Genomic DNA, 57,428 nt, shown 5'->3' with positions numbered 1-57,428 from the left:
TCGCCTCCGTCGGCGCGGCCTGGATGCCACACGTGGTGCGGCGGTTCATCACCGAGCTGCCCGGGGTGCGGCTGGACCTGACCCTGCGCGAGGACATCCCGCACGTCCGGGAGGAGCGGCCCGACCTCCAGTTGGTGGTGGCACCCGCCGGCTTCGACCCCGGTTCGGGCTTCACCGCCCATCACCTGGTCGACGATCCGTACGTGGCGGTGCTGCCGGCCGGGCACCGTTTCGCCGACCGGGAGCAGGTGGAGTTGGCCGAGCTGGCCGAGGAACGCTGGGTGGACAACGACTTCGCCCGGGGCTGGTGCCGGGCCAACCTCATCGAGGCCTGCACCGCGGCGGGCTTCGCCCCGACCTTCGGGGTGGAGGCGCACGACTACCCGACCGCCCTGGCCTTCGTCGAGGCAGGCATCGGCCCGACGGTGCTGCCCGCCCTCGGCGCGGTGCGGCTGCCGCCGGGGGTGACCCGGGTCGGGCTGCTGCGTCCCACCCCGATCCGGTCGATCCACCTGGTGATCCATGACGCGGTGGAGCACACCCCGGCGGTGCGGATCGCCATCGCGGCCCTGCGGGAGGCCGTGGCCGCCGTTCCCACCCGCTAGGCGTGGTCTCCGGCGGTGAACTCCTGGCGGATGATGCTGATCATCGGCTCGCCGCCCCGGACCAGGGCCAGCGCCAGCACCGAGGCCAGCGCGGCGAGGGCGGCCTCCGAGGCGACCAGGGTCAGCGCCGTCGCCGCCACCAGCAACAACCCGACCCCGATCACCACCACCGGGGTACGCAGCACGAAGTAGCCGGCCAGCCGGAGCACGTCGCGCAGCCGGAAGGTGAACAGGGAGGTGATCAACAGCGCGTTGATGCCGACCACGGCCACCCCGGCGGCGACCAGCACCAGGGGCACCACCCACCAGCGGGGCAGCCCGACCGCGGTCAGGTTGACCAGGTTGATTCCCAGCAGGGTCAGCCACATCAGCATCGGCACCCAGACCAGCAGGGCCCCCGCCAGGTTCACCCGGTAGCCGCGCCAGAACAGTCGGGCCGGATGCAGTTCGGTGAGGTCCAGACGCTGGTGGTGCAGGGCGTACAGGGCGGCGGACAGGGCCGGGCCCAGGGGCACCGCGCAGACGGCGACCAGCGGCAGGTTGCTCACGTGCCGCTCCAGCGCGAACAACGCGATCAGGCCGGGCGCCGCGCAGACCAGCAGCAGCACCTCGACCACCAGCAGGGTGTAGACCAGCGCGGCCACCCGCGACAGTGGCCCGGCACCGAACTCGCGTCGGGTCGCCGTACTCACGAGGTCCCCGCCGCAGGGATCCGGCCGCCGGGGGGTACGGCGAGGGTGATCGGCATCGGTGTCCTCATCCTCCGCAGGGTGTGGGGCCGGTCCGGCGGACACCGGACCGGCCCCCGACCTCAGTTGTCCCGGTCGCGGTAGCGCTCGTACGCCTTGTTGACCGTGTCCAGGTAGGCGTCCATGTTCTTGCTCTTCAGCTCGTTGACGTAGGTGTCCCACTGGGCCAGGTCACGCTGCCCCAGGGCGAACTGCAAGGTGGCCTGGTAGACGTGGTCGCGCAGCGGGGTCTCCCAGAGCGACACCTGCTCGCGCTCCTCGTCGGTCAGCGGGAACGGCGGCGGCGGTGACTTCGGGGTACGGGCGTTCATCACCTTCTGGAACTCCTGCTCCTCGGCGGAGAAGAAGGCCTGCACCAGTTCGGGCCGGCCGCCGTAGGCGAACACCCCGTTGGCGAAGCCGAAGTCCTTCTGCAGGTGCTTGGGGGCGCCCGGGTTGAGGCCGATCATGTCGACGTCCTCGGCCAGGCCGGCCTTGCCGGCGGCGTCCTTGGCGTAGGTGGTGCCCTCCACCCCCCACCGGGCGAACATCTGGCCCTCGTCGGAGTACCAGAGCCAGTCGACGAACTGCATCATGGCCACGAAGTTCTTGCTCTCCCGGGCCTTCGAGGAGATCATCATGCCGTTCTCCAGCCGACTGGCCGGGTTGATCTCCCCGGCCGGGCCGACCGGCAGCGGAATCTTGGTGACCTTCGCCTTCGGGTTGGTGGCCGCCAGATCCGGCCGGTAGTCGTTCACCAGGGCCTGGGCGTTGCCGCTGATCACGAAGGACTTGCCGTTGGCCAGCTTCTGCCGGGCCAGGTCGTCGGTCTGGGTGAAGCTCTCCGGGTCCAGCAGCTTCTCCGTGATCAGCTTGTTCAGGTACTCCAGGAGGTGCCGGTAGTGCTCCGTGGCCCCGGTGTACTCGAACTTCTGCGCCTGGGCGTTCCAGCTGACGTGCTGGAAGTTCCAACCCGCGCCCTCCAGGCCGTGCGAGACGGCCAACAGGTTGAGCAGGTTACCGGCCGGGTTGGGCTGGCTGTACCGGTCGGAGAAGGGGTAGACGTCCGGGTACTTCGCCTTCATCGCCTTGAGCATGGTGTAGACCTCGTCCCAGCTCTTCGGGATCTCCAGGCCCAGCTCTTCGAGGATGTCGGTGCGGACCACCAGGGAGTACTCGTGCCAGGGCTTCTCGTGCACCCCGGGCAGCAGATAGAACTTCCCGTCGGCCTGGCGCAGGGTGTCCAGCTCCGGATTCAGGTTCCAATTCTCGATCTTGTCCTTGAGGTTGGGCATCAGATCGAGGTAGTCGCTGACCGGCAGGATCGCCCCCGAGGAGACGTAGGCGTGCACGTCCGGCGGGTAGGTCTTCGGGATGAGCAGCGGCGCGTCACCGGCCCCGATGAGCAGGCTGCGCTTCTGGTTGTAGTCGCTCAACGGCACCGCTACCGGTTCCAGGGTGACATTGGTCCGGGCGGTCAGCTCCTTCCAGAACAGCCAGTCGTTCTTCAGCGGGTAGTTCGGGTGGTTGTTGTAGAGGACGGAGAAGGAGAGCGGCTCGGTGGCCTTGAACTGCGTACCGGCGGCGTAGTTCTCCATCGCGCCGGCCCGGTTCTCCGACAGGTCCTCCGAGTCGGTGGGGTCGTCGCCACAGGCGGTGACGCTGGCTAGGGCGAGTAACGCGACGGTGGCTGCTGCCGCGTGACGCCACGATCTGCGGAACATGGCGGGTCCTTTCACAGGTGATGGTGCGAGGGTGGGTCGGCTGCTCAGCCCTTCACCGCGCCGAGCATGATGCCGCGGACGAAGTACCGCTGGACGAAGGGATAGACCAGCAGGATGGGCAGGGTGGTGAGCACGATCGTCACGGCCTTGAGGGTCGCCTCGGCCTGCACCTCGTTGGCCTCGGAGATGGCGCCGATGTTCTCCGCGCCGGTGGCCCCGGCGATCAGGTTGCGCAGGTAGATGGTGACCGGCCACAACTCCTGCCGGTCCAGGTAGAGGAAGGCCGCGAACCAGGAGTTCCAGAAGGCCACCGCGTAGAACAGCACCATGGTGGCGACGATGGCCTTCGACAGCGGCAGCACGATCCGCCACAGGATGCCGTACGTGTTGAGCCCGTCGACCGCGGCGGCCTCCTCCAGGTCGTTCGGCAGGCTCTCGAAGAACGCCTTCATCACCAGCAGGTTGAACACGTTTATCGCGTTCGGCAGCGCGATGGCCCAGACGCTGTTCTTCAACCCGAGGCTGGTGACCAGCACGTAGTTGGGGATCAGCCCGCCGGTGAAGAACATCGTGAACACCGCTATGCCGATCAGGGCACTGCGTCCCTTGAGGTGCTTCTTGGACAACACATACGCGTAGCAGGTGGTCATCACGATCGAGATCAGGGTGGCGGTGACCGTGTAGAACACCGTGTTGCGGTAGTTGGTCCAGAACATCGAGTCCGACAGCACCAACTCGTACGTGTCCAGGGTGAACCCGCGCGGCACCAGGTTCACCTGGCCGGCGATGATGTACGCCTCATGGCTCATCGACCGGGCCACGATGTTGACGAACGGGTACAGCGTCACCAGCACCACGGCGGTCAGGATGATCGCGTTGACCACCTGGAACACCCGGTAGCCGCGGGTCTGCTGGATGCCGCGCCGCCGTCGCCGAGGCGTGGGCGCGGGTTCGGTGGCCGGCTTGGCGGCCTCGACGGTCACCACAGGCTCGTCCCCACCGTACGGCGGGCGATCAGGTTCGCCGACAGCACCAGGATCAGCCCGATCACCGCCTCGAACAGCCCGATCGCGGCGGCGTAGCTGAAGTTGCTGGAGGTGAAGCCGACCCGGAACAGGTACGTGGAGATGACGTCGGCGGTCGGATAGGTCAGCGGGTTGTACAACAGCAGGATCTTCTCGAACCCGACCGCCATGAAGGTGCCGATGTTGAGGATCAGCAGGGTCACCATGGTCGGCCGGATCCCCGGCAGGGTCACGTGCCAGGTCTGGCGCCAGCGGTTGGCGCCGTCGATGCGGGAAGCCTCGTACAGGTCGTCGTCGATTGTGGTGAGCGCGGCCAGGTAGAGGATGGTGCCCCAGCCGACGGTCTGCCAGACCTCGGAGGAGACGTAGATGGTGCGGAACCACTCGGGGCGTTGCAGGAAGGGGATCGCCTCGCCGCCGCCCGCGCGGACCAGTTGGTTGATCGTGCCGTCCATGGACAGCAGCTGCATGACGATGGCCGCCACGATCACGATGGACAGGAAGTGCGGCAGGTACGACACCGACTGCACGAACCGCTTGAGCCGGCGGGCGCGTACCTCGTTGAGCAGCAGGGCCAGCACGATCGGCAGCGGGAAGCAGAACAGCAGGGTCAGCGCGCCCAACGTCAGGGTGTTGGTGAAGACGTTCCAGAAGGTCGGGTCGCTCAGGAACATCTTGAAGTAGCGCAGGCCCACCCAGTACTCGCCGAACAGGTTGCCGCCGGGCCGGAACCGGCGGAAGGCGATGACGTTGCCGAGCATCGGCAGGTACCGGAAGACCAGGAAGAACAGCAGCGGCAGGATCGCCAGGGAGTACAACTGCCAGTCCCGCCGCAGCGCCCGCCGCCAGGTCCGCCGTCGGGCCGCGCGGGGCATCCCGGTCGACGGCGGCGCCGCCGAGGCCGGGCCGCTCATCGCCTCGGTCGATCGTCGACGGGTAGCTGAGCTCTCATGCGCCCTCCGGTCGCGTCCGGGGTTGTCCCGACGGCTCGCCCTGCCGCTGTGCGGCGCCGCCACAATCGAAAATTTCGGAAAACTGGTCGTAGTCCGTGTCGGGAACCTAAGTGTGTCGATAAATCGATGTCAAGGGCTGGAAATCCGTCTACCGCACTGGCACTGTGGTGCGGGTAAGCGATTGCCTGCGGTCGTTGGCCGTCGCGCAATCCATCGATCGTTGTCCTCGGTGATCGGTTGGGGCATGGTAGGTTCTCCGAAATTCTCGGGGCCGGTGGTAGAGGGGCCGATGACTGGGAACCGCTCGCCGGCGGCGCTCGGCGCCACGACACTCGCGACCATCGCCCAGGAGGTTGGCGTCTCCTCGGCGACGGTGTCCAAGGTCCTCAACGGCCGCTCGGATGTGGCGGCGGCCACCCGGGCCCGGGTGGAGGCGAGCCTGGAACGGCACCACTACCGCCGCCGGACCCGGCGGGCCGCCGGCGACGGCCAGATCGACCTGGTGTTCCACGAGTTCGGCTCGGACTGGGCGATGGAGATCATCCGGGGGGTCGAGGCGATCACTACGGCGGGTCGGGTGAACGTGGTGCTCTCGCAGTTGGACGGCGCCCACCGACCGCCGCAGCCCTGGTTCGACGCGATGCTCGCCCGGCGTCCCCTGGGGATGCTGCTGGTGATGTGCAATCTGACCGACCAGCAGCGCCGGCAGCTACGCCGGCAGGCCATTCCGGTAGTGGTGGTCGACACCGACAGCGCCAGCGCGGCCTCCGGGCCGACCGTGGGTTCCAACAACTGGAACGGTGGCCTGCTGGCCACCCGCCACCTGCTGGATCTGGGGCATCGCCGGATCGCGATCATCTCCGGCCCGCAGGACGTGCTCTGCGCCCGCGCCCGCACGGCCGGCTACCGCTGCGCCCACGAGGAACTCGGCGTACCGGTCGATCCCGACCTGGTGCGCTCGGGGACCTTCCACCTGGACGCCGGATACACCCACGGCATCGAGTTGCTCAGCCGTCCGGACCGGCCGACCGCGGTCTTCGCCGGCTCCGATCTCCAGGCGCTGGGGGTCCTGCGGGCGGCCCGGCAGCTCGGGCTCGACGTCCCCGGCGACGTGTCCGTGGTCGGCTACGACAACCTGCCGGTCTCCGCCTGGTCCGGCCCCGCCCTGACCACGGTCAACCAGCCCCTGCGGGACATGGCCGGCACGGCCACCCAGATGCTGCTCGACCTGGCGCACGGGGTGGCGCTGCCCACCAGCCGCATCGACCTGGTGGCCGAGCTGGTGATCCGGGAGAGCACCGCCCCGCCACCGCGACCCTGACCACAGTTGCGAGGACGCATGTCTCTGTTCGACCTGCCCCTGGACCAACTGCGCCGGTACGCGCCCACCATCACCGAACCGGCGGACTTCGACGACTTCTGGCGTACCACCCTCCAGGCGGCGGAGTCGGTGCCCGTGCTGGTCGAGGTACGCCCGGAGCCGACCGACCTGCGGCTGCTCGACACCTGGGACGTGACCTTCGCCGGTTTCGCCGGTGACCCGGTCCGGGCCTGGTACACCCGTCCGGCCGGGGTGCCGGAGCCGCTGCCGGTGGTGATCGAGTACGTCGGCTACGGGCGCGGCCGGGGCACCCCGCACGAGCGGCTGACCTGGCCGGTGGCCGGTTACGCACACCTGCTGATGGACGCCCGGGGGCAGTCCGGCCAGTACGGCGTGGGGGACACGGCCGACCCGCACGGGGAGGCGCCGGGTGGTCCCTCCCCGGTGACCCGGGGCATCCTGTCCCCGCAGGGCTACTACTACCGTCGGCTCATCACCGACGCGGTACGTGCCGTCCAGGCGGCCCGGGCGCTGCCCGGGGTCGACCCCGGCCGGGTGGTCGTGGCCGGCAACAGCCAGGGCGGCGGGTTGGCCCTGGCGGTCGCCGGGCTGGCACCGGGACTGGCCGCCGTCCTGGCCACCGCACCCTTCCTCTGCCACCTCCAGCGGGCCATCGAGATCACCGACGCCAGTCCGTACGGCGAGATCGCCACCTACCTCGCCGTGCACCGGGAGGCCGAGGCGGCCGTACGCCACACGTTGTCCTACGTGGATGCGGCCTGCCTGGTACGACGGGCCACCGCCCCGGTGCACCTGGGTCTGGGGCTGCGCGACCGGGTCTGCCCGCCGAGCACGGTGTTCGCCGCCTACCACCAGTACGGTGTCGCCAACGGCGGGCCGGTGCCGGCGCGCAGCATCCACGTCTACCCGTTCAACGGCCACGAGCACGGGGAGGCGGTGCACCTGCGACGGCAGCTACGTTGGCTGGCCGAGCTGCTCGGCGACCCGGCGCAGCCCGCCCGGCCGCCCCGGTCGACGCAGCCGGCCGTCGCAGGCTGACCGGTCGCCGGTCAGCGGGACCGAAACTTTCGGTGGTCATCGGTCCGGGTCAATCCGCTGCCCGCTGTGGTTTACTGCCGACCAGGGGTCGGTGCGGCCGGGTCGCGTCGGTCCCGAGAAGACAGTCCGGCACATTGAGCTTGCGGACGTGTTTCGATACTGTTTTCGATAGAACAGCTCCGATCTACTCACGAGGGCCGGCCGAAGTGCACCGGCCTGCGCGGCATCCGGGCGACCGCGCAGGTGACGGAAGGGTCATCGTGTTGGGCGGTAGTCGGAGCCGGCTTCCCATCAGCACGGCTTCGTCGAAAGGCTCACGCCATGAACAACGCGTTCGCCCGCGCCAGCGGGCGTCCCGCGACCCGACTGCGATCACGCCCCGCGCTGATCTCGGCCGTGGTCGGTCTCTCCCTCGTCGCCACCACCGTGGTGGTGACGGCCTCCAGCGCCAGCGCGGGGACCACCCTGGGCGCCGCCGCCGCGGAGAGCGGCCGGTACTTCGGGGCCGCGGTCGCGGCGCACAAACTCAACGACAGCGTCTACACCGGCATCCTCAACCGCGAGTTCAACTCGATCACGGCTGAGAACGAGATGAAGATCAACGCCCTGGAACCGCAGCAGGGTGTCTTCACCTACGGCACCGCGGACCGGATCGTCAACCACGCCCTGTCCCGGGGCTGGAAGGTCCGGGGTCACACCCTGGCCTGGCACTCGCAACAGCCCGGCTGGATGGAGCGGATGGAGGGGCCGGCACTGCGTTCGGCCATGCTCAACCACGTCACCCAGGTCGCGACCTACTACCGCGGCAAGATCGACTCCTGGGACGTGGTGAACGAGGCGTTCGACGACGGCAACAGCGGCGCCCGGCGTCCCTCGAACCTCCAGCGCACCGGTGACGACTGGATCGAGGCGGCCTTCCGGGCCGCACGGGCCGCCGACCCGGGTGCCAAGCTCTGTTACAACGACTACAACACGGACAACTGGACCTGGGCCAAGACCCAGGCCGTGTACCGGATGGTGCAGGACTTCAAGCAGCGCGGCGTGCCGATCGACTGCGTAGGGTTCCAGTCGCACTTCAACGCCCAGTCGGCGTACAACAGCAACTACCGCACCACCCTGTCCAGCTTCGCCGCCCTCGGGGTGGACGTGCAGATCACCGAGCTGGACATCGAGGGCTCCGGCAGCCAGCAGGCCGACACGTACCGCCGGGTGGTCGAGGACTGCCTCGCGGTGCCGCGCTGCAACGGCATCACCGTCTGGGGCATCCGGGACAGCGACTCCTGGCGCGCCTACGGCACCCCGCTGCTGTTCGACAACAACGGCAACAAGAAGCAGGCGTACAACTCGACGCTGGAGGCGCTGAACGCCGGTGGCACCACCCCGCCGCCCACGACGCCTCCGCCCACCACTCCGCCGCCGACCACCCCGCCGCCCACGACGCCTCCGCCGACCACCCCGCCGCCGCCGTCCGGTGCCTGCACCGCGACGTACACGCTGGACACCTGGAACGGTGGATTCGTCGCCCATGTGCGGGTGACCGCCGGCTCCAGCGGTCTCAACGGCTGGGCGGTGAACATGAACCTCCCGGGTGGCACCTCGGTCACCAACTCGTGGAACACCCAGGCGAGTGGCAACAGTGGCGCCGTGACCTTCCGCAACGTCGGCTACAACGCCAACGTGGCACCCGGCACCACTACCGAGTTCGGGTTCCAGGGCACGGGCTCCGCCCCCTCCGGCACCCCCACCTGCAACGCAGGCTGATCTGAAAGGAGGGGCCCCTTCCTAACGCCTCGTGCATAGGAAGGGGCCCCTTTTAACGCGCCGATGCGTTCAGCAGCGGCTGATCGTCGAGTTGTTCAGCGCCACATTGCTGATCACCAGGTTGGCCGTGCAGGGGCTCTCCCGGATCCGGCTGTTGACCAGGGCGAAGTTGCGCAGGGTGATGTCCCGGTTGCCGGGGAACTCGCTGCGCGCCGCCAGCCGCACCTCACCGCCACCGCTGATGGTGCCCCCACCTCCGGCGATGTCCACCCCGTAGCAGTTCTCGATGAGGATGGCGTTGTTGCCGGTGTTGGCGATGTCGACCCGGTTGACCGCCAGGCCGCCGGACTCCGAGACACAGAAGATGCCCCGGCCACCACCGCGCGCCCGTACGGTGTCCACCCGGATGTTGATCGGGTAGCTGGAGCCGATCCGACCGGCCCGGTTGGCGATCCGGAAGGCCGCGTACCCGGTGCCGGTGCCGGCGTTCTCCGCGTCGACCGTGTTCACGGTGGCGTTGATGGTCTCGTTGAGCAGCAGCCCGGACTCCCCGACATTGCGGGCGGTCACCGTGCCGATGGTCAGCCCGTCGACACCGTAGGTCTCCACGGCGTGCGCGCGGGCACCGGATACGTACACGTTGTCGATGCGGATGTTGCGGCTCCACTGGCTGGTGTCACCCCGGTTGTCGATGCGGATCCCGAGCCCGCTGGACAGCCGCATGTCGATCTGACCGAGGATCACGTTGCTGACGTTGCGCATGAAGATGCCGTACAGCGGGGTGCCGGTGACGTTGAGGTTCTGCACCTCGACCTGGGTGGTGCCGCGCGAGTAGATCGGGGCCTGGTCGCCGCTGCCGGAGCCGGTCACGTTGATCGTGCCGCACACGTCGATCGTGGTGTAGCTGGGCAGGGAGATCCGGGAACCCGCGCTGATCGAGCCGGAGCCGCGTACCACGACCCGCTGCTTGCTGGTCCGCCCGGAGCTGAGGCTGTTGATCGCGGCCTGCACGGCCTCCCGCATGTCGCCGCCGGTGTAGACCGTCGTGCCGCCGTTGCGGGCCGTCCAGGTGCCACCGTTCAGCACCGCCTCGGCCTGGAAGCTGCCACTACCGCAGCCACTGCCGCTGCCGCCGCCGAGGGTGATCAGTCGCCACTGCTGGTTGGCCCCGTTGACATCCTGGTACTGCGAGATCATCGCCCCGTCGGCGGTGGACCAGCCCCACAGGTCCAGCGCCTTGTTGGAGTGCCGGTTGATGAACCGGACATGACCGCCGTCGGAGTCGGCCAGCCGGAAGTGCTGCCGGGTGTTGCCGCCGGCCGAGGAGTTCTGCACCAGCTGTACGCCGTCGTTGGCGTTGGGCAGCTCAAGGACCTTTCCGCTGTGCACCGACCGGATCTGGTAGTAGCCGTTGCCGACGTCGACGAAGCGCCACTGCTGCACGGCGGCGTCGTTGCGGGTGAACTGGTTGATCGGGGCCTGGTCGGCGGTGGACCAGTTCCACACGTCCATCGCCTTGCCGCTGTGCCGGTTGACGAAGACGTAGGTGGCGTTCGGGTCGACCGTTGCGGCCTGCGCGGGGCTCGGCGCCGCGATGGCCGTACCGGCGGCGACCAGCACCAATGTGCTGGCGGCGACCAGCCATCGGGGCGTACGCCGGGGTGTTGTCGTTCTGGACGGCATGTGAGCTTCCTTTCCGGACGGGCGGGTGGTGGTGAAAGGGGGGCGAGGCACCTGTCAGGGTAAGCGCTTTCCTGGACGGCGCGAGTCAGGCCTTGGTCGCCCCGCGGTCGTGGTGCCGGTGTGCTCGCGAACAGCGGTCCCGGGTCGGCGCCCCACGTCGTGCCCCCGTGGGGTGCCGGCCTTACCGGGATCAGCCTGAGAAGTAGCAGGAGCCGCCGTTGAGCGTGAAGGCGCCCGGCTTGCCGGCGTCGCCGATGTGGTTGGCCTGGAACCCGATCGTCGTCGAGGTCTTCGGCGCGATGGTGCCGTTGTAGGAGACGTTACGGGCGGTCACCGCTCCGGAGGTCGGCGAGTACGTCGCGTTCCAGCCGTTGGTGATGGTCTGCCCGGCGGGCAGGGTGAACGCCAGGGTCCAGCCGTTGATTGCCGTACTGCCGGTGTTGGTGATGGTCACCGAGGTGGTCAGCCCGGTGTTCCAGGCGTTGACCTCGTAGTGGACCTGGCAGCCCGGGCCCGGCGGCAGCGTCGGCGACGGCGACGGCGGCGGGGTCGGGGTCGGGGTCGGAGTGGGGGTCGGAGTGGGAGTCGGGGTCGGAATCGGGCTGGGGGTCGGATCAGGCGTTACCGACGGCGACGGGGACGGGTTGTTGAGGCCGAAGAAGCGGATCGCCTGCGCGGCGTCGACCGGCAGGTTGTGCGACACCCCCTGCATGCTGATCGCCTCCACCGGCGCCTGGTCGCCCGTGGAGCCGTAGCGGGTACGGGTGTAGCCGGCCTGCGGGCTGTCGGTGTAGACGGCGGTCTGGGTCCGCCCTTGCACGTTGGTCCACTGCTTGATCTGCTCGCCGAAGTTCGGGTATCGCAGGATGTCGTCATTGGTGCCGTGCCAGATCTGCATCCGCGGACGGTTGCCGCTGTAGCCCGGGTATGCGCTGCGGACCAGGTCACCCCACTGCTGAGGGGTACGGCTGATCTGCCCGTTGGCGCACTCGCTGTTCCACTCCGAGCCGTTGGTGGTGGCGAAACAGCCGAACGGAACCCCCGCGAAGGCGGCGCCGGCGGCGAAGACGTCGGGGTAGAGCCCGAGCATCACGTTCGTCATCATCGCCCCGGAGGACACGCCGGTGGCGAAGATCCGGCCCGGGTCGACGGGGTAGCGGGCCCGGACGTGGTCGACCATCGACATGATGCCCACCGGGTCACTGCCGCCGCCCCGCCGCAGTGCCTGCGGCGAGTAGACGTCGAAGCACTGGCTGCTGCGGGTCACCGAGGGGTAGATGACGATGTAGCCGTGCTGGTCGGCCAGGGCGGCGAACCGGGTGCCCGAGTGCAGGGCAGGCCCGGTGCCGGTGCAGTAGTGCATCGCGACCAGAATTCCCGGTCGCGGTGCTACCCGGTCCGGTACGTAGAGGTACATGCGCAGGTTGCTGGGGTTGGCACCGAAGTTGGTCACCTCGGTCAGGCTGGCCGCCGATGCCGGACTCGGGATCGACAGTGCGGCAAGCGCTGTCAGGATGATGGCCGCGAGCGCGGCCGAGCCGAGTTTGATCGCCTTCTTCATGGGCAGGATGTCCTCCGGACGGATGCGAACAGGGGGATGTTCCGATCGAGGCTGCCCGGTGCCTCGTCTCGTCCGGCTCAGGAACATTGATGATTATCAGTCGTGTGAGTACGCGGTGACAAGCCGCGCCACGCTGGTCACCGTTCGTCGTCGACCACCTCGGACTCGCCGTCGTGGGCGTACCGCACCGCCGGATGCTCGTCGGGCTGTGGCGCCTCCGCCAGGGTGTGGTGCGGATCGCCGTCCGGGGAGAAGAGCACCTGATCGGTCTTGCGGGTCTTCTCCTGGTCCTCCTCCGGCTCGGTCACCGGCCTACTCCTCACCTCGGGGTCACGTCCCACCGACGCTATGCGGGTGCCCGCCGACGGCTGCCACCCCCGGAGCAACCACCACCCGTTCGGGGGTGCCCCTCAGGGCCGTCATTCCACGTGCCTACCGGGTCGCCGGTCCAGTTCTCAGCCCTTCGCCTTCCGGTATTGCCGCAGGTCAGCACCTATGCGGCAGGCGGCGGTGAGCTGTCCCACCCCGGGTGCCGCCGGATCGGGATTCGTCACCCAACCGTCATGTGTCCGCGCGTTGCCCGCCACCTGGCCGGTGCAGGGTGGGTGGTCGATCATCACGACGTGGGAAGGAGCCCGGTATGGCCGTCGTCCTGGCTGCCCAACTGGTCACCCTGACCTGTGACAACTGCGGGGACACCGTCGTCGGCGCGCGTCAGCCCGCCGACGGGGAAATGCTCTGGACCCTGCTGTCCGAGCACGGCTGGGGCGGATCTCCGCTGCCTGATGGCCCGCACCGGTGCGCGCACTGCATCCGGCTCGGCCCGGCCTCCGACGCCCTGTCCGGCGGCATTCTCGGCATCGAGCATCTCGGTGGGGTGACGGTGGTGACCGTCGCCGGTGACGTGGACCTCGACACCGGCGACACCCTGCGGATGGCGCTGCAGCACGCGGCAGACATGGGTGGTCACGTACTGGTGGACCTCGTCCGAACCGATCTGATCGACTCCACCGCCCTGGGCATGCTCGTCCGCGCCCATCACGACGCCGTCGAGCGGGGCGCGCGGTTCTGCGTAGCGGTCACCTCACCGCTGATCCGCCAGGTCCTCCAGGTCACCGGCGTGGACAAGGTACTGGCAGTAACGGACAGCCGCCCCGCCGCCCTAGCCCACCTGACACCCGACCAAACCACCACCCCCTGACCCACCCCCGCCCGCCGGGCCTCCCACCCTCGGCCCGGCCACCCCGGCCACCCACGGCGCAGCGGTGCCTATGGCGCGGTGGTGCCCATGGCGCGGTGGTGCCCATGGCGCGGCGATCTTGCACTTTTGGTCGGGACGAAGCCGCAGAAAAGCCGCGTAAAGGCGACCGAAAGTGCAAGATTGCGTTGGCGGATGGGCGCGACGGATGTGTGGGCGGGGGAGGGTGTCCGGCCCGTCTGCGCTTGCCGGTGCCGGGCGGCGCGGACGGGCCGGAAGTCAGCGACGGCCGCGCCGATGCCCGACAAGCCGAAGGGCGTTGCAGACATCCGCAACTCCCTCGACATCCCAGGCCAGCTCACCGGCGGCCCGCCGGGTCTCCGCGCCGGCGACCAGGCCGGTGAGGATCACGACACGGTTCTGCACCATCACCGTGATCTGCTGTCGACGGGTGCTCCAGTCGGCGCTCAGTCGCTGGGCGACCAGTGCGGCGAGACGGACGTCCTCGTCATGGTCCTGCGGCTCGTCCCACAGTGCCCGGAACGAGTGATCGTCGGGCATCGGCCAGGGCCAGGGCATCACCACAACGGTCTCCTTCGTCGTCGAGGCCGGCGACCCGACGCGCCGTCCCGATCGGTGATTACCTTGCGCAAGGACCTTGGAGTCGACCGCACGGTTGGATGACATTTGCGTGACAGATCCCACCGCTCACCGGTGCCCACGGGCGGTGATGTCAGATCTTGAGGAGGCTGCCCCTGAGTCCGTACGGGAGGTTCGCCTCGAAGGCGGCTTGGATCGTTCCGTGAACGCGGTGCGGGTTCAGGGGCGACGGTGGTCCGTCTTGATGCTGCTGACGAATGCGTCCCACGACGCCGGGCCAAAGCTCAGCGTTCCGGCAGTAGGAGCCTTGGAGTCGCGTACGTCTATCGCAGTGCCTCGGTCGCGGACCTCGACGCACTGGCCGTTGCTGCCGGAACGGCTCGACGTGCGCCAGACGTTACGCTCCATGCGCGCTCAGCTCCTTGACGAACTTGATCGACTCGGCCGGCGACCTGGCCAGCATCCTCAGATTGTCGTACGCCGCCGACAGTCGCGCCAGGTCGCTGCTGGATTCCAGGAACAGCTCACCGGCCAGGGTTTCGATGTAGCCCAGCGGTGGCTCGTCCTGCTCGAAGCTGAGTAGCGCGAAGCCGCTGCTGTCCGCCAGGTGAGCACCCGCCTCGAAGCGGAGCACCTGGATGGTGACGTTGGGCAGTCGGCTCACCTTGACCAGGTGGTGAAGCTGCTCGGCCAGTACCTCCGGGCCGCCGACCTCGGTCCGCAGCGACGCCTCCGACAGGATGGCGTGCAGCCGCAGCGGGGCGGGCTGCCGGTGCAGCACCTCCTGGCGGGTCATTCGGGCGTGCACCCGCTGCTCGACGGTCGCCGGGTCGGTCTCGCGGCCGATGAGGTTGACCTCGCGGGCGTACCGCTCGGTCTGGAGTAGACCGGGCACGAGCATCGGTTCGAAGTTCTTGAGCTCGACGGCCTCGGTCTCGTAGGCGATGTAGGTGGCGTACTTGCCGCCGATGCGCTGCCACCAGCCTTCTTCGCGCAGGTCGCGGGCAAGCTCCAACAGCGAGGTGCCGGGTTCTTCGTCGATCCGGACGCCGTAGGTGACCAGCAGTTCCATGACGTCGCCGGCCCGGGGCTTGATCTCGCCGGACTCGATGCGGCTGATCCGGGAGGTGGAGCAGCGGACGATCTTCGCGGTTTCCTCGCCGGTCAGTCCCTTGGCTTCGCGGAGCTTGCGTAACTCCCGACCGAGGCGGCGGGAGCGCGGGGTCGCTGGCGTGAATCGAGGCATGTCGTGATTCTGCACCAGCCCTGCCCCGATCGTCTGTCCCGAATCACATGCAGCTTCAACTGATCATGGTTTGACGCTTGCTTGACATCATTTGATGCGCCAGTGTGGTCACTGGACGCAACGGGCCGAGTTCGAGGCGTAGGCAGTGGAGGGTGCGTGACTGTCGAGGTGGTGATGATGGCGATCAGTGGAGTGCTGCTGGGGTTCGCGGCCGGGCTGTTCGCGTTCAAGGTGAAGTCGCGATGGTGTCCCCGCTGTGGCGAGTCGACCCACGCCATGCCACCGGGGGAGGGCAACCGATGAGCCGCACACACCGGCGCGACCACAACTCACTGCCGTTGGGTCGGCGGGTGGCCGAGCTGCGGGCCCATCGGGGGATGAGTCAGCAGGCCTTCGCCGACCGGCTGGGCAAGTCCAAGAGCTGGGTAGACAAGATCGAGCGTGGTGTCCGTCGGCTCGATCGGTACTCGGTGATCCGGGAGATCGCCGATGTGCTGCGTCTCGACCCGGAGATCCTCCTGGACCGGCGTCGACCTGCACCGACCACGCCGAGCCTGGACGGGGTGGACGCGATCCGCGCGGCCCTGGCCCAGTACCACGACCGGCCGCAGCGGACGATCACGGCGGACCAGGTGCGCCGGCACGTCGCGCACGCCTGGATGACCTACCAGCACGGCCGGTACCCGCAACTGGGGAACGCCCTGCCCGGCCTGCTCGACGCCACCCACGGCACCCGGAGTCTGCTGGCCGCCACCTACCGGATCACCGCCGCACTGCTGGTCAAGCTGGATCATCCCGAACTCGCCTGGCTCGCCGCCGACCGGGCGGTCACCATCGGAGGCGGCCCCACTCTCACCGCGACCGGCACCATCGCCGTGGCCGAGGCCCTCCGCGCCCTCGGTCACCACCGCCTCGCGCTCTCCGCCGCCCTCACGGTCGCGGACAACACCGACGACGACGGCGTACGCGGAACCTTGTTCTTGCAAGCCGGTCTCGCCGCGGCGGGTGACGGTGACCGGCGCAACGCCCACGACCTGCTCGATCACGCCGCCACCCTGGCGGATCGACAGGTCGACGACACCGATCCGTACCACAGCGGCTTCGGGCCGGTCGCCGTCGAACTGGCCCGGTCCCTCGCCGCCCACCGCCTCGGCGACACCATCGAGGCGGTACGCCGACACGAACACGCCGTACGCAGCGACGGATGGCGGCGGCTGTCACCGGAACAGCGCGCCGCTGCCCTCGTCGACGCGGCCCGCGCCTACCTGGACACCGGCGACCCGGTCGCAGCCGGGCACGCCCTGCTCGACGCCGACCGCATCGCCCCCGCCGAGATCCGCAGCCGCCCGGTCGCCCGTACCCTCCTCGCCGAGGTCATCCAACGCGCCCCCGCCCCGCCCGACGTAGCGCGCCTGTCCACCACCCTCGGCCTCACCCCCGACACCACCACCCTCCGAAGTTGACCAAGAGGTTTCGGTCTCGCGCCTCGGCGTGTCGTGACCAAAACTTCTTGATCGACCCACAGGCCCACCCACAGGAAGGGGTCCCGGTGCACGGCGCGCGAGTTGACCAAGAGGTTTTGGTCTCGCGCCTCGGCGTGTCGTGACCAAAACCTCTTGATCGACCCGCCGGGGGCAGGAGGGGTCGCCTGCGGGAGTTGACCAAGAGGTTTTGGTCGCGCGCACCGGCGTGTCGTGACCGAAACCTCTTGATCAACCTCGCGCCCCGCAGCCCCGCAGCCCCGCAGCCCCGCAGCCCCGCAGCCCCGCGAGTCCGCAGCCCCGCGAGTCCGGGGAAGGGGGAGGGCGGTTAGGGGCGGTGGCGGTGGGTGCGGTAGCGGCGGATGAGGGTGGCGGTGGAGGAGTCGAGGGTGGTCAGGTCGGCCTCGTCGCCGGTGAGGAGGGGGGCCAGCTGGTTGGCCATCACCTTGCCGAGTTCCACGCCCCACTGGTCGAAGGGGTTGATGTCCCAGATCGCGCCCTCGGTGAGCACGATGTGTTCGTAGAGGGCCACCAGTTGGCCGAGGGTGGCCGGGGTCAGGCGGTCGGCCACGATCGAGGTGGTGGGGTGGTTGCCGGGCATCACCCGGTGCGGCACCAGCTCGGGCGGGGTGCCCTCGGCGGCGACCTGCTCGGCGGTACGGCCGAAGGCCAGCGCGGCGGTCTGGGCGAAGAAGTTCGACATGAACAGGTCGTGCATGTCGCCGATGTCGTGGTGGGGTTCGCTGAACGCGATGAAGTCCGCCGGGATCAGCCGGGTGCCCTGGTGGATGAGCTGGTAGAAGGCGTGCTGGCCGTTGGTGCCGGGCTCGCCCCAGAAGATCTCCCCGGTGTCGTACGACACCTGCTGGCCGTCGGTGCGTACGGACTTGCCGTTGCTCTCCATGGTCAGCTGTTGCAGGTAGGCCGGGAACCGGTGCAGGTACTGCGAGTAGGGCAGCACGGCGTGGGTCTGCGCGCCGAGGAAGTTGGTGTACCAGACGTTGAGCAGCCCGAGCAGCACCGGCGCGTTGCCGGCCAGGGGAGCGGTGCGGAAGTGCTCGTCGACGGCGTGGTAGCCGGCCAGCATCTCGTCGAAGCGTTCCGGCCCGATGGACAGCATCACCGACAGGCCCACCGCCGAGGGCAGCGAGTACCGGCCGCCCACCCAGTCCCAGAAGCCGAACATGTTCTCCGGGTCGATGCCGAACTCGGCGACCCGCTGGGCGTTGGTGCTGACCGCGACGAAGTGCTTGGCCACCGCCTGCTCGTCGCCGCCGAGCCCGGCCAGCAGCCAGCGTCGGGCCTGGTGGGCGTTGGCCAGGGTCTCCTGGGTGGTGAAGGTCTTCGAGACCACCACGAACAGGGTGGTCGCCGGGTCCAGGTCGGCGGTGGCCTCGGCGATGTCGGTCGGGTCGATGTTCGACACGAAGCGGCAGGAGATGCCGGCGTCGCGGTACGCCTTCAGGGCCTCGTACGCCATCACCGGCCCCAGGTCGGAGCCGCCGATGCCGATGTTGACCACGGTGCGGATCCGCTCCCCGGTGTGCCCGCGCCACTGCCCGGCGCGTACCTGCTCGGCGAACCGGGCCATCCGCTGCCGTACGGCGTGCACGTCACCGACCACGTCCTGGCCGTCCACATTCAGGGTGGCGTCCGAGGGCAGCCGTAGGGCGGTGTGCAGCACCGCCCGGTCCTCGGTGCCGTTGATGTGCTCACCGGCGAACATCGCGGCGATCCGGTCGGTGAGCCCGACCCGCTCGGCCAGCGCGGTCAGCAGCCGGAGGGTCTCGTCGGTGACCAGGTTCTTGCTGTAGTCGACGTAGAGGTCGCCCACCTCGACGGTCAACCGTTCGCCCCGAGCAGGGTCGGTGGCGAACAGGTCCCGCAGATGCGTCGCGCGGATCTCGTCGGCGTGCTTGCGTAGGGCCTGCCACTCGTCGGTGGTGGTGACGTCCGCAGCCATCGGATCGATCGTCTCCTCGCAGAGTCGGCACACGCCGGCCTCAAGCCGGCCGATGGAACCAAGCCTGCCACACGAAGATCGCTGTGCCAGCCCGACGCTCGCGACCGGTCACCATCCGCAGGGGATCGGCTGCCCGGCGTATCCGCAGAGCCCAGCGGCGAGGCCGCGGTGCGACCCGGGCCGGGCACAGGGCATGGTGGAGCACATGACGACGTCGGCCCCGAGTGCCCCCGCAGCCGCTCTCCCCAGACCCGTGACCACCCGCATCCCGCAGACCCTGCTGGTGCTCGGCGCCAGCGGTGACCTGGCCGGTCGACTGCTGTTGCCCGGCCTGGGTCGGCTGGTGGCCACCGGCGCCCTGCCCGGGTTGCGGCTGATCGGCAGCGGCATGGACGACTGGGACGACGAGCGGTGGCGTACCCGGGTGACGGAGTCCTTCGCCACCGTGGGTGCGCAGGGCCCCCGGGAGACCGAACTGATCCGCCAGAGCCGGTACCTGCCGGCCGACGTGACCCGCGAGGAGGATCTGCGGCGGCTGCTGGGCCCCTGCACCGGCCCCTTGGTGATCTTCTTCGCGTTGCCGCCGATGGTGGCCGCCCGCTCGGCCGCCGCCCTGGCCCGCATCGGCGTACCGCCGGGCACCCGGCTGATGCTGGAGAAGCCCTTCGGGGTCGACCGGATCTCGGCCCGTTCCCTGAACAACCTGCTGGCCACCCTGGTGCCGGAGGAGCAGGTCCACCGCATCGACCACTTCCTTGGCAAGTCGACAGTGCTGAACCTGCTCGGCCTGCGCTTCGCCAACCGGATCTTCGAACCGGTGCTCAACTCCACCCATGTGGCCAGCGTGGACATCGTCTTCGACGAGACCCTGGGGTTGGAGGGTCGGGCCGGCTACTACGACGGTGCGGGCGCCCTGGTGGACATGGTGCAGAGTCACCTGCTCCAGGTGCTGGCCCTGCTCACCATGGAACCCCCGCCCAGTCTCGCCGCACCGGAGTTGCGTGACCGCATGGCCCAGGTGCTGCGGGCCACCCGGCTGTGGCACGACGACGCGGTGGTGGCCAGCCGTCGGGGCCGGTACACGGCGGGGGAGATCGCCGGGCGCCGGCTACCGGCCTACGTCGACGAGCCGGGGGTGAACCCGGCCCGGAGCACGGAGACCCTCGCCGAACTGGTGGTGACCGTGGACACCTGGCGCTGGGCGGGGGTGCCCTTCCGGCTGCGCTCCGGCAAGGCCATGGCCGGGGTACGCAAGGAGGCCGTCATCACCTTCAAGCAGCCGGACCGGGTGCCGGACGGGCTGACCGGGTACGAGCGGCCGGACCGGCTGCGGATCGGGTTCGGGCCGGACCGGCTGGGTCTGGACCTCAACATCAACGGCCCCGGTGACCCCTTCGACCTGGACCAGGTGGACCTGACCGCGGAGTTCGGCCCCGGTGACCTGCCGGCGTACGGGGAGGTGCTGCGGGGTGCCTTCGACGGGGACCCGACCCTGTCGGTGCGCGGTGACGTGGCCGAGGACTGCTGGCGCATCGTCGAGCCGGTGCTGACCGCCTGGAAGTCGGGTGCGGTGCCGCTGCAGGAGTACCCGGCCGGCTCCACCGGCCCGGCCGACTCGTTGCTGAGCCCGGTGACCGGGTGGCGTCCACCGCGACCGACGGAGGGAAACTCTCACTGATCGTGACACCTCGACCCCTCTCAGCTATCTCTCAGCTGGCGGTGTTAGCTTGCCGACCCGACGGGATCCATCGTGGACGGCGCTGATCCCGTTGCGGCCCAACGGATTCGCGTAGGGATCTCGCGTTCGCGCCGCGTCCGCAGCTGTCGAGGGAGATGCTCGTGGTGTTCAAGAAGATGCTGGGTGCCTTCGGGGTCGGCGCGCCCAGCGTCGACACGGTCCTGTCCAACCCGAGCATCCGCCCCGGGCTGATGCTCGGTGGACAGGTGAACCTGACCGGCGGCAGCCATGACGTGGACATCGACCAGATCGTCGTGGGGCTGGTCACCCGGATCGAGATCGACGGCGAGGAGGGGGACTACGACGCCACGGTCGAGTTCCATCGGACGCCGGTCGCGGGTGGGCTGCGCCTGGCGCAGGGGCAGCAGTTGTCCCTGCCCTTCCAGGTCCAGATACCGATCCAGACCCCGGTGACCGACGCGTACGGGCAACGCCTGCCCGGCATGACCATGGGGCTGCGTACGGAGGTGGTCATCCGTGGCGCGGTCGACAAGGGCGACCTCGACCCGGTGCACGTGCACCCGCTGCCGGTGCAGGAGCGCATCCTGGAGGCGTTCGGTCGGCTCGGGTTTCAGTTCAAGAGCGCCGACCTGGAGCGGGGGCAGATCGCCGGGGTGCACCAGACCCTGCCCTTCTACCAGGAGATCGAATACTTCGCCGCACCCCAGTACGCCCACGGGGTCAACGAGGTAGAGGTGACCTTCCTGGCCGACGAGCAGGGCATGGACATCGTCCTGGAGTTCGACCGGCGCGGGGGTCTGTTCACCGGCGGCCACGACTCCTACGGGCGCTACCGGGTCGCGCACGCCGACGCCGAGCGACTCGACTGGGCCGCCGTGCTGGACGGCTGGCTTCGCGAGGCCCTGGAGCAGTACCGCGCCACCCAGCCCGGCTACGGCGCACCCGGCTACGGGATGCCGGCCGGGTATCCGCCGCATCAGTCCGCCTACGGCCACGACCATCACGGGCGGGGTGGGTCCGGAATGGGCGCGGTGGCCGCCGGTGTGGTGGGCGGCGCGGCGCTCGGCTTCGCCGGAGGCATGGTCGCCGAGGAGGTCTTCGAATCCTTCGGCGGCGACGACGGCGGGGACGAGGGTGGAGACGACGGCGGCGATGAGTGACCCCGGACGTCCCTCCGACGCCTGAGCTGGGCTTCAGGGGAGCGTCAGCTGGCGGTCGAACCGTGATCGGCGTGGGGTTGGCGAACGTGGCATTGGCCACAGCGCGCTTTCTTGCCAAGAGTTTGCAACTGCGCAAGTATGGCGCAGTGGCGATCCAAGATCGCACCCGTCGGGCGGCCTGCCGACCGATCACCTCGGGTGGGACGCCGCACCTATCGTCGCCACCCGCGAGGAGCGGTAACAGTCATGTCCCGAACGACCGGTGTCCGGCTGGCCGCCAGCGCCGCACTGCTGCTCGCCCTGGTCGCCTGCTCGTCGCCGACCACCCCGTCCGGCACCCCGGGCGGGACCACATTGATCGTGGCGACCGCCGGGGAACCGGACACCCTGAACCCGGTGCTCAACTACGGCGTCGACGGCGGTTCGCTGATCTTCGACGGTCTGGTCGCCCGGGACGAGGGTAATCGTCTCGTCCCGGCCCTGGCCCGGGACCTGCCGGAGGTCTCCGGGGACGGCAGGACGGTCACCGTACGGCTGCGCGAGGGGGTGCTCTTCCACGACGGCACCCCGCTGACCGCGCGGGACGTCGTCTTCACCTACCAGGCGGTGCTCGACGAGAAGGTCGACTCCGTCCTGCGCAGCGACCTGGACATGCTCGCCTCGGTCGCCGCCCCGGACGACACCACTGTGGTCTTCACCCTCCGGTACGCCTACGCGCCCTTCCTGCAACGGCTGACCCTGGGCATCGTGCCGGCCGCCGCCTTCGAGGGGCAGGACCTCAACCGGGCCGGGTTCAACCGGCAGCCGATCGGCACCGGGCCGTACCGGGTCACCTCCTGGACCCCGGGCGACCGGCTGGTGCTGGCCGCCAACGACCGCTACTGGGGCGGACGCCCGGCCAACAGCGGGGTGGTGGTCGCCTTCGTGCCGGACGACAACGTCCGCGCCCAGCGCACCCGCGCGGGCGAGTTCGACGCCGCCGAACTGCCCCCCAAGCTGGCCGGCGGCTTCGACAACCTGCCCGGCTACCGGGTGCACAAGGTGCCCACCGCGGACTACCGGGGGGTCATGCTGCCGATGGGCAACCCGGTGACCGGCGACCTGGCCGTGCGCCGCGCCCTGAGCGCCGCCGTCGACCGCACCGCGATGGTCGACGGGGTCCTCGGCGGGGCCGGCGAGCCGGCGTACGGGCCGGTGCCGCCCTCCTCGGAGTTCGTCGAGCCCGCCGCGGCCGGGGCACCGACCGCCGACCCGGCCGCCGCGACCGCCCTGCTGGACGCCGCCGGCTGGCGACCCGGCCCGGACGGCATCCGGGTCAGGAACGGCACCCGGGCCGCCTTCAGCCTGATGTACCCGGCCGCCGACAGCCTGCGCAAGGAACTGGCCCTGGCGGTCACCGCCGACGCCAAGAAGGTCGGCATCGCGATCACCCCGGAGGGGCTCACCTGGGACGCCATCACCCCCCGGATGGGCTCCGACGCCCTGATCATGGGTTACGGCACCCCGTACGACCCGGACTTCGTCTCCTACAAGCTGTTCCACTCCGACTTCGCCGGGCAGGGCTTCTTCAACCCCGGCTCGTACGCCTCCCAGGCGACCGACCGGGCGTTGCGCGAGGGTCGGGCCGAGGCCGACCCGGCTCGGCGCAAGGCCGCCTACGCCACCTTCCAACGGCAACTGGCCACCGACATGCCGTGGGTGTTCCTCACCTACCTGGAGCACACCTACGTGGTGCGGGACTCCGTGCAGGGTGTGGTGGCCCGGGTCGAGCCGCACGAGCACGACGTGGCCAACAGCATCTGGTGGAACATCAACACCTGGACCCGGCGTTCGTGACCACTCCCACCCCGGTCCGGCGGCGGCGCCGCACCGGCGCCGCCCGGATGATCCGCAACCGGCTGCTGGTGGCCGTGCCGGTCCTCTTCGTCACCAGCGCCGGGATGTTCGCCCTCGGCGCCGCCTCGCCGATCGACCCCGCTCAGCAGTACGCCGGGGCGGCGGCCTTCACCACCAGCGAGGAGAACCTGGCCCAGATCCGGGCCAACTGGGGTCTCGACGATCCCCTGCCGGTGCAGTACCTGCGCTGGCTGGGCAACCTGCTGCGGGGTGACCTGGGCTGGTCGACCAGCCGACACGAGCCGGTGGTGGACGTGCTGGCCGCCCGGGCCGGCTGGACCCTGCTGCTGGTCGGCGCCGCCCTGGCCGTGGTGCTGGTGGCCAGCCTGCTGCTGGGCACCCTGGCCGCGTACCGCCGGGGTGGCTGGTTCGACCGGGCGCTGCGGACCACCGCGTACACCATCCAGTCGGTGCCGTCGTTCTGGCTGGGCCTGGCCGCGATCGCGGTGTTCGCCCTGAGCCTGGGCTGGCTACCGGCCGGCGGCCTGACCGACATCACCGCCACCGAGACCCGGGTCGCCGACGTCGCCTGGCATCTGATCCTGCCGGTCGGGGTGCTGGCGCTGTCCCAACTGCCGTGGTTCGTGCTGTTCATCCGTGACTCGGTCGCCGACAGCCTGCGGGAGGACCACGTGCTGGCCGCCCGCGCCCGTGGCCTGCCCGGGCGTACGGTCCTGTTCGGTCACGCCCTGCGTACCGGCCTGCTGCCCTTCCTCACCCTGATCGGCACCCACCTGCCCGAACTGGTCGGCGGGGCGGTGCTGGTGGAGACCGTGTTCTCCCTGCCCGGCCTGGGCGCGGTGACCGTGCAGGCCGCCCTGGGCAGTGACTTCCCGCTGCTGGCCGCGACCACCCTGGCGACCACCGTCGTGGTGCTGGCCGCGAACCTGGCCACCGACCTCGCCTACTCCGCCGCCGACCCACGGGTACGCCTCGAATGACCGCCGCCACCCTGACCCGTGCCCGCCGACTGCCCCGACTGCGTCCGGGCCGCCTCGGCGCGACCGTCGCCGGCACGGTACTCGCCATCACCGTGCTGGCCTGCGTGTTCGCCCCGCTGCTCTGGCCGCTGGACCAGAGCGCGGTCGACCTGTCCCAGACCCGGTCGGCGCCCTCGCTGTCGCATCCCGCCGGCACCGACGACCTCGGCCGTGACGTGCTGCTGCGCAGCATCTACGGGCTGCGGGTGTCACTGCTGGTGGGGGTCATCGCCGCAGTGGTCGCCGCGGTGATCGGTGGTGCCGTCGGCGCCCTGGCCGGCACCGTTGGCGGCTGGGTCGACCGGATCCTGATGCGTCTGGTGGACACCATCGCGGCCATGCCCCACCTGCTGCTGGGCATCTTCATCGTGGCGATGCTGCGCCCCAGCCTCGGTGCGGTGGTGCTCTCCATCGGGCTGACCCACTGGCTGTCCACCGCCCGGATCGTCCGATCCGAGCTGCTGAGCCTGCGAAACCGGCCCTTCATCGACGCGGCTGTCAGCGGCGGAGCCGGCCGGATGCGGGTGCTCACCCGGCACCTGCTGCCGCATGTGCTGCCCCGGCTGGCCCTGGCGGTCACCCTGATGATCCCGCACGCGGTGTGGCACGAGACCGCCCTGTCCTTCCTCGGCCTGGGTCTGCCCCCGCACCTGGCCTCCCTCGGCAACATGATCAACGATGGTCGGGGCTCCCTGCTGGCCGGTGCCTGGTGGGCCAGCCTCACCCCCGGCCTGGTGCTGATCGTGGTCACCCTCGCGCTGGCCACCCTCACCGCCCACTGGCGGGACCGTCTGGATCCCCGGGTACGCGCGGAGTTGCAACTGTGACCACCACCGAACCGCTGCTGGCCGTCGCCGGGCTGACCGTCCGGTTCCGGCTGTCCGACGCCGTGGTGCACGCCGTCACCGACCTGCACCTGGCCATCCGCCCCGGGGAACTTCTCGCCGTGGTCGGGGAGTCGGGCTGCGGCAAGTCCGTCCTGGCCCACGCCCTGCTCGGCCTGCTGCCCGGCAACGCCACCGTCACCGGCAGCGCCCTGCTGCGTACCGGTTCGTCCTCCGCGATCGACCTGCTCACCTGCCCGCCACGACAACTGGCCCGGCAGGTACGCGGGCGGGTCGTCGGGCTGGTGCCGCAGAGCCCCGCGACCTCCCTGACCCCGGTGCGTACCGGCCGTCGGCTGCTGGTGGAGACCCTGCGGGCGCACGGTCACACCAGGGCGCAGGCCCCCGCCGGCGCCGACCGCCTGGCCGTCCAGGTCGGCCTGGACCCGGTGGACCTCGACCGCTACCCGCACGAGCTGTCCGGTGGCATGGCCCAGCGACTGGCCACCGCCCTGGCGCTGGCCCCCGACCCGCCGCTGCTGCTGGCCGACGAGCCGACCACCGGACTGGACCGCCCCCTGGTCGACCACACCCTCGATCTGCTGCGCCGCCGCTGCGACGCCGGAGCCGCCGTCCTGCTGATCACCCACGACCTGGCCGCGGCCCAGCGGGTGGCCGACACCGTGGCGGTCATGTACGCCAGCCGCATCGTCGAGCACGCCCCCACCGAGGCGCTGTTCGAGGCACCCGGGCACCCCTACAGCGCGGCGCTGCTGGACGCCCTGCCGCAGCGGGCCTTCCGGCCGGTGCCGGGTCATCCGCCGATGCTCACCGACCTGCCGGTCGGCTGCGCCTTCGCCGCCCGCTGCGACCGGGCCACCCCGGCCTGCCGGGTGCAGCCGGCCTTCACCGGCACCCGCGCCGGCCAGGTCGCCTGCCACCACCCGCTGGAGCGCGCCGAACTCCGCGCCGAGGTGCCGGCGTGACCGGCCGGGCCCTGGCCGCCTGCCAGGTCAGCGCGAGCTACGGCCAGCAGCGGGTGCTCGACGCCGTGGATCTGCACATCGTCGCCGGTGAGACCGTGGGCCTGCGCGGCCCCTCCGGCAGCGGCAAGTCCACCCTGGCCCGGCTGCTGGCCCTGCTGCACCGGCCGGACTCCGGTCACATCAGCCTCGACGGCACGCCGGTGACCGGCACCCGCCACCAGGTGCCGGTGGCGCTGCGTACCCGGGTGGCGATCCTGTTCCAGAGTCCCCGCGCGGCCACCGACCCCCGGCTGACCCTGGCCGACACCATCGCCGAGCCGCTGCGCGCCACCGGCACCCCGGCGGAGCAGGTCCGCGAGCGTACGGCCGAACTGGCCGACACGGTGGGGCTGACCGCCGACCTGTTGACCCGCCGCCCGCACGCGGTCAGCGACGGCCAACTGCAACGGGCCTGCCTGGCCCGGTCCCTGGTGCACCGGCCCGGGTACCTGCTGTGCGACGAGGCCACCGCGATGCTGGACGCCTCCACCCAGGCCCATGTCGCGGCCGTGATCGGGGATTACCAGCGCCGGCACTCCGCCGGGGTGCTGGTGATCAGCCACGATTCCGCGCTGCTGGCCCGGTGGGCCGACCGGGTCGTCGACCTGTCCTGACGAATCGGTGGCCGCGCACGTCGGCGGCCCCGGGGACGTTCCCCGGGGCCGCCATGGCGTGGATCAGCTGGTCGGGAAGTTGTCCGGAGTACGGATGCGCTCCCGCATGAAGACCCCGGAGGGGGTCAGCACCGAGGTGCCGGTGTAGTTGCTGCCGTTGCAGGTGCCGGGCCGCAGCGCGGCACTGCCCTCGGCCTTGTCGGAGAAGGTCCAGTTCGCGTAGCCGATCTTCAGCCGGTCCAGCAGGTCCAGCCACTGGGTGCTGCTGGCCAGGTCGACACCCCCGTCACCGGTGTAGTCCACCGTGCCGAACTCGGTGACGAACAGCGGCAGCCGGGCCGCCGCCCGCTCCACCTCGGCCCGGTAGTTGTCCCGGTGCGAGGCGGCGTAGAAGTGGAAGGCGTACATGATGTTGCCGGCGTTGACCGGGTTGTTGACGATCTCGGTGTGGCTGGCGCCCTCGGAGACCCCCAGCGAGGACCAGGCCCGGGTGCCGACGATGATCACCGCGTCCGGGTCGTTGGCCCGGATCACCGGGATCACCTGGTCGGCGTAGTTCTTGATGGTCGACCAGCTGACCCCGTTGGGCTCGTTGGCGATCTCGTAGATCACGTTGTTCTTCGACGCGTGCCGGGCGGAGACCGAGGCGAAGAAGGTCTTGGCCCGCTCCAGGTTGAACATCGGGTCACCCGGAGTGAGCAGGTGGAAGTCGATCATCGCGTACATGCCCCGCCGGGTGGCCTCCTCGACCAGGTTGTTCACCCGGTTGGTGAACCCGGCCGGGTCGGTCTCGTAACCCTGCTCCTGCACGTACATCGCGATCCGGAACAGGTCCGCCCGCCAGTCGGTCGCCAGGGCGTCCAGGGAGGCGTTGTTGTAGCAGTTGCCGAACCACTGGATGCCGTGGGTGCTCATGCCCCGCAGCTGGATCGGCCGCCCGTACTGGTTGCACAGGTTGACCCCGCAGACCCGCAGCTGACCGTTGATCTGCACCGGGGTCTGCCCCGGCGGCGGGGGCGTGGTCGGCGGCGGGCTGGTCGGTGGCGGGGAGGTGGGCGGGGGAGTGGTGGTGGAACCGGTGCAGGGCACCCCGTTGAGGGTGAAGGCGGTCGGCGACGGGTTGCTGCCGGTGAAGCTGCCGTTGAACCCGATGCTGGTGCTGGCCCCGGTGGCCAGGTTGCCGTTCCAACTCTCGCTGCGCGCGGTGACGGCGCTGCCGCTCTGGCTCCAGGTCGCCGACCAGCCCTGGGTGACCCGCTGCCCGCCGTCCGGGAAGCTGAACCCCAGGGTCCAGTTCCCGATCGCGTCGCCCAGGTTGGTGACGGTGACGTTGGCGGTGAAGCCGTTGGACCAACTGTTCGTCGAGTAGGTCACCGAGCAGCCGGTGGCGGCCATCGCGTTCGTGGCGGGCAACGCCACGAGGGTGCCGAGGGCCAGCGCACCGACGGTGCCGGCTGCGACCAGGAGCCGCCGTGGACGAGACGGAGGACGCTTCATGTGGACCGTCGCAATCTGGTCGTGGTGGTGGGTACGGCTCGGGTGGGTCCGCCGACTCCGCCGACGGCCCGGGAGCGCTCCCACGAGAGCCTACGTGGGGTCGAAACAATCACGCAATATTTCGATGCATCGAAGTCTCGGCAATGGTTGACGCCCCGGAGGACGGCTCCGGGGCGTCAGGGTCGGCGTACCTGCTCAGGGTTTGGTCGGTGGCGCGCTCAAGGTTGGTCGGCGGCGCGGCGCCGATCCGCCTCGGCGTCGGCGGCCCCCACCGGGGTGGGGTCGAGGTCGCGCCGCGCGCCGCTGAGGTCGACCTCGGCACCCGCGCGAGCGGCATCGGCCGCCGCGTCGTCCGCGCCGATCACCTCGCCGCCCTCGGAGTCCCCGCCGTCGGCGACCAACTTGCCCGCCGCGTTGACCGCGATCGGGGTGTACCTGGGATCGGTGGTCATCTCATCCTCCCTCGTGCCGATGACCCCTCAGGTACCCGTCGGCGACGGCGGCCACACGGCCAGGCGAAGGTGGAGGGTTCGCATCTTTGCCCTATGGCAAACGCCACATCCCCGGGGAGGAAGTGTCCTATTCGCCCGTACATCCGGATCACTCGGTAGCGCCCTGCACTGGCACCGGCACTGGCCGTGGCCTCGGTGGGCGTACGTTATGGAATCGTCGCGGCGTGGCCGTGCGCAGGTTTGCACCGGTCACTACCCTGGGCCTGATCATGTGCCAGAGAACCTCTCGACTTTGACAAGGGCCACACATGAGTGACAGTTATCCGCCGTACGGGGGGCAGCCGGATCCGAACGCGGGGGGCTGGGGCAATCCGCCCGGACCCCCGGCCGGACCGTTCCCTCCCGGCTCCCCGGTCGGTCAGCCACTCCCGCCCGGATCTCCGGTCGGTCAGTCCGGCTACCCGTCGCCGTACGGTGCCCCGCCCCCACCACCCCCGCTCCCGCCGTACGGGGCCCCACCGCAACAGCAGAAGTCGAAGAACGGGCTCTGGATGGGGCTCGGTATCGGCGCCGTGGTGATGGCCGTCCTCGTCGCCTGCGGCGGCACCATCGGCTACTTCATGCTCTCCGGCGACGACGAGGACAACCCCACCCCGGTGGCCAGCGGCTCCAGCAGCCCCTCCGCCGCCCCGGAGAACTCCGAGTCCCCCGACGCGGCACCGCCGCCGCCGGAGCCGGAGGAGCAGCCGGACAACAACAACGCGGTCACCGCCCGCAGCTCCAGCGACATGTCCGCGGTGTGTGACGGCAGCCCCATCCTCAACGCCGCGGCGTACACCGGCGCGAAGGGCGCCAAGGTCTTCACCTTCGCCAACTCGCCGGAACGCCCGCAGTCCTGGCTGACCAAGTCGGTGGGCTACAACAAGCCGTACTACGCCAAGATCGCCGACTGGGCGAAGGTCTCCGTGATCGGCTGCCTCTCCTTCGAAGAGGGCAGCGAGGGCGAGCCGCGCAAGTGCGACTACAAGGACAGCGACGACAAGAAGATCACTGTCGACTACATCTCCGCGCGCTACACCCTGACCTTCTACGCCGCCAAGACCGGCGAGAAGATCGGTGACGGTGGCCGGGTCAACGCTCCGGCGGTCCGCTGCCCGAGCTTCATCTCCTACAACCGGCAGACCATGAAGGCGTACGCCTCGCCGGACGACGGCGCCCTGGAGCTGGCGCTGGACAAGTTCACCTCCTGACGAGTACGCGATGACGGCGGGGACCCGATCGGGTCCCCGCCGCGTCGTTGCCGCCGACTGGCAGGCTGTGTGCCATGGGGAGCCTCGTTGCGCAGTTGCCCGCCCTGCTCGGTGTGCTGGTCGGCACCATCGGCACGATCGTGGCCACCTCGCTCGCCGACCGCGCCCGGTGGCGCCGACACCAGGGCGTGCGATGGGACGAGCGGCGATTCGACGCGTACGCCGAATTCGCCCGCGCGCTCAAGGAGGTGCTCACCATCGCCAGCCGGCTGATCGGCGGCTACCTCGACCGGGAGCAGGAACTCGCCCTGCTGACCGAGGCCAACTTCCGGCACACCATCGCCTGGGAGAACGTCCTGCTGCTAGGCGACGCCCCGACGGTGACCGCCGCCCGGGCCTGGCGCGACGCGGTCTGGCAGGTCGAACGCCTGGCCCGCGACGGCTCCGCCGCGGACGGACTGCCCGACCTGCTGCACCGTGTCAACGAGGCACGGGACCAGTTCTACGACGCGGCCCGCGGGGGCCTCGGCGTCAGCGGCGGCTCGGTGGCCCAGGCCGCGCTGCTGGTCGACCGGCTCTACCCACGCCACAGCCGCCCGCCCGCGCAACGCTGAGACAACCCGTGCCTCAATGAGCTGGTGCCCTGATCACCCTGCGGCGCTCAGACGCGCAGTGTTCAGGCGCGCTGCGCGGGTTGGTCCAGGATGGCGCTGAACCGCTCCTCGGCCAGGTCGAGCTGGTCGAGGATGTGCCGGCGCACCGGGGCGGACAGGGGAGTGTCGGCGCGGGTGACCAGATCGCGGAAGACCGGCACCAGGGGACGGTACTTGCGCGCCAGCGCCGCCACCTTCGGCCCGACCGAGTGGATGACCCCGACACCGTTGTCGGTGAAGTCGGAGACCTTGATGACGCGGGCCCACGGCTCACCGTCGAGACTGTGCACCAGGTGCTCACGGTACTGCTCGTTGCGGTCCCGCTCCGGATCCCACGGCGGATTGGTGACCGCCGCGACCAGCCGCGCCACCCGGGCACCGAACCGGTCCGCGAGCACCGCCAGCGCCGCCCCGGTCGGGTCGCCCCCGGTGTACGCCCGGCCGGCCAGCTCCGCCGGATGATCCTCCACCGCGTCGTGCAGCAGCCCGGCGACGATCACCTCCGGGTCGCGTACCTGGTAGTGGTGCATCAACCGGATCGCCACCCGCAGCAGGTGGTTGACGTACGGCTCCCGGGTCCGCCGGTCGTCGCGGTGCAGCCGGGCGGCCAACTCCAACGCCGCACCGAGCCGATCCTGGGCGTCAGCGTCGAACGCCGCACACTCCAGCCGGAACCTCTCCCGCAGGCCCACCTCGCCGTGCATCTCCGTGATGGCGTGCATCGGCATGGTGGCCAGATACGGCGGTAGATCCATCCGTCTCTTATATCCGATCACCACCCCACCGGTCACCACCCGCCGACCCGACCGGCCGGGACCGGGGCACATGCTCGGCTCTCCGGGCATCTCGATCAGAGCGCATAGGATCTGCCCATGCAGGAGGGCCGGTGGACGACGATCACCCCGTCGCAGTTTGCGCACGAGCGGGAAGCGCTGGCCCACGTCCAGGCCCTGCTGCCGGACACCGAGCCGTACCGTGCCTGGTCGAACTTCACCTTCACCGCACAAACCGGGCATCCGTACGAGGTCGACCTCCTCGTCGCCGCCCCCGGCGGCCTCTACCTGGTCGAGATCAAGAGCTGGTCGGGGCGGCTGACCTCCAGCGGCTCGAACTGGCTGCTGCACGGCCCGAACGGCACCCGCACCTTCGACAATCCGCTGCACCTGGCGGACGCCAAGGCCAAGAAGCTCAAGTCGTTGCTGCAGGTCGCGGCGAGTCGTCGCCGAGGTCAACCGGTGCGGATCCCGTTCGTGCAGGCGGCGGTGTTCCTGTCCAAACCAGGTCTGACGATCGACCTGTCGGATCACCACCTGCACGGCGTCTACGGTCCCGAACCGGCCGACGACCGTCAGGCGACCGGTGATCAGCGGCAGCGGAGGCTGGACCCGCTCACGTCGCTGCTGCTCCGCCGCCCCGACGACGAGCGGCAGCGGGTCACCCGTGAGACCTCGGCGGCCCTGCCCGATCTACTCGCCGACGTCGGCATCGCCCGCAGCCGACGGCACTATCAGGTCGGCGCCTGGGAGTTGGAGACCCGGCCGTTCGACGTGGGGCCGACCTGGCAGGACCACCGGGCCCGGCACCGGGATCTGGAACGGGAACGCCGCCGGGTGCGGATCTATCTGGTCGAACGCAACGCGGCGCAGACCGAGCGGGCGAGCATCGAACGGGCCGCCCGGCGGGAGATGGAGGTGCTGCACGGCATCAGCCACCCCGGCATCGTGCAGGTCGACTCGATGGAGCAGCACGAGGCCGGCCCCGCGCTGATCTATCGACACGATCCTCGGACGGTTCGCCTCGACCACTACATGGCCCAGTACGGCGAACAACTCGACCCGCTGACCCGCCTGGCCCTGATCCGCCAGCTCGCGGAGACGGTGGCGTACGCCCACCGCCGCAAGCTGCACCACCGGGCCCTCTCGGCGCGCAGTGTGCTGGTCGCCCCGGGGCCGCGTCGGCGCGGCGGCGGCGAGCAGGGGGCGTGGCTGACCCCTCGCCTGCAGATCAGTGACTGGCAGACGGCCACCCGTGGCATCGAGAGCAGCGGCAGTGGCGACCTGGTCACGCCCTCCTCACACGCCGCCGACCACATCGAGCGGTCGGCCGAGGCGTACCTCGCGCCGGAGTTGACCGCCCCGAAGCCCGACCCGGTCGCGATGGACGTGTTCGGCCTCGGCGCGTTGACGTACCTGATCCTGACCGGGCAGCCGCCGGCGGCGCAGCGTCCGGAACTGTTGACCCGGCTGGCCCGCGACAACGGCCTGCGGGCCTCGGCGATCGCCGAAGCGATCAGCACCTTCGCGGACGAGATGATCCAGGCCGCCACGGCACCGGTGCCCACTCAGCGGCTCACCACCGTCGCCGAGTTCATCGAGATGCTTCAGGAGGTGGAGGACGAGCTGACCGCTCCGCCTCCGGCCGCCACGCACTCGCCGGAGCCGGAACCGCCGCAGGTTGATCCGCTGGAGGCACGCGGCGGCGACCGGGTCGGCGAATGGAAGATCGTCCGCAGCCTCGGCACCGGCTCGACCTGCCGGGCGTTCCTCGCCTTCAACGAGCGCACCCGTCGCAACGAGGTCCTCAAGGTCGCCCTCTCCGACGAGAAGGCGGCCCGGTTGGCCCACGAGGCCCGGGTCCTCGGCCCGCTCACCGACTCGCGGGTGATCCGGCTGGCCCGGCCGGAGCCGCTGCAGGTCGGCACCCGCACCCTCGTGGTGCTGGAGCACGCCGGTGACCGCACCCTGGCCCGGAAGCTGCGCGACGACGGTCGGCTCACCGTCGACGAGTTGGAGACCTACAGCGACTATCTGTTCGGCGCCCTGGACTACCTGGAGGGCGAGGGCGTCTACCACCGCGACATCAAGCCGGACAACATCGCCATCCGGGTCCGCCCGAACCGCACCCGTCAACTGGTGCTCTTCGACTTCTCCCTGGCCGGCGTCTCGGTCAAGGAACTCGCCGCCGGCACCCCGCGCTACCTCGACCCGTTCCTCGGCACCGCCGCCCGGCAGGTCTACGACAAACACGCCGAGTGGTACGCCCTGGGCGTCACGCTGCACGAGATGGCCTCCGGTGAGCTGCCGCTGTGGGGCGACGGCGGCACCGAGCCCCAGCTCACCGAGGGCCCGCCGGTGCTGGCCGCGGAGGCGTTCGACGCGGCGATCCGCGACGGGCTGGTGGAGTTCTTCCACCGGGCCCTGCACCGCGACCACCGTCGCCGGTTCGCCTCCCTGAAGGAGATGCGCGACGCCTGGCAGCAGGTGTTCCGCCGGTCCGACGCGAGCGCCCCGGTCGGTAGCGAGCACCCGGAGATCGAGACCGAGGAGCCGGACGAGAAGGCCGCCGAGAAGGCTCGGGAGGAGGCCGCCGGCAAGGCCACCCGCGCCACCGCGCTGGAGGCCGCCGGGCTCACCCCACGGGCGGTGTCCGCCGCGCACCGGGTGGAGGCCACCACCGTCGGCGAACTGCTCGCCGTCGGCAACAACACGTTCGCCACCCTGCCCGGTCTCGGCGCCCGCACCCGCCGGGAGTTGCAGCGCCGGGTCAAGCAGTGGCGCACCCGGCTGGGGGAGCGGGAGACCATTCCCACCTCGGCTGCCGCCCGCAAGGCGGCCACCGCCGAGGTCGCCACCGAGACCACCGCCGCCGGCGGCGACACCGATCTGGTACGCGTCGGACTCGACGCCATCGCCGCCCTGCTCGTACCGGCCAAGAACGGCCGCAACGTCGCCGAGGTGGAAGCCACCCGGCTGCTGTTGAACCTGCCCGACGCCACCGGCGCGCTACCCGCTCTGCAACTGTGGCCGCAGCAGCCCCAGGTCGCCGCCGCCGTCGGGGTCACCTCCGGCCGGATCGCCCAGATCCTCGGCAAGCAGCGTAAGCGCTGGCAGGGCATGCCGGTGGTGGGCAGCGTGCGTACCCAGATCATCGAGCTGTTGCGCGACGGCGGGCGGGTGATGGGGGTCGCCGAGCTGGCTGCGGCACTGCTCATCAGTCGCGGATCGGTGCGCACCGGGGACGACCTGCGGCTCGCGGTGGCGGTCGCCGCCGTGCGGGCGGCCGTCGAAATCGACGCCATCGAGCAGGAGCCGCGCCTGCTGCTGCGGCGGAATGCGCGCGGCGACATCGACGGCACGCCGAATCCGCGCGGCGACCGGCTGCTGGTCGCCCTTGAGGCGGGCGAGGACGACGGTCCGGACGCCCCGGCCGCCCCGGCCCTGCTCGACTACGCCGACGCGCTCGGCAAGGCCGCCGACGAACTCGCGGCCAGCGAGGTACTGCCCAGCGCGGCGACGGTGCTGCGTACCCTCGGGGCCGTCGCCGCGCCCGGCGGCGTGGCGGACACGATCGACGACCGGCGACGCGTGGTGCTCGCCGCCGTGGCCTCGGACCAGGCTGCCGCGACCGCCCGGCTGGAGCTGTACCCGCGCAACCTCGACCCGGTACGCGCGCTGCGACTCGCCCAGGCCGGCGTGGTGCCCCCGGCGACCACCCCCGAGGGGCGGCGGGGCCTGACCCCGGAGCACGTCATCCAGCGGGTGACCGCCCGTTTCCCCGAGCTGACGGCACCGCTGCCGTCGCACCCGAAACTGGACCACCTGCTGGCCGAGGCCGGTTTCGAGCTGCGCTGGGACCGGGACCGGTACCTCCCGCCACCGCCGCGCGCCGGATCATCCTCGATGTCGATCGTCCAGCGTCGCCCGTCGGCCACCAACGCGCCGAGCCGCTGGGAGGCCGAGTCCCCGGAACTGGCGGCAGCGGTGCGGGCCGAGGAGCGGCTGACCGGTGCCAGGTCCGCCGGAGGCTTCCGCGCGTTGACCGTACGCCTCAACCGGTACGCGCTGGCCCGCGCGGAACTGGCCCGACGCTTCGACGCCCGGCCGGTCAACGTGGCCGCGGTGTTCCTGCGTGAGCTACGTGGCCTGGTCGACGCCCGGCCGAAGCCCACCTGGGAGACGGTGCTGGGCGCGGACATCGCCGAGCCCGGCTCCCGGGCCGCCATCAAGCTCGGTGGGTACGTCGACCAGGCATGGCAACTGGCGATGCCCTCGTTGCGGGCGCAGTTGCGCGTCGACGCCGGCCCGGTGCTGCTGCACGACGCGGCGGTGCTGGCCCGCTACCGGGCGATGGAACGTCTCCACGAGATGGCCGAAGCCGCCCGGGCCGGAGAGGGCGACGTCTGGCTCCTCTGCCCGATGGAGGACCCGGGAGTCCTGCCCAAACTGGACGGAGCCGTGGTGCGCGTCGGCGACAACGAATGGATCGCCCTCCCCGACGCCTGGGCCACCAACGCCCACCGCAGCGCCGCCCTAACCTGACCCCCCTCCCTCCCCTCTCTCCCACGTCCCCGGATCGTGGCAGTGTGGCTGCGCGACACGCCGACACCTGAACAGCCCCACTGCCACGTTCAGGGAGGCGTACCAGATGTGGACGGGCTTTGGGGGTTGTGCACAGTGGTTTTGTTGTCCACAGGGGGCGGGATCTGTGGCTGCGGGTGGGTGGGGCAGGGTGGCACGGTCGGCGGCGTGGATACGGTGTTGGCGGAGCTGGTGAGGCGAGGGAACGGGCTGGTGACCCGGTCGATCGTCGAGCAGGTCGTGCCGGACTGGATCCTGCAGCGGGCGTGCACCAACGGCGAACTCGTACGGGTGCTGCCCGAGGTGTTCGCGGCGGCACATCTGTTGAATGACGAGAGCGTTCCGCCGCTCAGCCGGATCGGCCCGGCCCTCGGCCGCCGTGCGGTAGCTGCCTGGGTACGCGGGCGCGGCGCGCTGAGTCACCTCACCGCCCTCGATGTGTGGGGACTGCGCCAACAGCTGTCCGGGGACCTGCTGTACGTGAGCGCACCGGCTGACAGCGGCCTGCGAGACTGGCCCGGAGTGCGGGTCCTTCGGCGTCGACATTTCACCCTCGCTCCACCATCGATGGTGGTACGACAGGGGATGCCGGTGACCACCATCGAGCGAGCCCTTGTCGACTCCTGGCCGATGCTTGCGCTGGACGAGCAGCGGACGCCGATGATCAGGGCGGTCAACGATCGGCTGACCACCTCCGGCCGCCTGCAAGCTGTGCTCGACGGCACGGCAAGGGTGGCCGGCCGGGTAGCGCTGCGTACGCTGCTGACCCGCCTTGCCGACGGCTGCCGCAGCCCGCTGGAGATATGGGGACACGAGCGCGTCTTCACCGGTCCCGGAATGCCGACGTTCCAGCGGCAGGTGCAGATCCGACTCGGCCTGCGCAACGTCTACCTGGATTTGTACGCCGAGCCGGAGCGGGTCAACATCGAACTCGACGGGGCCACCACCCACGGCGACCCCCGGCAGCGTGAAGTCGACCTCCGTCGCGACGCCCGACTGGCAGCCCTCGGCATCCTGGTCGTCCGCTTCGCCCATCGTCGGCTCGTGCGCGAGCCGGAGACCGTACGCCGGGAAACCCTCGCCATCCTCGCCACCCGTCGACCCAGGTAGGCGCCCCCACGGGCCCGACGACGTACGCCACACCTGGCTCTACCCGCGCGTCACGGCTACCGTCTCGCCATGGTGGATTCCGCGCGGGAGCGCGTCGCGGCCTTCTGGGACGCTCATATCGAGGCATGGCTCGGCGGTGACGATCACCTGCCACTGCAGCTTGAGGAGTGGTTCGACTCCTATGTGGGCGTCGGCCCCGGTGAGGTGACCCGAGACGGCTTTCCCGAGCCGTACCATGGCGATCTTCTTGGTTTGGAGCGCACGCCGCGGATGGTGGTGCTCGGCCTGAATCCTGGCGAGTTCCGTCCCCGCTTCCAGGCGCGGGACGGCATTTTTGCCGAGGAGATCAAGCGGAGCGGCTCTTACAGCAGATGGGCCACCACCTGCCCCTACAACCGTGCGCCGTGGACGCTGCCCCACGAAATGGGTCGCAATCAGTACTACCTCGCCCGCCTGGAGTTCACCCGGCGATGGCTCCAGGACCCGGACGCCGACCACCGCGACCTCCTGATCTTCGAGTGCTACCCGTGGCACTCGAAGGCCATCACCGCCCCGTTGAAGCCACCACCGACCGTCATCGAGGAGTTCGTGTGGCAGCCGATCGCGGAGCTGCCGGTGCAGGACGTCTTCGCCTTCGGCCGACCATGGGATCACCTCGCTCAAGCGCTCGGGCTTCCCGAGTTGGGCAGGCTGGGCTCCGGTGGCAAGGGCTACGGGTCGGCCGTGCCCAGCCGGGCGGTGCGCCTGTATTCGCTGCCGTCCGGCCAACGGCTCGTGGTCGAGTGGCACGCCGGTGCGGCCGGGCCGCCGAGTGCGACGGAAACTGCCCTCCTGCGCTCGGCACTCAATTCGGATTTGCCGATGCGGTCGGCGGACACTCCTGCCTGATCGGTTGTTCTCCTCGGTAGCCCCGGCCGGTCACGATGTCCCTCCGATTCCTGTTTGTGGGACCGGTACTGAACGGGAAGGAGCGCGGGTGCGAATCGCCGGACGGGTGTCGTTGGACGAGGTAATGGGCGAGCTGCGGGCCGCGCGGAGCGTGTTCCATTCGGAGGCGGACTTCCAGCACGCCTTCGCCTGGGCGGTTCACCGGCTCGACGCAGCCATCGCGGTCCGATTGGAGGTACGACAGGACAAGGCCGAATACCTGGACCTTCTCTGCCGTAGCCCGGATGGCAGCACCGCGATCGAGTTCAAGTACTTCACGGCCCACTGGGTCGGTGTCGACCCCGTCACCGACGAAGAGTTCCACCTGCGTGGCCACGCCGCCACCGACCTGGCTCGGCGCAACTTCGTCTTCGACATCGCGAGGCTGGAGCGTTTCGGTAGCCCCGACACCACGCCCACCAACGGCCTCGCGCTCCTCCTCACCAACGACCGCAGGCTGTGGGACCCGTCGCCTCATCAGCGGATGACCAGGGACCAGGAGTTCCGGATCTACGACGGCAGGCGGCTTACCGGCACTCTTCGCTGGGGACGCGACGGCAGTCACTACGTGCGGAACCAACGCGACCTGACCGGTGACTATCTGCTCAGTTGGCGGGACTACGTGGACCTGCCCGGGGGCAACGGGCGGTTCCGGTGGCTGGCGGTGCCCGTCAAAGACCTCGACGCACTGTCGGTTTCCGCGCCTGTTGTGACGGGCTGAGCCCGATGGTCAGGGACAAGGCGTCGCGCCTCGTCAGTGATCCGGCTACGACCGCTCACCGGATTGAGAAGCTCCGCCGCTACCTGACGGCGAACGTCCTCGCGCCATCAGGTGCCTGTGTATGTCGGAGTCTCGACCAGTGTCGGCGTAGCGCCCTTCGCCATCCGGCAGGCGCGCCACGGCCGAACGCCGCCTTCGCCGCAGGTCAGCTTTCCCACGTCGGTCATCACTATGACCTGCGAATCGGCGACCGCCCGCTGCGGATTCTGGTTATCGCGATGGAGACGGGACGCCCCCGGGAGAGCGTGAACCTGGACGAGCGACGCGCCGAGGTGATGGCTTCTGCCGCCCTCGCCTTCCCGTCCCGGAACCCGCACATGCGAGGTGTTGCCAGCGCGCTGCGGCTTGCGGTCGGCCGCAATCCCGGTCCGGATCGTGATGGCGAACTGTTGCGGCTACCCACCCCGCCCCGGTCCGTGCACCTGTTCGACGCATTCGCCATGGCCAACCTGCGGCTCTGCTCGGCCACCGTGGCCGGCAGCACCAAGTCGCTGGGAAACTCGACCATGAGTCGCAACTGCCTGCCACACCTGTCAGCGACCGTGCGGATCCTGGAGCCGACGTTGTGCATCGTGCAGGGAGCCGAGGTCTGCTCGTCCCTCACCGAAGTGATGAGAAATCGGCATCGGCTCGGATCCCACCTCGAACGGGCACGAATCGCTGGAGTGGACACGCTCGTTGCCGCGTTCACCCACCCATCGGCGATGCGCCTCATTCATCACTGGGGGCGGCTCACGTCAGCGCCCTACCTGCACGGGACGGTCGTGCCGACTCTCCGTGCGGCCTACCAGATCCACCGTGTCGGCTGACCTGGCGGGGCGCCGCCGGTTCCGAGGTGCGGCAGAGGCCGGCGAGTTGGACGTAGATTTCGCGTTTGGTGGTGGCGTTGCCGCGCCGGCTGAGCACGTAGCCGGTCAGCCAGATCCAGCCGTCGTACGCATGGCGGTCGCTGACCGAGACGACGCGCAGGGTCAGCGCCCGGTCCCCGGCGAACTGCACCGAAGCGCGCCCGTCGATCCGGAGCAGGTCGCCGGGGGAGGGACGCACAGTCACCAGTGACCGTCGTTTGCTGGTCGGCATTCGCGGGCGTGCATGGTCTGCCAGTCGCGCAGTGCCCGCTTGAGCCGCTCGTTCTCCTCAGCGAGGCTGCGGATCTGCCGGTGCAGGTCGGCCAGGTCATCGGCGACCCGGGCCTGGAATTCGCGTACCTGATCGGGGTCCACCCCGCGGCGACGCGGGTCGAAGCTGCGGGTGCGTACCTCGTGCGGGGTCAACCGGGCCGGCAGCCCGGTCCCGTAAAGCCGGCCGGATCGATACACCTGGGCCACGTCGGTCCTCTCCTGCGGCGAGCGGAAGCGCGAAAGGTGGGTCTGGAAGGGCGGGCCGTGCGTGGCCGGCGTCCGCACGGCCCGCCCGCTCGGCCGCCGCAGCCCAGTCCGGCGGTACGACGACAGAGCAGTCTGTATGGGTCGGGACGGGCACGCGCACCCGCCCCGACCAGGGGGATGAGCCGAACTCGTTGCCACGCGAGGAGCGGCTCAGTACCAACATAACTAGGGAACACAGGGAAATCAAAGCACATTGTGCAGCCATTTGAGTTGTGATCGAATTCGGGTTGCCACGCGAGGAGTGACATGCCCGAATCAGCCGAGTATCTCCGCATCGCGGATGACGTGATCGCCGACGTCAGGTCGGGGCGGCTCAAGCCCGGCGACCGACTGCCGTCGATTGCGCAGACCCGCTCCGACTACAACGTCAGCTACGGCACGGTGCAGCTGGCCTATGTCCGTCTCGAAGCGCTCCGGGTCATCCGGCGGCAGCAGGGCAAAGGTGTCTTCGTGACCGATCCGAATACCTGGATGCGGGAACCGTAGGTAGCGGGTTGGCGACGGATGTGGGCCTTACGGGTGCCGTCGTCCGATAAGCACGGCGACTAGGTCGTCGAGTGGTGGACCGGAAGCTGCCGGGACGGTCGAGGAGGTGCGCGCCAAAGCTGCGCGGCGAGTGCGACCACGCCTTCAAGGTCGGGCGTACCGCCCCTCACCTGGACAGCCCGGCGTGGCGAGTGAGCCACCCCCTAGGTCGCCATCGCCGAGTTGTACGCCTCCGGTCAGGATCTCGGCAAGGTGATCGCCGACCTGGTCGCCGACGAGCATGTGCCGCACCTGGCCGCGCTGCGCTACAAGGACACCGGCCTGAGTCCGGTTGATGGGCCGTGTTGCTGGTGCCGAAGGGGCACCCCACGCTGGATATCGTTTACCGGCTGAAGGCCACTCAGGACTGTGCGCGGGACGTGGTTCACGCGTTCGATGAGCTGCGGTTCGACGCCTTGTGAGGAGCGCGGATGTGGGCGGCCAGGTCGAGGGCGGCTCGGATCGGGTCGTCGTTCCAGTGGCTGGCGAAGGCGTCGTACAAATGCCATCCGGCGCGGGCCAGGGTCCGTTGCCGCTCGACGTGTGCGGCCACCCCGTCGGGATGGACCCCGCAGAGAACCCCGACCGCCTCGGTGTCCGCCCCGACGCACAGGTCGATCTGCCAACGGCCGACGGGGTAGTCGACCCGTACCGGCAGTCCCAGCTTTTCGAGTTCGAGGGCCAGGGCCCGGGTCCAGGGGTCCGAGGCGGAGCTGGCCGGGCCGGTCGGGGGTGTCGGGGGTTGTTCGGCGTAGCGCAGGTAGTCGCCGATGATGCCCTCGGGGTAGCGCAGCGAGGTGACCACGGTCAGATGCTTCCTGGCCCGGGTGATCAGGACGTTGAGCAGGCTGGGATCGGCCAGGAAGCGGTGCCGGGCCGGGGGGTCCTCGTCTACCAGCCCGAGTGAGGCGATCACCACGTCCGCCTCGCTGCCCTGGAAGGCGTGCACCGTCCCGGTACGCAGACCGAGCCGCTGGATCTCGTCGAGGTCGTACGCCGACAGCAGGGCTGCCTCCACCGCGTCGGCCTGGGCCCGGAACGGGCTGATCACCGCGATCCCGCCGGCCGGCGGGTGCGTGGCCAGGGCCCGGACCAGGTCGAGTACGGCGTCCACCTCGGCCTGGTTGACGCCGTCGACCACGGTCGCCCGGTCGACCGTCACCACGTCGATGGCGTCGGCCTGTTCGTTGCGCGGGTGTCGGGTGACCAGTTCGAGTCTGTCGTCGTAGAACCGTTCGCCGGAGAACCCGATCAGGTGCGGGGCGGACCGGTAGTGCTCGGCCAGCCAGGTGACCCGGGCGGCACCGGCCGCCAGGTCGTAGACGCTGGACCGTCGGACGTCGAGCCGGTCGGCCAGCCGGTCCAGCCCGTGCCGGTGCAGGGTGGCGGCCACCTCGACGTCGGCGACGAAGGAGACGAACCGCAGCTGCCGGGGGTCGCCGGCGACCAGCGCGTTCCGGGCGCGGGCCAGCACCGGCGCGGCCCGTACCTGGTCGACGTGGGCGGCCTCGTCCAGCACCACGAGGTCGAACATGCCGGCCACCGGTGGCAGCAGATCCTCGACGTCGGTCACCGTGCCCACCCACAGGGGCAGGGCCCGTACCAGCGCCTCGGCGTCCAGCCCGGCGAGCAGTTCCCGGCGCCGGTTGCGCCCGGCCCGCAGGGCGGTACCCAGACCGTTGGCGGCCCGCCGGGCCTGCGGGGTCCACCGTCGGGCGCTGGTGGTGTGGTGCCGCAGGGCGGTGCCGACCGCCTCGGCCAGTACGGTGTCCGCCTCCGCCAGGGACTGCCAGGCGGCGGAGAGTTCGGTGCCGCCCTGGGCGGGGAGTCGAGCCGCCGCCTGGACGGCCTCCGCCGCCTCCACCGCCGCGTCCAGCCGCTCCCGGGGCAGGTCGGGACCGGCCCCGGTCAGCCGTCGCAGCCGCCGTTCGGCGTACGACTGTCGCAGTCGCGGCCACCAACCCGCGCCCTGGCGGCTGGTGTCCCGCAGGGCGTGCCGGATGGCGGTGAGGTCGGCGTCCGGGTCGAAGACCCGTGGCGCGTCCTGACTCAGCGCGGACAGCAGGGGCTGCCAGCCCGGGAGCGTGGCGGCGCGTCGCTCCTGCTCCAGGGCGGCGGTGATCCCGGCCTGGACGGTGGTGACCCGGTGCCGGGCCGCCGCCACCGCGGCGGCGTCCTCGCCCAGTTGGTCGTCGTGCACCCCACCGGAGGCACCGTCGGCCAGGTCGGCGGCGACCGCCTCGCGTCGCTCCGCGTCTCCGAAGAGCACCGGGGGTGGGCCGGGATGCCGGCGCAGCAGGGTGCCCAGGGCCTCCGCAGCCGCCACGGACTGGGTGGCCACCAGCACCGACTTTCCCCGGTCGACCGCGTCCAGCGCGGCGGCGACCAGGGCGTGACTCTTGCCGTTGCCGGGGGCGCCGGAGACCACCACCACCGCTTCGGTACGGGTGCGTCGGACCACCTCCGACTGGGTGCCGCTCAGCGGCAGGGGAGACAGCACCTCGTGCTCGTCCCGGCCGGTCTTGTCGGCGTTCTCGTCAGCGCCACCGAAATAGAGCCGGCTCAGGGCGGTGTCCGCCAACCCGGGGCGAACCGCCCAGTTCAGCAGGGTGTCGCGGAGCCGACCGGCGAACACGTCCCGGGTAACGAAGATCGCCGCCGCGGCTACCCCGGTGAGGCGGGTGTCGTCGAAGCGGCGCGGCGGCCGGGGCACGACCTTCTCCACCTTCAGCCCGGCCGCCTCGGCCGCCGCGGTGATCCAGGCGGCCGTGCCGGGCGCGGTCAGCCAACCCGGCCCGGCGAGCCCGGGTGCGGCCTCCAACCGGGCGGCGAGATCCCGATCCTCGATCAGCGAGGTCATCTCCAGGTCACCGGCGGGGACCACCCGGTAGCCGCCTCGGTCACGCTCCAGCCGTACCGGTTGGGCCAGCAGCGGCAACCGGATCCGCCGCCGTACCCCGTCGACGTCCGCCCCGCCGACCAGGAAGGCCAGGCCACGGCGCAGGATGCGTTCGTCGCGGTGCAGGGTGTCCTGCGCCGCCAGTCGGTCCAGGTGGCCGTTGAGGGGGCCGCGGTGCGGCTCCGGTAACCAGACCAGCGGCCGGTTGCCTGCGGCCACGTCGAGGACCCGCTCGGGCCCGGCCGGAGCCAGGTCGGCGAGCGCGGTGAGGATGACGGCCGCGTCCATCGCCCGCACATTCTGCCGTACGCCCTACACCGCCGGAGCGCCGCAGCAACCCCGGCAGGGTCCCGTCGGCATGGGGCTGCTGGTGTGACAGGTGAGGGTGGGGGCCGTCGTCATTGACGACCCCCACCGGCTTGGTGCTCAGGTGCCGGCCGGGCCGGCACTTCGGGTGTTATCCGGCGTACGTCTCGAACTCGGCGATCCGCGGGGTGCCGGAGGAACCGGTGATGTCGAAGGTGATCTTCCGCAGCGAGGTGGCCGGGAAGGTGATCACCCCGGCGGTGCTGCCGCTGGCCAGGACCGCGCCGGTGTCGTGGTTGAGCAGTCGCCACGACCGGACGTTGCCGACCGCCCCGGAGGCCTCACGGATGTTGACCCGGGAGACCCGGGTGGCGGTGTCCCACTTGATGGAGATCTGACCGGTGGCCCCGGACGGCGACCAGGCGGTGCTCATGTTGCCGTCGCGTACGTCGCCGTAGCTGGTGCCGCTGGCCTTGCTGGATCCGTCGGAGCCGGCCCCGATGCTCAGGTTGGTGCCGCTGGGCTGGCTCGGGCCGGGGGTCGGGGTGGTCGGGCCGGGGGTCGGGGTGGTCGGGCCCGGAGCGGGCGTGGTCGGGCCGCTCGTCGGGCTGGTCGGGGTGCAACTGCCGTTCGAGGTACGGATGCCCTTGTTGGCGCCGGCGGTCTGCCGGACGATGTCCGGCACGCAGTTGGCCGGGTCCAGGCGGTACGAGTACGGAACGCTGACGCTGGTGTTGGAGGTCGGGTTGGGACCGGCCGGGTTGGTGTCCCCACCGCGCGAGGACCAGGTCACGTTGTCGAAGATGTTGCCGCTGACCTGCCAGTAGCCGGCCTGGTCGGTGTAGAAGGTGCCCAGCACGTCCTTGGCGTTCTGGAAGTAGTTGTTCTCCACCTTGGCCCGGGCCCCGGCCCGGGAGTTGATGCCGGACTCGTTGATCCGGGAGAAGTGACTGTTGAAGATGTGCGCGATTCCGCCGCGCAGCAGGGGAGCGCGGGAGTCGATGTTCTCGTACAGGTTGTGGTGGAAGGCGACGTACCCGTTCGACAGGTCGCTCTCGCTGGACCCGATCAGACCACCCCGGCCGGAGTTGCGCAGGATGCTGTAGGACAGGGTCACGTACTGGGTGTTGTTCTTCATGTCGAACAGGCCGTCGAAGCCCTGCGACTCACCGCCCGAGGCCTCCAGGGTGACATGGTCGACCCAGACGTTGCGGACGTTGGCCTCCATGCCGATGGCGTCGCCACCGTTGGAGGTCGGCGAGCCGGACTTCTTGACGTTCCGGACGGTCACGTTCTGGATGATGATGTTGCGGGCCTCGCGGATGTGGATGCCGATCTGGTCGAAGGTGGCTCCGTTGCCGACCCCCAGGATGGTGACGTTGCTGATCTGCTTGAGTTCGATCACGTCGGCGGCGGTGTTGCAGCTGGACCCGGAGACCTTCGTGGTGTTGCCGTGGTTGATGGTCCCCTCGACCTGGATGATGATCGGGGTGCTGCTGCTGGCCCGGTTGCACAGGGCCGCGTGGATCTGGGTGCCGGTGGTGGCGCGTACGGTCTGCCCGCCGGCCCCACCGGTGGTGCCGCCGTTGCTGCTGGCGAAGCCGGTGGCGCTGCCGACGGCCGCCGACGCCTGCGGCGTCGTCACGGCCATACAGACGGCTGCTCCGGTGGCTGTGGCGGCAATCGCCGCCAGGACTCGTGGCGCGAGGGTGCGTCTCATCCTCGTCTCACCTTCCTAACTGGTGGTGGTGAACAGCGGTGTGTGCCGCTACAGCGGCAGCCGGTCGGCGCCGGCGAGCGGTCCGACGACCAGCGGCACCAGGGGTGCCGGCAGCACCGGACCGTGCCGCAGCGTCGGGGTCCAACCGGCGTCCGGGGACAGGTCGGGGTCGTGTACGGCGTTGTACGCGGCCACCAGGTCGACCGGACGCGGCAGCCCACCCGCCGGGGTGACCCAGTTGTCCCGGGTGGTGATGGCGGTGCCGCCCCAGTCGTAGAGCAGGTCGGCAGCGGCGATACCGGCACCGAGGGTGAAGTGGTTGTGCTGCGCGTACACCGCGGACTGCACGCCGACGCCGATGGCGTACTCGAAGCCCGCACCGGCGATCCGGTAGGCGTTGTTGTAGATGTCGACCTGGCCGAAGCGCACCCGGGGCAGCCGTTGCAGGGACCCGTCGAACAGGTTGTGGTGCAGGGTGACGTTGAGCCGACCGAGGTCCGGGCCGACCGTGTTGGAGGAGCCGATCAACATCACCTTGTCCCGACCGTCGAACCGGTTCCAGGCGACGGTGACCAGGCTGGCGGTGTGGGTGATGTCCAGCGCGCCGTCGTGCACCTGGTACGGGCGGCCGAAGTGGACCGGTTGGGCACTGTCCGGGTTGTCGCCGTCGGTGAAGGTGTTGTGTTCGATCCAGACGTTCTCGCTGCGGCGTACGGAGACCAGGTCGTACTGGGAGTTCCAGTTGCCGGTCTCCCCGTCGGTGGGGGACCAGGCGGGGAAGCAGTCCCGGGCGTCGTCGAAGGTGATGTTGCGGACGATGACGTTGGAGACCCGGTCGATCATCAGGGTGAGGCCGGTCAGCCGCGCCCCGCGCAGCCCGATGATTGTGGTGTTGGCGCCGACGTTGATCTGGGTGTGTCGGGTCTGGTCGGTCACCGACCGCACCCGGGCCTCCTCGATCGGCCCGCTCGGCGCCACCCGACCCCAGACCGCCGGGTCGTACGCGGCCAGGTACGCCTCCAGCGAGTAGCCGGGGTCGGCCAGGTCCGTGCAGTCCAGCAGGGTCCCGTCGGGGCCCTCGAACCCGTCGATGGCGCCCTTGACGTACACGATCTTGGAGGTGGAGTTGCCGGCGTTGGTGGCGTTGTCGCCGCCGAGCGCGGTGATCAGCTCGGCCCGGGTGGTGACGACGTGGACCTGGTCCGCGCTCGCGGTCGAGCCGCCGGTGGTGCCCGGCCCGGCGGAGGCCCAGCCGTCGCCGGCCGGCAGGGTCTGCCGGCCGAGCTGGCGGGCCAGGGGAGACAGGGCCGGGGGAGCGGGGGCCGGCGAGGACCGGGCGGCCAGGCCGGTCCCGGTCGGCGCGTGGGCCGCGGCGGGAGCGGGCGCGGCGGTCAGGGTGAGTGTGATCAATGCCGCGTACGCGGCGATTCTGCGCATTGGGTGTCCGTTCCTTCGTCGTGTTTCTCGCTGGTAACGAAGGTTACGGATTATGTTTGATATCGGTCAATATGCTGGATATGCAGGTTTGTTGCACTAAATGCGATCGGCCGACATTGACCCGACCTGCCCTGATCGGGAATCCGCTGGTCAACGCATTGCGTCGATCCACTTCGGATCGGCGATTTGTAGTCCGGTTGCCGTACCTCCTATTCCTGCGACGTCATTTCCGGGTGCCGCCACGGCGTGACCGCCCACGCCACCCCGGCCTCCGACGGTAGTTCCCCTTGCTCGGCGGCCCGGCGCAGCACCGCGTTGACGCCGCGGATACGCAGCACCCGCTGCGGTCCCTCGCCCACCGGTTCCACCAGGTCCCCGCCCAGCAGGGTCGGCTCGGGTGCGGCCTGTAGCGCGGTCAGCACCGCGGTGAAGGCAGCGGTCCGGGCCAGGGGAGCGATCAGCGGAACCCGGGGGTCGGCCCGATGGGCCAGCAGGTTCTCCAGCAGACCCCGCCGGCCGGGCACCAGGTCCGGGCCCGCCTGCCCGGGCAACCACAGCCGGTCGGTCGGGTACTCCAGCACCGCCCGGCCACCGGTGCCGGTGACGATCACCTCGCCGGCCACGAAGTCCTCCCCGGCCAGGGTCACCGCCGCCACGATCGGTGGCCCCTCCGCCGGTAGCAGGCGCAGCACCGCGGTGTCGTCGACCTCGATGGGCCGTACCCGGTACCGCTCCACCTCGATGGTGGCCGGCTGCACCGGCCGCCCGGTGACCGCCTCGGCGACGGCCAGACACTGCATGACCGCGTGGGCGAGGGGGTTGGCCAGGGCCCCGTCGAGCACCGGCCGACCGTCCAGCAGCCGCCGTCCGGCCCACGGGGCGCGGGCATAGTACGCGTCCGGCCGTTGCCAGGCGGCGACCGTGGCGATGCCGGTGACCGTACCCAGTCGGCCGATCGTCACCGCCTGGGTCAACGCGGTCAGCGCCGCCGACCCGAGGGCCTGGAACCCGACCTGGGCCACCCGGCCGGTGGCCGCCAGGGCTGCGGCCAACTCCTCGTGTTCGGCGCTGGAGAGCACCGGCGGCTTCTCCAGCAGCAGGTCGGCACCGGCGGCCACCGCGTCCCGGGCGATCGGCAGATGGGTGTGCGGCGGGGTGCAGATCACCACCACCTGGGGGGCCACCTCGGCGAGCATCGCCCGATGGTCGGTGAAGATCCGGGTACCCGCCGGCACCGGCGCGGCCGGTTCCTCCTCGATCGGCCTGGGGTCGACCAGGGCGGCCAGCCGCAGCCGCCCGGCCTCGTGCAGGGGGCCGATCACCCGCCGGTGCCAGCGACCGTGCCCGTTCGCCCCGATCAGCGCTACCCGTGGAGTGTTAAGCGGGGTCCCTTCCTCTACCGCAGACGTTAACAAGGTGCCCTTCCTTGCACTCATGCGGCGGCGGTGAGGGTGGTGCGGACGCCGTGGCGGGTCAGGTCGGTCAGCCAGGCGGTGATGTCGGCGCGTACCTGCGCGTCGGCGGCCACCTCGGGCGGGACGACCTCGTCGAGGGCGAGTACGGCCTCGACCGCCCCGGCCGGGGTCTGCGGCGCCTCGGCCAGGGCGGTACGGATCCGGTCCGCCAGCGGGTCGTCCAGGGGCAGCGCACGCCCGTCGTCGGTCATGCCCTGGGCGAACCGGATCCAGGCGGCGATCACCAGGGCCGCCCAGCGTGCCGACCGGCCCTCGGCCCGCAGGTCGGCGATGGTGTGCAGGATTCGCTGCGGCAGCTTCTGCGAGCCGTCCATCGCCACCTGGAGGGTGCGGTGCCGGATCGCCGGGTTGCCGAACCGGGCCAGCACCTGCTCGCCGTAGTCGACCACCTCGACCCCCTCGGGCGGGGTGAAGCTGACGGCGACCTCCTCGGCGATGAGCCGACGCAGCACGGTGTCCAGGTGCTGCAGGGCCAGGGCCTCCGCGATGGTCTCGCAGCCGGCCAGGGCCCCGAGGTAGGCCGCGGCCGAGTGCACCCCGTTGAGGGTGCGCAGCTTGAGCCGCTCCCAGGGCCCGGCGTCGGCGCAGAGCACCGCCCCGGCCCGGTCCCAGGCCGGTCGTCCGCCGGGGAAGTCGTCCTCGATGACCCACTGGGTGTACGGCTCGGCCGCCACCGCCGCCAGATCCTCGACCCCCAAAGCCCGCCTGGCCGCCGCCAGGGTCTGCGCCGTGCTGGCCGGCACGATCCGGTCCACCATGGTGCCCGGGAACCCGACCTGGGCACCGACCCAGTCCAGGGCCGGTTGCGGGGCCTTCGCGTACGCCAGGGCGTGCTGGACCAGGCCGCGTAGCCGGCGGCCGTTGGCGGGCAGGTTGTCGCAGCTGACCAGGGCGATCGGCCCGGCGTCGGCGGCGGCCCGGGCCAGCAGCCCGCGCACCAGCAACCCGGGCACGGTCACCGGCGGCCGATCGGTGGTCAGGTCGGCCACCAGGGCCGGGTCCGGGCGCAGGGTCCCCGCGGCCGGATCGAGTTGGTACGCCTTCTCGGTCACCGTCAGGGTGACCACCCGGATCGCCGGGTCGGCCAGCAGCGCCACCACCGCCTGCGGGTCGGCGGCGGCCAGCCGGACCCCGGTCAGCGCCCCGACCACCCGGGTGTGCTGGTCGGCGGCCGACAGGGTGCTGACGCTGAACAGGTTGTCCTGCGCGGTCAGCACCCGCACCAGGTCGGCGTTGCGCGGCGCCACTCCCACGATGCCCCAGTCTCCGCCGGCCAGGGCGATCGCCTGCTCGGTGTAGACCGCCTGGTGGGCCCGGTGGAAGGCGCCGAGCCCCAGGTGCAGCACCCCGGCCGGTACGCTGCCGGGCCGCACCAGCGGACGGGACCCGGCCGGCAGCCGACGCAGCGCCCCCAGATCGAGGCGGGAGGCCCCCACGGTCACCGCCATGCCGGGCCGTCCGGGAAACCGAAGGTGGCGATCGACTCCGGGTGCATGGTGGCGCTGTAGCCCGGCTCGGTCGGCAGCAGGTACCGCCCGTCGCGGGTGCGTACCGGGTCGAGGAAGTGTTCGTGCAGGTGGTCGACGTACTCCACCATCCGCCCTTCCAGGCTGGTGCCCACCCGCAGGTAGTCGAAGATCGCCAGGTGCTGGACGTACTCGCAGAGGCCGACCCCGCCCGCGTGCGGGCAGATCGGCACCCCGAACTTGGCGGCCATCAGGATCTCGGCCAGCACCTCGTTGACCCCGGCCACCCGGCAGGCGTCGATCTGCATCACTCCGATCGCCTCGGCCTGCAACAACTGCTTGAAGATCACCTTGTTGGCGGCCACCTCGCCGGTGGCCACCCGGCACCGTCCGCCGGTCAGCTCGGTCACCGCCCGGGCGATGCGGGCGTGCCCGAGGATGTCGTCGGCGTGGGTCGGCTCCTCGATCCAGTACGGGTCCACCTCGGCCAGGGCGGTCATGTTGGTGATCGCCTCGTCGACGTCCCACACCTGGTTGGCGTCCATCATCAGCAGGGCCTCCGGGCCGATCTCCGACCGGATGATCCGGGCCCGCCGCAGGTCGTCGGCGGGCGGGCCGCCGACCTTCATCTTCATCGCCCGCCACCCGGCCGCGTACGCCGCTCGGGTCAGGGCCCGCACCTTGTCGTCCGGGTAGCCGAGCCAGCCGACCGAGGTGGTGTACGAGGGAAAGCCGTCGCGTTCCAGCACGGCCAGCCGGTCGCCGAGCCCGTCGCGGCCCTTGTCCAGGATGGCGGTGGCCTCGTCGGGGGTCAGCGCGTCGGTGATGTGGCCGAAGTCCACATTGGCCACCAGTTCGTCGGTGGGCAGCTCGGCCAGGTAGCGCCACATCGGCTTGCCGGCGAGCTTGGCCCGCAGGTCCCACACCGCGTTGACCAGCGCCCCGGTGGCCATGTGGATGACCCCCTTCTCCGGGCCCAGCCAGCGCAACTGCACATCGGCGACCAGGTAGCGCCAGAAGGCCACCGGCTCGGCGGTGATCTCGGCGACCGTACGCCCGGTGACGTGGTGGGCCAGGGCCCGTACCGCCGCGCAGGTGATCTCGTTGCCCCGACCGTTGGTGAAGGTGAACCCGGCCCCGGTCGGCCCGTCGTCGGTGCTCAGCTCGACATAGGTGGCCGAGTAGTCGCCTCGGTTGATGGCGTCGGAGCCGTCGCCGCTGGCGGCGGTCGGAAACCGTACGTCGTGCACGGTGACCTCGGTGATGGTGGTCATTGTTGCCTCTCCCCGAACTTGAAGACCCGCTTCGGCAGGCGGTACGCCAGGTCGACAATGGTCTCGGCGGCCTCGTCCATCGGCAGCCGGTGCTCGGCGACCAGCCGGGCCAGGTAACCGGCGTCGATGCGCCGGGCCACGTCGTGGCGTACCGGGATGGAACAGAAGGCCCGGGTGTCGTCGACGAACCCGGCGGTGTTGTAGAAGCCGGCCGTCTCGGTGACGGTCTCCCGGAACCGGCGCAGCACCTCGGGGGAGTCCAGGAACCACCAGGGCGCGCCGAGCAGCAGGGCGGCGTACCCGCCCGCCAGGGGGGCCAGTTCCCGGGTGAAGGTGTCCTCGTCGAGGGTGTAGAGCACCACCCGCAGTCGGGGGTCGTTGCCGTGCGCCTCCAGCAGCGGGGCCAGGGCGTGCACGTACTCGGTGGCCTGCGGGACGTCGCCGCCGACGTCCCGGCCGTGCCGGGCGTACAGCCACCGGTTGTGGTTGCGCACCGCACCGGGGTGCAACTGCATGACCAGCCCGTCCTCCAGCGACATCCGGGCGAACTCCAGCAGCATGTGCGCGGCGAAGACCTCGGCGTCGCCCGGTTCGGCCCGGCCCCGACGGGCCCGGTCGAACACCCTCGCGGCGCCCGCGCCGAGGTCCAGGGTCCGGGCGGTCAGGTGACCGTGGTCCGAGGAGGTGGCGCCGGCGGCGATGAACGCCGCCCGGCGGGCCCGCAGGGCGGCCAGATAACCGGCGTACGTGTCGGTGTCCTCCCCGGTCATCTCGCCCAGCCGGTCGACGTTGGCCGACCAGTCCTCGAAGTCCAGGTCGACCACGTTGTCCGGGCGGAAGGTGGTGACCACCCGCCCGCCCGGTCCACCCCAGCCGTCGGCGGCCAACTTGGCGTGCCTACCCAGGTCGTCCAGGGGCGACTCGGTGGTGGCCAGCACCTCGATGTTGAACCGTTCGAACAGGGCCCGGGGTCGGAAGTCCGGCTCGGCCAGCTTGGCGGCCAGGGCGTCGTACACCTCGTCGGCGGTCTGCGGGGACAGTCGGGTGGCGACGCCGAAGACCTCGGTGAAGGTCTGTTCCAGCCACAGCCGGGAGGGGGTGCCCCGGAACAGGTACCAGTGCTCGGCGAAGCGCCGCCAGATCCGTCGCCCGTCGGTCTCCACCGGGGTGCCGTCGCGGCTGGGCACCCCCAGCTCGGAGGGGGGGACCCCCTGGCTGAGTAGCATCCGGGTCAGGTAGTGGTCGGGCACGATGAGCAGCTGCGCCGGGTCACCGAAGGGCCGGTCCTCGGCCAGCAGGGCCGGGTCGACGTGCCCGTGCGGGGAGATGATCGGCAACCTCGCCACCAGGGCGTACAGCTCCCGGGCCAGTGCGCGTTGGCCCGGGTCGGCGGGGAGGAGCAGGTCTGGTCGGGTCGAGGTGGGCACGGGGTGCGGCTCCTGGGGTCTAGGTCAGTCGAGGGTTAGCAGGTCGGCGACGCGGACCGGGGCCCCGGTGTCGAAGGACCGGTTGGCGGCCAGCCCGGTGAGCAGGGCCAGCGCGCCGTCCCGGGCGGTGGCCGCCCGGTGCAGCGGGTCGGTCGCGCCGCCGAAGAGGACCTGGGTCATCCGGGCATCCGCGCCACCGTGCCCGTGGCGGGTGTACCCGTCGACCTCGATGCGTCGTGGTGGGGACCAGAAGGGGCGCAGGGTGAGGGTGGCCGAGCCGCCCTCGGCGGCGGCCTGGTCCCCGTGCAGGGCGGCCCCCTTCAGGGCTCCGGCTGCGGCCGGGCTGACGTACTCGCTCTCGGTGACCTCCAGTTCCAGGCGGCCCCGACTGCCGTTGACCATCACCCGGTAGCCCTCCCAGGGGGCGTACGCGGTCAGGTGGTAGGTCATCGTCGCGCCGGTGGAGTAGGTGGCCAGCACAGCCATGTCGTCCTCGATGCTGACCCCGGGGGCGAAGACGTTACGGTCCCGGTGGTACCCGTCCTCCGCCTCGGCGTCGAGGTACAGCTCCCGCAGTCGGGGATGCTCGGCCAGGCGCAGGGCGAAGGGGTCGTCCTCGGCCTCGGGGCTGGCGTGGGCCCGGTCGTAGTCGCGGGCGTAGCCGTGTCGGCGGCCGTTCTCCCCGTAGAAGAACAGCCGTCCGGCCGCGTACACCTGCACGGGTGTGGCGTTTAGCCACCAGTTGACCAGGTCGAAGTGGTGGCTGGCCTTGTGCACCATCAGCCCGCCGGAGCTGGCCTTGTCACGGTGCCAGCGGCGGAAGTAGTCGGCGCCGTGGCGTACGTCCAGCAGCCACTCGAAGTGCACCGAACCGATCTCACCGACCGCGCCCTCGGCCAGCAGTCGGCGTACCTGCTCGTGCAAGGGGTTGTAGCGGTAGTTGAAGGCCACCGTGACCCGTCGGCCGGTGCGGCGTACCGCGTCGAGGATGCGTTGGCAGCGCGCCGCGTCCGTGGTCATCGGCTTCTCGGTGACGACGTCGCAGCCGGCCTCCAGGGCGGCCACCACGTACTCGTCGTGGGTGACGTCGACCGAGGTGACCAGGACGACCCCGACCCGTTCCTTGGTCAGCATCGCGGTGAAGTCCCCGGCGTGGTACGTGGGCACCCGGGGGTGACCGAGTTCGGTGAGCCACCGGTTGTGGGCGTCCATCCGGGCCTGGTTGACGTCGGCGAAGGCGACCAGTTCGGCGGTGTCGGCGTGGTCGTGGACCAGGGCGCGGACGAACATCTCGGCGCGGGCGCCGGTGCCGACCACGGCGTAGCGGGCCCGGCTGCCGGGTTGCGGAGACACGAACCGATCCTCCTCGATCTCTCTGCAAACCTTTGCAGTGAAGTAATCACGATCGATGCCTCGACGTCAACGGTGCACCGCCAACCGATGGCATTTGCAGCGATTTACCCGCGTTAGCGGCCAGTGTCGAAACCTGACTGTAATCATCGACCGTTGACACTGGAGCAACCGTTTGCATTAATTGGCGGCACCGTGACCGCCGACACACCTACGAAGGGGGCCGCAGTGCCAGTCACGATCCGGGACGTCGCACGGGCCTCCGGGGTGCACATCTCCACCGTCTCCCGTACCTTCTCCGCGCCCCACCTGGTCAACCCGGAGACCCGGGTACGGGTGCTGGCCTGCGCCGAGGACCTGGGCTACCGCCCCAACCGGGCCGCCCGGGCCCTGATCACCGGCCGCACCCACAACATCGGGCTGATCATCGCCGACATCGCGAACCCGTTCTTCCCGCCCCTGATCAAGGCGGCCGAGAGTCAGGCCCGGCACCGCGACTACCACGTCTTCGTGGCCGACACCAATGAGGACGCCGCCGCCGAGGAGGAGTTGGTCCACGCCCTGGCCAAGCAGGTCGACGGGGTGCTGCTGTGCAGCCCCCGGATGAGCAACAGCCTGATCGAGCAGCTCAGCCGGGAGGTCCCCCTGGTGGTGGTCAACCGCCAGTTGGCCGGTCTGCCCTGCGTGCTGATGGACGTCGGTCAGGGCGCCCGGTCGGCCATCGAACACCTGGCGAGCCTGGGTCACCGGGAGATCGCCCTGCTCGGTGGGCCGCGGGGTTCCTGGACCAGCCGGGAGATCCGCCGCGCGGCCGGCGCCGCGGCCCGGACGGCCGGTGCGGAGCTGACCGTGCTCGGCCCCAACCCACCTACCGAGCACGGTGGACTGGCCCAGGCGGAGCAGGTCCGCCGGGCCGGGGTCAGCGCCGTGCTCGCCTACAACGACCTGATGGCGATCGGCCTCCTGGAGGGGCTCGACGCACTGGGGGTCGCGGTGCCGCAGCAGGTGAGTGTCGTCGGGGTCGACGACATCTCACTGAGCCGGCTCACCCGCCCCAAGCTGACGACGGTGGCCACCCCGACCGCGGCCGCCGGCCGGACGGCCGTCGACATGTTGCTGCAACACGACACCGACCTTCCGCGCACCGGGCGGGCCGGCGGTGCCGGGAGCACAGTCGGCGTCCGTCGCACCACCGCACAGGTAATGCTCCAGACCGAGTTGGTCATCCGCGACTCCACCGGACCGGGCCCGTATTCCGGCCGGGAGCGTCCCGGTGCCACTGCCGTAGGCCCGGGCCCGCATCGCCGTGCGGACCCGGGCGGCCCGAAAGTGGCCGCCGGTGACGTCGTCGCCTCCTAACGCCAAGGAGTGAGCGCACATGCACCCCGCAACGCACCCCACCAGCGCGCCCGACGGGCGCACTTACCGTACCTCCCTGCTGCGCCGCCGGTTGCTGCGCGGCCTGCTCGCCGCGGTCGTGGCCCTGCCCCTGGTCGGGGCTGCCGCGGCCTGTGGCGGCGACGACGCCTCCGACGGCAAGACCAAGGTCTCCATCTTCTGGTGGGGCGGTGACGCCCGCAACGAGCTGACCGTGCAGGCGCTGGACCTCTACACCAAGAAGAACCCCGACGTGGTCTTCGAGACCACCTGGCAGGCCAACCAGGGCTACTTCGACAAGCTGGCCACCCTCACCGCCGGCGGCAACCCGCCGGACATCTTCCAGATCGACGACAACTACCTGACCGAGTACGCGGCCCGCAACGCCACCCTGGACCTGAAGAAGTACCAGGACTCCGGTGACCTGGACACCACCAAGTTCCCGCCCAGCCTGCTCCAGTACGGCGAGGTCGACGGCAAGCTCGCCGGTCTGGCCGCCGGGGAGAACACCCAGGGCCTGGTCTACAACAAGACGCTGCTGACCAAGAACGGGCTGCCCGAGCCGACCACCGGGATGAGCTGGGAGGAGCACATCGCCTGGGCCGAGCAGGTCAGCAAGAAGACCGGCACCCCCGGCACCCAGGACCCCAGCGCCGACTACAAGGCCTTCTGGGTGTGGCTGCGCCAGCAGGGCAAGGACCTGTACTCCGGCAGCGACCTGGGCTTCACCGTCGAGGACGTGACCAAATGGTTCGAGCTGTGGAAGGGGGCCCGGGACTCCGGCGCCACCCCGACCCCGGACGTCATCCACGAGGGCAACGCCACCGACATCACCAAGCAGCTCGTGGTCACCGGCAAGTCGGCCACCTCCTGGGTCTGGGTCAACCAGATGCCGGAGCTGAAGAAGAACACCGCCGACGAGCTGGGGGTCATCGCCTACCCCGGTGACCCGAGTGCCCAGTGGGCCCGCGCCTCGATGTACTGGTCGGTCTTCCGGGGCAGTAAGAACGCCGACATCGCGGTCGACGTGATCAACTTCCTGGTCAACGACCCGGAGGCGGTCAAGTTGCTCGGCACGGACCGGGGCCTGCCGTCCAACCTGGACCTGCGTCGGGTGGTCAGCGACGACACCACCGACGCGGCGATGAAGCAGTCCATCGCCGTGGAGACCGAACTGGCCGAGACCTTCGGCGCGGCTCCGCAGGTGCCGATCAAGGGCCACAGCAAGGTACGCGCCGAGCTGACCAAGGCCGCCGAGAACGCGCAGTACGGCCGGGCCACCCCCGCCGAGGCCGCCGCCCAGTTCATCGCGGCCTGCAAGGCAGCGATCGCCTCCTGACCGCACCGCGTCACCCGGAGAGGAGCAGTTCGTGGCCCTGACCACGGCGCCCGACCCGACTCGCCGCGGCACCGGATCCGTCCGACCCCCCGCCACCCGGCGCGGGACCGGACGGATCCGGCACGGGGAAGGTCTGGCCGGCTACGTCTTCCTGTCGCCCTGGCTCATCGGTCTGATGGGCATCACGGCGCTACCCATGCTGTTGTCGCTGTACCTCAGCTTCACCAACTACGACATCCTCACCCCGTGGTCGGAGGTGGAATGGGTCGGGCTGGCCAACTACGAACGGATGTTCACCGCCGACCCCTCGTG

Annotated in this window: 49 protein-coding genes (2 of these 49 running past the window's edge); 26 read left to right on the top strand and 23 right to left on the bottom strand. The window is 70.6% G+C overall.

All coding sequences use genetic code 11. The features are described 5' to 3' along the window. On the top strand, nt 1-605 hold the 3' portion of the coding sequence (locus tag ACLQ2T_RS02665; RefSeq protein ID WP_425764380.1) for a LysR family transcriptional regulator. Its footprint begins 295 nt before the window's first position; only the last 605 of its 900 coding nucleotides appear in the window; its start codon lies beyond the left edge, outside the window; its stop codon occupies nt 603-605. Here ACLQ2T_RS02665 and ACLQ2T_RS02660 read toward each other — a convergent pair. From ACLQ2T_RS02660 to ACLQ2T_RS02645, 4 genes are all read right to left on the bottom strand, one after another. After that, nucleotides 602-1,297: a hypothetical protein gene (locus ACLQ2T_RS02660; protein ID WP_425764379.1), complete on the bottom strand. Its 696-nt coding sequence runs from the start codon at nt 1,295-1,297 to the stop codon at nt 602-604. The two genes, ACLQ2T_RS02665 and ACLQ2T_RS02660, sit on opposite strands and share 4 nt — an antisense overlap. A 119-nt stretch (nt 1,298-1,416) precedes the next feature. After that, complete coding sequence (locus ACLQ2T_RS02655; RefSeq protein ID WP_425764378.1) at nt 1,417-3,057, bottom strand: extracellular solute-binding protein; 1,641 nt, start codon at nt 3,055-3,057, stop codon at nt 1,417-1,419. 44 nt (nt 3,058-3,101) lie between these two features. Then, nucleotides 3,102-4,040, bottom strand: coding sequence for a carbohydrate ABC transporter permease (locus ACLQ2T_RS02650; RefSeq protein ID WP_425764377.1), 939 nt, complete (start codon nt 4,038-4,040; stop codon nt 3,102-3,104). After that, the gene (locus ACLQ2T_RS02645; protein WP_425764376.1) at nt 4,037-4,996 is read right to left on the bottom strand and encodes an ABC transporter permease; all 960 of its coding nucleotides are present in this window, start codon (nt 4,994-4,996) and stop codon (nt 4,037-4,039) included. Before ACLQ2T_RS02645 ends, ACLQ2T_RS02650 begins: the two co-directional genes overlap by 4 nt. A gap of 328 nt (nt 4,997-5,324) precedes the next feature. Between ACLQ2T_RS02645 and ACLQ2T_RS02640 the strand changes: the two genes are divergently transcribed. The 3 genes from ACLQ2T_RS02640 (at nt 5,325) to ACLQ2T_RS02630 (ending at nt 9,176) form a co-directional block, all read left to right on the top strand. Then, a complete protein-coding gene (locus ACLQ2T_RS02640) occupies nt 5,325-6,356 on the top strand; it encodes a LacI family DNA-binding transcriptional regulator (RefSeq protein WP_425764375.1) in 1,032 nt (343 codons plus the stop codon). Nucleotides 6,357-6,374: 18 nt separating this feature from the next. Continuing rightward, nucleotides 6,375-7,415, top strand: a complete 1,041-nt coding sequence (locus ACLQ2T_RS02635; RefSeq protein ID WP_425764374.1) for an acetylxylan esterase — start codon at nt 6,375-6,377, stop codon at nt 7,413-7,415. A gap of 321 nt (nt 7,416-7,736) precedes the next feature. Beyond that, nucleotides 7,737-9,176, top strand: coding sequence for an endo-1,4-beta-xylanase (locus ACLQ2T_RS02630; RefSeq protein WP_425764373.1), 1,440 nt, complete (start codon nt 7,737-7,739; stop codon nt 9,174-9,176). Nucleotides 9,177-9,245: 69 nt separating this feature from the next. On the opposite strand, the gene ACLQ2T_RS02625 is transcribed toward ACLQ2T_RS02630, so the two are convergent. From ACLQ2T_RS02625 to ACLQ2T_RS02615, 3 genes are all read right to left on the bottom strand, one after another. Further along, complete coding sequence (locus ACLQ2T_RS02625) at nt 9,246-10,859, bottom strand: RICIN domain-containing protein (RefSeq protein ID WP_425764372.1); 1,614 nt, start codon at nt 10,857-10,859, stop codon at nt 9,246-9,248. A gap of 190 nt (nt 10,860-11,049) precedes the next feature. Beyond that, nucleotides 11,050-12,420, bottom strand: coding sequence for an extracellular catalytic domain type 1 short-chain-length polyhydroxyalkanoate depolymerase (locus ACLQ2T_RS02620; protein ID WP_425764371.1), 1,371 nt, complete (start codon nt 12,418-12,420; stop codon nt 11,050-11,052). 137 nt (nt 12,421-12,557) lie between these two features. Beyond that, nucleotides 12,558-12,728 (bottom strand): hypothetical protein, encoded by a 171-nt coding sequence (locus ACLQ2T_RS02615; protein WP_357531747.1) that lies wholly within the window; start codon nt 12,726-12,728, stop codon nt 12,558-12,560. Between the two features lie 332 nt (nt 12,729-13,060). Between ACLQ2T_RS02615 and ACLQ2T_RS02610 the strand changes: the two genes are divergently transcribed. Next, nucleotides 13,061-13,621 (top strand): STAS domain-containing protein, encoded by a 561-nt coding sequence (locus ACLQ2T_RS02610; protein ID WP_425764370.1) that lies wholly within the window; start codon nt 13,061-13,063, stop codon nt 13,619-13,621. Between the two features lie 276 nt (nt 13,622-13,897). Here the strand turns inward: ACLQ2T_RS02610 and ACLQ2T_RS02605 are convergent, their stop codons facing one another. From ACLQ2T_RS02605 to ACLQ2T_RS02595, 3 genes are all read right to left on the bottom strand, one after another. Then, a complete protein-coding gene (locus ACLQ2T_RS02605) occupies nt 13,898-14,197 on the bottom strand; it encodes a BON domain-containing protein (protein WP_327027084.1) in 300 nt (99 codons plus the stop codon). Nucleotides 14,198-14,437: 240 nt separating this feature from the next. Then, nucleotides 14,438-14,626: a DUF397 domain-containing protein gene (locus tag ACLQ2T_RS02600; RefSeq protein WP_425764369.1), complete on the bottom strand. Its 189-nt coding sequence runs from the start codon at nt 14,624-14,626 to the stop codon at nt 14,438-14,440. Continuing rightward, on the bottom strand, nt 14,616-15,464 hold the full coding sequence (locus ACLQ2T_RS02595; RefSeq protein ID WP_425764368.1) for a helix-turn-helix domain-containing protein: 849 nt from the start codon (nt 15,462-15,464) through the stop codon (nt 14,616-14,618). Before ACLQ2T_RS02595 ends, ACLQ2T_RS02600 begins: the two co-directional genes overlap by 11 nt. Nucleotides 15,465-15,620: 156 nt before the next feature. Here ACLQ2T_RS02595 and ACLQ2T_RS02590 point away from each other — a divergent pair, with 156 nt between their 5' ends. Beyond that, nucleotides 15,621-15,767 carry a hypothetical protein gene (locus tag ACLQ2T_RS02590; protein ID WP_425764367.1) on the top strand — a complete coding sequence of 49 codons (147 nt, stop codon included), beginning with the start codon at nt 15,621-15,623 and terminating at the stop codon, nt 15,765-15,767. Further along, on the top strand, nt 15,764-16,927 hold the full coding sequence (locus ACLQ2T_RS02585; RefSeq protein ID WP_425764366.1) for a helix-turn-helix domain-containing protein: 1,164 nt from the start codon (nt 15,764-15,766) through the stop codon (nt 16,925-16,927). Before ACLQ2T_RS02590 ends, ACLQ2T_RS02585 begins: the two co-directional genes overlap by 4 nt. A gap of 346 nt (nt 16,928-17,273) precedes the next feature. On the opposite strand, the gene pgi is transcribed toward ACLQ2T_RS02585, so the two are convergent. Next, nucleotides 17,274-18,908 (bottom strand): glucose-6-phosphate isomerase, encoded by a 1,635-nt coding sequence (gene pgi / locus ACLQ2T_RS02580; protein ID WP_425764365.1) that lies wholly within the window; start codon nt 18,906-18,908, stop codon nt 17,274-17,276. A 205-nt stretch (nt 18,909-19,113) separates the two neighbouring features. On the opposite strand from pgi, the gene ACLQ2T_RS02575 reads away from it, so the two are divergent. The 7 genes from ACLQ2T_RS02575 (at nt 19,114) to ACLQ2T_RS02545 (ending at nt 27,106) form a co-directional block, all read left to right on the top strand. Continuing rightward, nucleotides 19,114-20,586, top strand: coding sequence for a glucose-6-phosphate dehydrogenase (locus tag ACLQ2T_RS02575; RefSeq protein ID WP_425764364.1), 1,473 nt, complete (start codon nt 19,114-19,116; stop codon nt 20,584-20,586). Nucleotides 20,587-20,747: 161 nt separating this feature from the next. Next, nucleotides 20,748-21,767, top strand: a complete 1,020-nt coding sequence (locus ACLQ2T_RS02570; RefSeq protein ID WP_425764363.1) for a sporulation protein — start codon at nt 20,748-20,750, stop codon at nt 21,765-21,767. 246 nt (nt 21,768-22,013) lie between these two features. Further along, entirely contained in the window at nt 22,014-23,603 is a 1,590-nt protein-coding gene (locus ACLQ2T_RS02565; RefSeq protein ID WP_425764362.1) for an ABC transporter substrate-binding protein, read from the top strand. Beyond that, complete coding sequence (locus tag ACLQ2T_RS02560; RefSeq protein ID WP_425764361.1) at nt 23,570-24,604, top strand: ABC transporter permease; 1,035 nt, start codon at nt 23,570-23,572, stop codon at nt 24,602-24,604. The genes ACLQ2T_RS02565 and ACLQ2T_RS02560 overlap by 34 nt, the downstream gene beginning before the upstream one ends. Then, nucleotides 24,601-25,470 carry an ABC transporter permease gene (locus ACLQ2T_RS02555; RefSeq protein ID WP_425764360.1) on the top strand — a complete coding sequence of 290 codons (870 nt, stop codon included), beginning with the start codon at nt 24,601-24,603 and terminating at the stop codon, nt 25,468-25,470. The genes ACLQ2T_RS02560 and ACLQ2T_RS02555 overlap by 4 nt, the downstream gene beginning before the upstream one ends. Continuing rightward, nucleotides 25,467-26,453 (top strand): ABC transporter ATP-binding protein, encoded by a 987-nt coding sequence (locus ACLQ2T_RS02550; RefSeq protein ID WP_425764359.1) that lies wholly within the window; start codon nt 25,467-25,469, stop codon nt 26,451-26,453. Before ACLQ2T_RS02555 ends, ACLQ2T_RS02550 begins: the two co-directional genes overlap by 4 nt. Next, complete coding sequence (locus ACLQ2T_RS02545) at nt 26,450-27,106, top strand: ABC transporter ATP-binding protein (RefSeq protein ID WP_425764357.1); 657 nt, start codon at nt 26,450-26,452, stop codon at nt 27,104-27,106. Before ACLQ2T_RS02550 ends, ACLQ2T_RS02545 begins: the two co-directional genes overlap by 4 nt. A 63-nt stretch (nt 27,107-27,169) precedes the next feature. On the opposite strand, the gene ACLQ2T_RS02540 is transcribed toward ACLQ2T_RS02545, so the two are convergent. Then, on the bottom strand, nt 27,170-28,603 hold the full coding sequence (locus ACLQ2T_RS02540; RefSeq protein ID WP_425764356.1) for a cellulase family glycosylhydrolase: 1,434 nt from the start codon (nt 28,601-28,603) through the stop codon (nt 27,170-27,172). Between the two features lie 218 nt (nt 28,604-28,821). Next, nucleotides 28,822-29,055, bottom strand: coding sequence for a hypothetical protein (locus tag ACLQ2T_RS02535; RefSeq protein ID WP_425764355.1), 234 nt, complete (start codon nt 29,053-29,055; stop codon nt 28,822-28,824). Between the two features lie 551 nt (nt 29,056-29,606). Between ACLQ2T_RS02535 and ACLQ2T_RS02530 the strand changes: the two genes are divergently transcribed. Together ACLQ2T_RS02530 and ACLQ2T_RS02525 are read left to right on the top strand one after the other, a co-directional pair. Beyond that, complete coding sequence (locus ACLQ2T_RS02530) at nt 29,607-30,305, top strand: hypothetical protein (protein ID WP_425764354.1); 699 nt, start codon at nt 29,607-29,609, stop codon at nt 30,303-30,305. 74 nt (nt 30,306-30,379) lie between these two features. After that, nucleotides 30,380-30,919, top strand: a complete 540-nt coding sequence (locus tag ACLQ2T_RS02525) for a hypothetical protein (protein WP_425764353.1) — start codon at nt 30,380-30,382, stop codon at nt 30,917-30,919. 62 nt (nt 30,920-30,981) lie between these two features. On the opposite strand, the gene ACLQ2T_RS02520 is transcribed toward ACLQ2T_RS02525, so the two are convergent. After that, nucleotides 30,982-31,713, bottom strand: a complete 732-nt coding sequence (locus ACLQ2T_RS02520; protein WP_425764352.1) for an HD domain-containing protein — start codon at nt 31,711-31,713, stop codon at nt 30,982-30,984. 117 nt (nt 31,714-31,830) lie between these two features. Between ACLQ2T_RS02520 and pglW the strand changes: the two genes are divergently transcribed. The 5 genes from pglW (at nt 31,831) to ACLQ2T_RS02495 (ending at nt 39,942) form a co-directional block, all read left to right on the top strand. Beyond that, a complete protein-coding gene (gene pglW, locus ACLQ2T_RS02515; protein ID WP_425764351.1) occupies nt 31,831-36,276 on the top strand; it encodes a BREX system serine/threonine kinase PglW in 4,446 nt (1,481 codons plus the stop codon). 207 nt (nt 36,277-36,483) lie between these two features. Next, complete coding sequence (locus ACLQ2T_RS02510; protein WP_102655893.1) at nt 36,484-37,425, top strand: DUF559 domain-containing protein; 942 nt, start codon at nt 36,484-36,486, stop codon at nt 37,423-37,425. Nucleotides 37,426-37,494: 69 nt separating this feature from the next. Continuing rightward, nucleotides 37,495-38,313 carry an anti-phage DNA glycosylase Brig1 gene (gene brig1 / locus ACLQ2T_RS02505; RefSeq protein ID WP_425764349.1) on the top strand — a complete coding sequence of 273 codons (819 nt, stop codon included), beginning with the start codon at nt 37,495-37,497 and terminating at the stop codon, nt 38,311-38,313. Nucleotides 38,314-38,401: 88 nt separating this feature from the next. After that, nucleotides 38,402-39,073, top strand: coding sequence for a hypothetical protein (locus tag ACLQ2T_RS02500; RefSeq protein ID WP_199180029.1), 672 nt, complete (start codon nt 38,402-38,404; stop codon nt 39,071-39,073). A gap of 5 nt (nt 39,074-39,078) precedes the next feature. Further along, a complete protein-coding gene (locus ACLQ2T_RS02495; protein WP_377677015.1) occupies nt 39,079-39,942 on the top strand; it encodes a hypothetical protein in 864 nt (287 codons plus the stop codon). A 240-nt stretch (nt 39,943-40,182) separates the two neighbouring features. Here the strand turns inward: ACLQ2T_RS02495 and ACLQ2T_RS02490 are convergent, their stop codons facing one another. Beyond that, nucleotides 40,183-40,461 (bottom strand): DivIVA domain-containing protein, encoded by a 279-nt coding sequence (locus ACLQ2T_RS02490; RefSeq protein WP_425764348.1) that lies wholly within the window; start codon nt 40,459-40,461, stop codon nt 40,183-40,185. Nucleotides 40,462-40,767: 306 nt separating this feature from the next. Here ACLQ2T_RS02490 and ACLQ2T_RS02485 point away from each other — a divergent pair, with 306 nt between their 5' ends. Both ACLQ2T_RS02485 and ACLQ2T_RS02480 read left to right on the top strand, forming a co-directional pair. Beyond that, on the top strand, nt 40,768-41,007 hold the full coding sequence (locus tag ACLQ2T_RS02485; RefSeq protein ID WP_102655834.1) for a winged helix-turn-helix domain-containing protein: 240 nt from the start codon (nt 40,768-40,770) through the stop codon (nt 41,005-41,007). A 252-nt stretch (nt 41,008-41,259) separates the two neighbouring features. Further along, entirely contained in the window at nt 41,260-41,400 is a 141-nt protein-coding gene (locus ACLQ2T_RS02480) for a hypothetical protein (protein WP_425764347.1), read from the top strand. Nucleotides 41,401-41,431: 31 nt separating this feature from the next. On the opposite strand, the gene ACLQ2T_RS02475 is transcribed toward ACLQ2T_RS02480, so the two are convergent. From ACLQ2T_RS02475 to ACLQ2T_RS02440, 8 genes are all read right to left on the bottom strand, one after another. Further along, nucleotides 41,432-44,233 carry an AAA domain-containing protein gene (locus ACLQ2T_RS02475; RefSeq protein ID WP_425764346.1) on the bottom strand — a complete coding sequence of 934 codons (2,802 nt, stop codon included), beginning with the start codon at nt 44,231-44,233 and terminating at the stop codon, nt 41,432-41,434. A 169-nt stretch (nt 44,234-44,402) separates the two neighbouring features. After that, the gene (locus tag ACLQ2T_RS02470) at nt 44,403-45,971 is read right to left on the bottom strand and encodes a pectate lyase family protein (RefSeq protein WP_425764345.1); all 1,569 of its coding nucleotides are present in this window, start codon (nt 45,969-45,971) and stop codon (nt 44,403-44,405) included. Nucleotides 45,972-46,019: 48 nt separating this feature from the next. Next, a complete protein-coding gene (locus ACLQ2T_RS02465; protein WP_425764344.1) occupies nt 46,020-47,408 on the bottom strand; it encodes a pectate lyase family protein in 1,389 nt (462 codons plus the stop codon). 209 nt (nt 47,409-47,617) lie between these two features. After that, a complete protein-coding gene (locus ACLQ2T_RS02460; RefSeq protein WP_425764343.1) occupies nt 47,618-48,844 on the bottom strand; it encodes a Gfo/Idh/MocA family protein in 1,227 nt (408 codons plus the stop codon). Then, the gene (locus tag ACLQ2T_RS02455) at nt 48,841-50,331 is read right to left on the bottom strand and encodes a mannitol dehydrogenase family protein (protein WP_425764342.1); all 1,491 of its coding nucleotides are present in this window, start codon (nt 50,329-50,331) and stop codon (nt 48,841-48,843) included. Before ACLQ2T_RS02455 ends, ACLQ2T_RS02460 begins: the two co-directional genes overlap by 4 nt. After that, nucleotides 50,322-51,623, bottom strand: a complete 1,302-nt coding sequence (locus ACLQ2T_RS02450) for an enolase C-terminal domain-like protein (RefSeq protein ID WP_425764341.1) — start codon at nt 51,621-51,623, stop codon at nt 50,322-50,324. The genes ACLQ2T_RS02455 and ACLQ2T_RS02450 overlap by 10 nt, the downstream gene beginning before the upstream one ends. Continuing rightward, complete coding sequence (uxaC, locus tag ACLQ2T_RS02445) at nt 51,620-53,050, bottom strand: glucuronate isomerase (RefSeq protein WP_425764340.1); 1,431 nt, start codon at nt 53,048-53,050, stop codon at nt 51,620-51,622. The genes ACLQ2T_RS02450 and uxaC overlap by 4 nt, the downstream gene beginning before the upstream one ends. Before the next feature lie 24 nt (nt 53,051-53,074). Further along, nucleotides 53,075-54,403 carry a Gfo/Idh/MocA family protein gene (locus ACLQ2T_RS02440; RefSeq protein WP_425764339.1) on the bottom strand — a complete coding sequence of 443 codons (1,329 nt, stop codon included), beginning with the start codon at nt 54,401-54,403 and terminating at the stop codon, nt 53,075-53,077. A gap of 225 nt (nt 54,404-54,628) precedes the next feature. On the opposite strand from ACLQ2T_RS02440, the gene ACLQ2T_RS02435 reads away from it, so the two are divergent. The 3 genes in view from ACLQ2T_RS02435 to ACLQ2T_RS02425 are tightly spaced (at most 31 nt apart) and all read left to right on the top strand, a layout consistent with a single transcriptional unit that may run on beyond the window. After that, complete coding sequence (locus tag ACLQ2T_RS02435) at nt 54,629-55,759, top strand: LacI family DNA-binding transcriptional regulator (RefSeq protein ID WP_425764338.1); 1,131 nt, start codon at nt 54,629-54,631, stop codon at nt 55,757-55,759. A 19-nt stretch (nt 55,760-55,778) separates the two neighbouring features. Then, entirely contained in the window at nt 55,779-57,116 is a 1,338-nt protein-coding gene (locus tag ACLQ2T_RS02430; RefSeq protein ID WP_425764337.1) for an ABC transporter substrate-binding protein, read from the top strand. A gap of 31 nt (nt 57,117-57,147) precedes the next feature. Beyond that, nucleotides 57,148-57,428, top strand: partial view of a carbohydrate ABC transporter permease gene (locus tag ACLQ2T_RS02425; RefSeq protein ID WP_425764336.1) — the 5' end (the start) only. It continues 703 nt past the right edge of the window; 281 of the gene's 984 nt are visible here — the first part of the coding sequence; the start codon lies at nt 57,148-57,150; its stop codon lies off the right edge, out of view.

The sequence above is a fragment of the Micromonospora sp. DT229 genome (assembly GCF_049844505.1).
Classification (GTDB): Bacteria; Actinomycetota; Actinomycetes; order Mycobacteriales; family Micromonosporaceae; genus Micromonospora.
This window is presented reverse-complemented; position numbering and strand designations above follow the sequence as displayed.

Bases quoted from the DNA above. Each gene is read 5' to 3' on its own strand.
- ACLQ2T_RS02655 (WP_425764378.1), bottom strand. From the start codon at position 3,057: ATGTTCCGCAGATCGTGGCGTCACGCGGCAGCAGCCACCGTCGCGTTA.
- ACLQ2T_RS02645 (WP_425764376.1), bottom strand. From the start codon at position 4,996: ATGAGCGGCCCGGCCTCGGCGGCGCCGCCGTCGACCGGGATGCCCCGC.
- ACLQ2T_RS02640 (WP_425764375.1), top strand. From the start codon at position 5,325: ATGACTGGGAACCGCTCGCCGGCGGCGCTCGGCGCCACGACACTCGCG.
- ACLQ2T_RS02635 (WP_425764374.1), top strand. From the start codon at position 6,375: ATGTCTCTGTTCGACCTGCCCCTGGACCAACTGCGCCGGTACGCGCCC.
- ACLQ2T_RS02630 (WP_425764373.1), top strand. From the start codon at position 7,737: ATGAACAACGCGTTCGCCCGCGCCAGCGGGCGTCCCGCGACCCGACTG.
- ACLQ2T_RS02625 (WP_425764372.1), bottom strand. From the start codon at position 10,859: ATGCCGTCCAGAACGACAACACCCCGGCGTACGCCCCGATGGCTGGTC.
- ACLQ2T_RS02620 (WP_425764371.1), bottom strand. From the start codon at position 12,420: ATGAAGAAGGCGATCAAACTCGGCTCGGCCGCGCTCGCGGCCATCATC.
- ACLQ2T_RS02610 (WP_425764370.1), top strand. From the start codon at position 13,061: ATGGCCGTCGTCCTGGCTGCCCAACTGGTCACCCTGACCTGTGACAAC.
- ACLQ2T_RS02605 (WP_327027084.1), bottom strand. From the start codon at position 14,197: ATGCCCTGGCCCTGGCCGATGCCCGACGATCACTCGTTCCGGGCACTG.
- ACLQ2T_RS02600 (WP_425764369.1), bottom strand. From the start codon at position 14,626: ATGGAGCGTAACGTCTGGCGCACGTCGAGCCGTTCCGGCAGCAACGGC.
- ACLQ2T_RS02595 (WP_425764368.1), bottom strand. From the start codon at position 15,464: ATGCCTCGATTCACGCCAGCGACCCCGCGCTCCCGCCGCCTCGGTCGG.
- ACLQ2T_RS02585 (WP_425764366.1), top strand. From the start codon at position 15,764: ATGAGCCGCACACACCGGCGCGACCACAACTCACTGCCGTTGGGTCGG.
- pgi (WP_425764365.1), bottom strand. From the start codon at position 18,908: ATGGCTGCGGACGTCACCACCACCGACGAGTGGCAGGCCCTACGCAAG.
- ACLQ2T_RS02575 (WP_425764364.1), top strand. From the start codon at position 19,114: ATGACGACGTCGGCCCCGAGTGCCCCCGCAGCCGCTCTCCCCAGACCC.
- ACLQ2T_RS02565 (WP_425764362.1), top strand. From the start codon at position 22,014: ATGTCCCGAACGACCGGTGTCCGGCTGGCCGCCAGCGCCGCACTGCTG.
- ACLQ2T_RS02555 (WP_425764360.1), top strand. From the start codon at position 24,601: ATGACCGCCGCCACCCTGACCCGTGCCCGCCGACTGCCCCGACTGCGT.
- ACLQ2T_RS02540 (WP_425764356.1), bottom strand. From the start codon at position 28,603: ATGAAGCGTCCTCCGTCTCGTCCACGGCGGCTCCTGGTCGCAGCCGGC.
- ACLQ2T_RS02535 (WP_425764355.1), bottom strand. From the start codon at position 29,055: ATGACCACCGATCCCAGGTACACCCCGATCGCGGTCAACGCGGCGGGC.
- ACLQ2T_RS02530 (WP_425764354.1), top strand. From the start codon at position 29,607: ATGGGGCTCGGTATCGGCGCCGTGGTGATGGCCGTCCTCGTCGCCTGC.
- ACLQ2T_RS02525 (WP_425764353.1), top strand. From the start codon at position 30,380: ATGGGGAGCCTCGTTGCGCAGTTGCCCGCCCTGCTCGGTGTGCTGGTC.
- ACLQ2T_RS02520 (WP_425764352.1), bottom strand. From the start codon at position 31,713: ATGGATCTACCGCCGTATCTGGCCACCATGCCGATGCACGCCATCACG.
- pglW (WP_425764351.1), top strand. From the start codon at position 31,831: ATGCAGGAGGGCCGGTGGACGACGATCACCCCGTCGCAGTTTGCGCAC.
- brig1 (WP_425764349.1), top strand. From the start codon at position 37,495: ATGGTGGATTCCGCGCGGGAGCGCGTCGCGGCCTTCTGGGACGCTCAT.
- ACLQ2T_RS02495 (WP_377677015.1), top strand. From the start codon at position 39,079: ATGGTCAGGGACAAGGCGTCGCGCCTCGTCAGTGATCCGGCTACGACC.
- ACLQ2T_RS02485 (WP_102655834.1), top strand. From the start codon at position 40,768: ATGCCCGAATCAGCCGAGTATCTCCGCATCGCGGATGACGTGATCGCC.
- ACLQ2T_RS02475 (WP_425764346.1), bottom strand. From the start codon at position 44,233: ATGGACGCGGCCGTCATCCTCACCGCGCTCGCCGACCTGGCTCCGGCC.
- ACLQ2T_RS02470 (WP_425764345.1), bottom strand. From the start codon at position 45,971: ATGAGACGCACCCTCGCGCCACGAGTCCTGGCGGCGATTGCCGCCACA.
- ACLQ2T_RS02465 (WP_425764344.1), bottom strand. From the start codon at position 47,408: ATGCGCAGAATCGCCGCGTACGCGGCATTGATCACACTCACCCTGACC.
- ACLQ2T_RS02460 (WP_425764343.1), bottom strand. From the start codon at position 48,844: ATGAGTGCAAGGAAGGGCACCTTGTTAACGTCTGCGGTAGAGGAAGGG.
- ACLQ2T_RS02455 (WP_425764342.1), bottom strand. From the start codon at position 50,331: ATGGCGGTGACCGTGGGGGCCTCCCGCCTCGATCTGGGGGCGCTGCGT.
- ACLQ2T_RS02450 (WP_425764341.1), bottom strand. From the start codon at position 51,623: ATGACCACCATCACCGAGGTCACCGTGCACGACGTACGGTTTCCGACC.
- ACLQ2T_RS02430 (WP_425764337.1), top strand. From the start codon at position 55,779: ATGCACCCCGCAACGCACCCCACCAGCGCGCCCGACGGGCGCACTTAC.